A 54,301-nucleotide genomic window follows, 5' to 3' on the forward strand; every position below is an offset into this window, starting at 1 on the left:
CGGCATCAGTCTTCGATCCAGAGCGCGGAGACCGGGCAGGACCGGGCAGCACTGTCGACGCGTCCCCGTTCCGATTCGGGGACCTCCACACTCAACAGTTCGACGACACCATCGTCGTCGATGTCGAAGTAGTCGTCGGCAGCGACGACGCAATTGGCATATCCCTGACATGCACCAAGATTCGCTTTGACGACAGCCATCGCGGTTTCCTCTCTTTCCGAACTGGTCGAACTCGTATCAGCGGGTCGAAGGTTTGGGGGCTCCGATTCCGAAGCCGCCGTCGGGATGCGTCGCGCCTGCGGTGATTCCTCGGGATCTGTCGGAAGCGAAGAAGACGAAGCTCCACGCATGGTCCTCACCTGAGAGGGCCACGTTGAGCGGTGTCCGCGCCGCCAACTCGCGTGCACGATTCGGATTGTCGTCGAGTCGATCGGCGTCGCGTCCCAGGCTCGCCAACCCGCGCAGGTCGGTGTTCAACGTGCCGCCTGGGGCGACTCCGTTGACGCGAATATTTGGGGCGAGCTCGTAAGCCAGGGTGGTGACCAGCCCGCGTACGGCAAATTTGGAAGACACGTAGAGCACTCCGCCTCGTCCGGGATAGAACGACGAGGCAGACTCCGCCAGCACGATCGACGATCCGCGGTGCTTGCGCAGCTCCGGTACGGCGGCCTTGACTGAGTGCATGTGGCTGAGCACGTTGGTTCGGAAGATCTCGTCGAACGCCACGTCGAGTGTGTCCGCGGGGATGTCCTCTATGCCCTGGTAGAAGTCGAAGATCCCGACACAGTTGACCAGTGTGTCGAGCCCTCCGAACTCGGCGACCGCAGCCGCGACGGCAGCGTCGTTGTCCGCCGCGCGTGTGGCGTCACCTTCGATGACCGGTACCTGGGGTAGGTGTTCGCGCAGCACCCGACACTTGTTCGGGTCACGCTCGAGTACCGCGACGCACGCGCCTTCGGCGAGGAACGCATCGACGACTGCTCGCCCGATCCCCGAGCCCCCGCCAACGACAAGTGCCCGCTTGCCGTCGAGCCAGCCAGTCATTCGTTGTCTCCCTCTGCGATCAACGGAGCAAACATGTTTCCCACCATCGCGGCGAAGGTGGCCGGGTTCTGCCAGGTCAGCGCCTCGAGTTCCAGCGGGTCCACACAGACCCACTGCCCGGACTTCGGGGCGTGCACCAGCAGCCGTACGCCGTTGCGGGTCGCCACCTTGTGCACGCTGACCTCGGCGAATTCGTTGGCGATGGTCAGCGGATCACCGACGGCACCAGCCAAGAGCTGCGCGAACTCGTCTGTGGCACGGCGCGCGGCGCGTGCGTCCTGCTCCTCGCCTTCCCACTGCAAGCTCATAGGAACACCGCGAGATTCTGCATCCGCATCACGGACTCGTCGACAAAGATGGTGCGTCGTGCGAGCTTCCATTCGTCACCTACGCGCCTCAGCAGATCCTCCCGTCCACACGAGACGAGTGCCGACTCATTGACATCCCCTCTGCTGCGAAACAGCAATTCGGCGCTTTCGACGACGAGGTGGTCCTCGGCGTCGGTGAGGAAGGTCCGGATGTTGGTGATGTAGTGGCGCAGTCGTGACGGGGGATCCTCGGTCCACGCGTGCTCGGTGACGAACCGCGCGACCCGCCGGCTCAGCGAATACTTGTTCTCATCGAAATGTGCCATTCCTGGCGAGGTGTCGAATCCCGAGTTGAGCGCCGCGGTTACCCGAACCGGCATGATGTAGTGGATATCGTCGGTGATGTTGTCAAGCCAGGTTTCGTATTCCTGTGCGTCGAGCAGATATGCCTCGTCGATCAAGAATTGGTGCGCGTCCAGGTGCCGTCGATCGTCGAACCGCAGCGGAGTTCCAGTACGCGTGACGCGCGATGCATGGTCGCCCAGCACGGCTTGCTCCGAATAGGTCGAGCCTTCACCTACGCGGCTGTAACCGGTACTGGTAGCTCGCACAGACGTGGTCATGCCAGCACCGCCCCGTTGACAGTCGCGTCCTTGCTGTGGGTGCCGGCGGCGTGGTCGCAGCTGCCGTTCGTCGGAGTCATCGGCCTGATACCGTCTGGATTGTCGGTTCCCACCGATGTCGGCCCCACCTCCAGTGCCGGCTTTTCGAGGTAGTCCGCCCACATTTCGAGAAGTTTGCGCTGATTGGCCTCGTTGTATCCGACCTGCGCCGTCCCGGGGCCGTGGAACTCGTCGGCGGTGAGCTCCTCGGAGACGCGTGTCCCGTCCTCGAGCAGACCCATGCGACTGTTGAGTAGCAGGCGCCGCGCCATCGATCCTGCGGAGGTGTTCGTCAGCGATACCCAGTTCTCGACATCGTCCTGTTCGAACATGCCGGTGGATCCGAAGCACATCAGGTATGCCTTGTACGACTTCTTCTTGAATTCTTCCGGCGCGCTCCGGTCGACCGCGAAGAAGGACAACACCTCGGTCTCGTTCTCACTGATCGGTTGCCAGAGTCGAATGGAGATGAACGGCAGGACGTCGTCGCCGTCCTCGACCTTCGGCCAGTTGTGGACGAAGCTCAGGTTCGGAAACACCGATGCTGCCGAGATCATGAAGCCGTCCGCGCCGATTACTCGCTGCTGCTCGTCCGACCACACATCCTTGGCCCGGTCGGTCATCTCCGCGGTGTATCCCACGTACTGCATGCGCTCGTCGAAGGTGCCGTCGGGCAACTTGTACGTCGTTCCCCCACCTGGTCCTGCCCAGTAGGTTGCTCCATCCTTGCGCTTCTCCGCTTTGGGTTCGCGGAACAGGCCGATCTCGACGACCGAGGTGTGTGTCTGCGGCGTGTGGTACATGTCGCCCGCGAAATTCTCGGCTCCGATCTTCCAGTTCGCTTTGACCCTCCAACGCTGCGGGCCTCGTACCTCGAGCCCCGACTCGCTCTGCTTGGTGTAGTAGTCGAGGTAGAACTTGAAGTCGCCCAGATAGTCCGACAGCGATTCGGCGTTCGGATCCATATTGATGAAGATCATTCCGTTGTAGCTGTCGAGATTGGGTGCAGGGAGGAGTGTCTGGCCCTTCTTCTTGAAGCCCTCCTCGCCCCCGTACGCCTCCTCGTGGAACGGCAGTCCGATGATGCGGCCGTCGTTTCGGTACGACCAACCGTGATAGGGGCAGCGAAAGTTCGACGCGTTTCCCATTTCCGCGCGACACACCTGCATCCCGCGGTGCAGACACATGTTGAACATCGCCCGAATCCCACCCTTGGAGTCGCGGGAGATGATGAATGAATCCTCGAGCACCCGGCGGACAACGTAGTCCCCCGCCTGCGGTACCTCAGATTCGTGCGCGACGAACAACCACGATCGACTGAAGACGGTCGCCTTCTCACGCTCGAAAATCTCTTTGTCGTTGTAGATGTGCGCCGGGATCATGCCGCGGCGAATGTCTTCCATCGCTTGCACGTGGTGGGTCGTCCGGGGTTCCAAGGTTCATTCCTCTTCGATCGACGATGGCAGTCTCTCTGCTATGCAGAAGTGCCTTCTGTTAGATAGATGTTGCTCTCTTGAGCCCGACGAGTCAACCCCCTGCGCGTACGCGCATTCCACCTGCTGTCAGGTCGACCGCAAACCCGACCTGACACGTATGCTCTCTGCTATGCAGAACCACGGTCCACGGCAACAGGCGCCGGAGGCGATACCACCGCAGTACCCGATCGAATCCGTCGACAACGCACTTCGTCTGCTGTTGCTGCTCGGTGAACAGCCCGAAATTCGGCTGACCGAGGCGAGCCAGTACCTCGGAGTTGCGTCGTCGACGGCTCACCGACTTCTGGCGATGCTCCAGTACCGGGGCTTCATTCGGCAGGATCCGGCCAGCAAGGCCTATCGTCCGGGCCCAGCGCTCACGGGGGTCGCGTTTGCGATTTTTGCCAGGCTCGACATTCCTCAGACGGCGGCACCGATCCTGCGCACCCTCAGCGAGGAACTGCGTGAAACTGTCCATATCGGGGCACTCGACGGTCGAACCGTGCGCTTCATCGCCGCCCTGGAGAGCCCATCTGCAGTCCGGGTTGCGTCCCGGTTGGGCAAGGTCATGCCGGCGCACTGCACGTCCACCGGGAAGGCCATGCTGGCGGAACTTTCCCTCGACGAACTGCATCAGCTGTACCCGACCGAGGAACTGGAACAGGTGACTCCACAGTCCATCAACACGCGGACCGAGCTCGAAGCCCAACTGGAAGAGGTCAGAAGGAACGGGTACGCGGTCAACCGGGAGGAATCAGAGGAAGGTGTTGCTTCCGTGGCTGTCTCGGTTCCGACGAATGCCCCCGGCATGCGCCTGGCAATGAATGTTTCAGCGCCCAAGCACCGCCTGCGCCCGGCACAGGTACGCAGCATCGGCCGCGCCCTGACGGACGCGGCTGATCAGCTAGCGGCAGCGCTCGGGTGAGTGTCCGGTCCACCCGTCGAGGTTCGTTCTCGCGGGCACTGTGCGACCGTCAGTTCTACGACGGAACGCTCTCGAGGTAGGCGCTGGCCTCGTCGAGTCCGACGACGTCACCGTATTTGGCGTCGATATCGAAGAGGCTGGCAGTGTGCGGTAGTGCCGCCCGGTCTCCCACTGCGTCCTCGACCACTATAGTGTGGAACCCGTACGAGCAGGCGTCTACGGCGGTGGCACGAACACATCCGCTCGTGGTGCAGCCCACGATGATCACGGTGTCGATCCGGCGGCTGATCAACCGAGCGGCCAGGTCGGTGCCGAAGAAGCACGATGCGTACTTCTTCACCAATGTCGTCTCACCTGGCTGTTGTTCGAGCCGCTCGTCGATCTCGACCCATTGACTGCCCTCGACCAGATACTTGTTCGAGGGGATCTTGCCGATCCAGGCGCCGGCCTCTTGGAGTTCCGCGTCGTAGGCCACTGTGGAGAAGATGATCGGCACCTGCGCCTTTCGCGCGAGCGCGAGGAGAGTCTTCGTTGCGTCGATTTGGGTATCGAGGTCACCTGCGAGCGGCGAACGGCGATCGGTGAAGCCCGTGATCAAGTCGACCACCACCACTGCCGGCCGCACGCCGAAGCCGATGCGGCCGCCCAGACCTTTCTCCCGGAATTCGGTGCGCAACCGCTGGTATTCCTCTGCTGCGGCAGTCAAGGCGCTCATCAGTGTCCTCCGGAAAATGGGTGTGGGCATGGGCCGGAAAGGCCCACTGCCGATTCGGATAGTTGCGTGCGGCGATCAGTTGACCGCGTCGGTGATCTTCCGTTCGATGGCCCACAGGGCGATGTTGCCCACCAGCGCCATCGAGACCAGCAGCATGATCACTCCGTACATCGTCGGTAGATCCAACTTGCCGTACGCAAGCATCGCCATCTGCCCCAATCCTGCTCTGGTGGCGAAGAACTCGGCGATCAGTACATTGATGAAGGCAATGCTGAAGCCGATTCGGATACCGACCATGAGAGAGGGCGCCATCGCGGGCACCACGATTTTGCTCATTGTCTGAAGCGGACTTGCACCGGTGGCCCGGCCGAGTTTGAGCAGGATGGGGTTGATGGCGCGTACTCCCGCCGCCGTCGAGACGATGATGGGGAACACCGCGGCCAATGCGGCCATTGCCGACTGTGCTCCGAGTCCCAGGCCGAAGATCTGCAGCAGGATCGGAAAGAAGATTACGCGTGGTATGGCGAAGGCACCCGCGATGATCGGATCGAACACATCACCGAGAAACTTGCTTCGCCCGATGATGTATCCGGTCGGGAAGCCCACCGCTGTTGCGACGACGAATCCGAGTCCGACAGCACTCATCGTGGCGTTGAGATTCCTGTAGATGGAACCGTCTGCGAACAGTCCCCATACCGCCGACATCGACGCGCCCGGGGACGGCACAAGTTCGCTGGTCGCTGCAATAAGCGCCCAGACACCGATCAACCCAATGACGATGAGTATTCGCAGGAGGTTGTCGGCCCACCGCTGTGACAGGCGGAACCGCTGTTCCGTATTCTGTTTGCCTGCTTCGCCTTCGGTTCCGGCGCTGAGCGTGGTGGCGTTCACAACATGTCCCTTCGAATGACTCGTTCAGCTAGGCCGAGTGCACTGTTCACTGCGATGCTGAAGACCACGACAATGGCAATGTAGGCCCACATGTCCGCGACGTAGAGTTCGCGGTACATAAAGCCCGCACGAAACCCCAGGCCTTTCGACGCCAGAATGAACTCCATCGCGATGGTGCCGATGACTGCGTAGATGAATCCGAGCTTGATCCCGGGAAAGATGAGCGGCGTGGCGGCCGGGAACAGCACCTTGAAGTATTGCTGCCGGCGCGAGGCATCGACCGATCGCGCCAGTTTGTGCAGCACCGGTTTGACGTCTCCGAGCGCCACCATCGTGGTCAGCGCTATTGGAATGAGGGCCATCGTGCTCGCGATGACGATGATTGGTCCCGCGTTGAGTCCGAGCACCGCGACCAGAATCGGGTAGAACAGCAATGTCGGCATCGCGTACCCGGTGACGATGAATGGTTCGAGGACTCGACCGATGACCCGGACCCTCCAGAGCAATACCCCCAGGGGCACCCCGCCGAGCACGCCCAGTGCGAACGCCGCAAGTATGGTCACGCTCGTCCGCGTCAGATCGGTGACGAAGTGGGTGCTCGGGATGATTGCCGCGACGTGGGCGAGTATCTCGGACGGCGCGACCATCTGATTGCGGTCGATCCAGCCGGTTCGCGTTGCCGCCTCGAGCAACAACACAAGAGCAACCAGCATCGTCCAACGTACGACGCGTGCCCGATGTTTCGCTCGTCGGAATCCAGACCTTGGCGTTTCGTGGAGGGCCGCCTGCGGCGAGGTCACAGTCATGTGGCATCCGTCCCGTGCCCCAGTGTCTTAGCGGCCTCTTCCTTGATGATCGACCACAGGTGATCCTCGAGTTCCTTGAATCTGGCCATGGCGTGTGTGCCGCTCGGGCGTGGACGGGGTAGCCCGACGTCGATCACCTCTCGGACCACCGATGGACGTGCCGACATCACCCAGATCTGATCCGACAGATAGATCGCCTCTTGGATGTCGTGGGTAACGAAGAGTACCCGATTGTGGGTCTGCTCCCAGATCTTCAAGAGCTCGCGCCCGATGAACTGTCGCGTCTGCTGATCCAGAGCGCCGAACGGTTCGTCCATCAGCAGAATTCGAGGATCCGTGGCGAGTGCACGGGCGATCGCCACGCGTTGACGCATACCTCCGGAAAGCTGCCCGGGCCGGTGCTTCTCGAAACCCTTCAAGCCGACCAGTTCGATCATCGCACGCGCTTTTTCCAGGCGCTCGTCCTTGTCGACGTGCTTGATTTCCAACCCGAAAGCCACATTGTCGAGAACACTTCGCCAGTGCAGGGTCGAGTCTTCCTGAAACACCATGGCGGTGTCCTTACGGGGCCCTGTGACAATCTCCCCATCGATGGTCACCCGTCCATGCGAGGGAACAAGTAAGCCACAGGCCATGTCCAGCAAGGTGCTCTTTCCGCATCCACTCGGACCGATGACCGATACGAACTGGCCCTCCGCGATCGATGCCGTGACGTTACGCACGGCCTCGGTCCGCCCGGTGTCGGAATCGAAAGTCATACCGATACCGTCGAAAGAGACGTTCTTCGATTCGACTTGTGTAGTGGTCATGTTCTCTTCCCGCCTTATAGTTCGACTACAACTGCGTCAATATCGACCTTGCCGCCGAGTCGTCCGGCCTCGACGCCCGAGGCCACGACCGCTTCGAGTTGCGGGCGCGCGAAGTCGAGACTGAAGAAACCTCGCGAATTCTCCAACGCCGCCAGGGCGATCTCGGGCTTGTACTTGATTGCGCGGCCATAGATTTCGGCCGCCCGCTCGAGATCCGTATCGATCATCTCGATACCGCGACCCACGGCACGCATCCACCCCGCCAAGACGTCCCGATTCTTTTCGATGAACGGGGTGGTGGCACATAGGCAGGTGTCCGACCAGTCCTGGACGTAGTCCCGGGATCGCCAGATCACCTTCGCGCCGGTTTCGGCGATGATGCGCTCGGACAGCGGGGACGCAGTCCACGCGACATCGACAACGCCCTGGGAGGCGACGGTCCACGAATCGCTCGCGGATCCGACGCTGAGCAACTCGACGTCGACGCCGGGTGTCAAACCCGCCAATCGAAGCGTCTTCTCGGCGAAGTCGGTCGAGTTCGATCCCGGGCTGCTCACACCGATGGTGCGGCCCCGAACATCTTCGATCGTGTTGATCGGGGAGTCAGCGGGGGCGATGAAGTCCACAGATGCCGCGGTGTAGACGTTCCCGAACGCCTTGACGTCGAGTCCGCGCTCCACGGCGATGAACACCGGAATCGTCGCCGAAGTGCCGAATCCGATCCCGGAGCCGATTCCCCGCACGGTGTCCAGCCCACCCGGGAACTGAACGTTCTCCAGCGCCAGCATCTCTTCTTCGTAGTAGCCCTCGGACGCTGCGATCAGAAACGGGGCCGAATGGATCAGGCTCGCCAACCCCGTGATGGCGACGTCACCTCGGTAGACGCCGTCCCTACCTCGGGACTGGGTAGCACACCCTGCGCCGGCTCCCACAGCAAGGAAACCCCCCAGAGCCGCCGTCACTCTCATGAAATCCCGCCGACTCAGCGAACTACTGCCCATATCGACCCGATTCCTTCTGTAGTCCCGTCACACCTGGCCCCGAAAGTGAAGCACATCACGTGACTGTTGTACAGAAGCTAACTCTGGTCTGCAGAGAGACGGTGTGCGGGTGTCCCCAAATGCCACACTGCACCGTGGGTGCGCAGAACCTCGCGCTTTCACGATGATTGAGCGGAAGTCCACCCCTGCGACACAACCCCGTTCCCAGCCAGACCCAACGGGTCACGGCTCCATCCCCGAGGTCTGGTGGCGGAAAGGCTGACCTTGGTGTTCCTGATGACGTCGGCCGACTCGATGTACCTGATCGGCAAGTCCCGCGAACATCCGAAGCACGTGGGGTCCTGGCGCTGCTCGGTCTCCCGGTTCCGATCACCGTCGATCATCGCACTCGGCTCCGTCGTGTCGCCTCCGTACCCGCACAGGTCCTGAAAGGCTCGGCCCTCCTGTGCGCGCTCATGGCCGCGTCGCTATTGCCCGCGTCGGTTTCGCCGCCCTCATGACCTCATCGGCCACGACAGACAATGACTCCAGCACAACCGGAAGTCACCTCCCGCAGGGGAGCCCCGCATGCGTCGACACAGACACGCTGGGAGCGTCGCACGCTTCTCCGTAACGCGGGGGGTGTGAGTTGCAGTCTGGGTGGGATCTCACAGAAGCCGGCCGAGTCTTGCTGCGTATTTGTTCAGTACGGGCACGGCTGCCTCACGGATGTCGTGCAGGGTGGTTCTGGCTGTGGACGTACTGACACTCATTGCCGCCACGGTTTCGCCCCGGGCAGTCCGGACCGGTACGGCTATCGACAGCATGCCGAGTTCGATTTCTTCGTCGGTGCAGGCCACGCCGCTCTCCCTCGCCGTCAGGATTCGCTCGCTGATGGCATCGACATCGGTCAGCGTCTTGGGTGTGCGGGGCTGCGGGTGGCATTCTCGGAGGTAGTCGTCGAGTTGCGTATCGGGGAGTCCGGCCAGCAGTACTCGACCGGTCGCGGAGCTGTGGGCGGGCAGTTTGGCGCCGACCCGGACTCCGGTCGCGACGATCCGTGCGGCCTCGGCGCGGGCGACGAACAGGGACCACCCGTCTTCGAGAACCGCGAGCGACACCGACTCGCCCAGCGCATCGCGGGCCTCGGCCAACTGCGGCTGGGCAAGTTGCGGCAGTGGCGCGGTGTCCAGATAGGCGCCGCCGAGCCGAAGCATCCTGGGTGTCGGTCGGAAGTTTCCGTTGTCGTGGGTCAGGTAACCGAGCTCGACGAGAGTGAGCAGGCAGCGGCGCGCCGCGGCGCGGGAGGTGTTCGTCCGCTGAGCGGCGTCGGTGACGGTCAGTTGCGGGTGGCGGATGCCGAAGGCCTCGATGACCGCCAGGCCCTTCGCCAGTCCGGCCATTCCCTCGGGAGCGCGGGCAGCACCCTTGACACTTCCCTTATCGTCCGGCTTAATTGTTCGAGAATTGCTCATTTGTTCGTTATACGAACAGCCACGGGGCTTGTCAAGTCCCGGCGAGCGAGTTCTCTGATGTCCCGACTGGTTGTCCAGACTGAGGAGAAATTATGGAAAGCAGCGTTGTCCACACGGTCCGCGAGACCACGGCGGATTGGACTGACGACCTCACCCGGGTGCCGTATCGGGTGTTCCAGGGCGAGGACATCTACGCAGCCGAGCAGACCAAGTTGTTCCATGGCCCGTATTGGAGCTACCTGTGCCTGGAGGCGGAGGTAGCCGGCCCGGGAGACTACTGCTCCACCTTCGTCGGCGAGACGCCGGTGATCGTGGCGCGTGATCGCGACGGTGAGCTCTACGGCTTCGAGAACCGGTGCGCCCATCGCGGCGCCCTGCTGGCGCTGGACGACCGCGGAAACACGAAGGACTTTACGTGCGTCTACCACGCGTGGAGCTACAACCTGCAGGGCGATCTGACCGGCGTTGCGTTCAAAGATGGGGTCAAGGGCGAAGGGGGAATGCCTGATTCGTTCTGTATGGAGGACCACGGACCGCGCAAGATGCGCATCGCCGTCCTCTACGGTCTGGTCTTCGGGAGTTTTTCCGATGACGTGCCCGACATCGAAGACTATCTCGGCGAAGAGATCACGAGTCGGATCGCCCGTGTCCTCGGTGGACGCACCCCCGAGATCATCGGACGCTTCACACAGATCCTTCCCAATAACTGGAAGCTGTACGTAGAGAACGTCAAGGACTCCTACCACGCCAGCATCCTGCACCTGTTCTTCACGACCTTCGAGCTCAACCGACTGTCGCAGCGCGGTGGGATCATCGTCGACGAGAGCGGCGGCCACCACGTCAGTTACTCGGCGATCGACCGAGACGCCGAGAAGGACGTCGCGTACTCGGATCAGAACATCCGGTCCGAAAGCGCCTACAAACTGGCCGATCCAACGTTGCTCGAGGGGTTCAGCGAGGTCGGTGACGATACGACGCTGCAGATCCTCTCCGTCTTCCCGGGCTTCGTGCTGCAGCAGATCCAGAACTCCGTGGCTGTGCGCCAGATCCTGCCGACCGGGGTCGAACGAACACGGCTGAACTGGACGTACCTCGGCTTCGAAGAAGACACTCCCGAGCAGCGGGAAGTACGACTCAAGCAGGCCAACCTCGTGGGCCCCGCAGGCTACATCTCGATGGAGGACGGCTGCGTCGGAGGCTTCGTGCAACGCGGAATCACAGGTGCGGCAAGCCAGTCCGCCGTGCTCGAAATGGGAGGCTGTCTCGCCGAATCCAGCGAAAGCCGTGTCACCGAAGCATCGGTCCGCGGCTTCTGGAAGGCATACCGGGCCGCGATGAACCGACAGGAAGAGGCATGAGCGTGAACGACTTCCAGCGAATCGGCCGTGTGCAGGCCGACTACTCCCGCTGCATCGACGAGGGGCCGCTCGAGCAGTGGCCGGACTTCTTCGTCGAAAACTGCATGTACCGGATCACCACCGCACAGAACTACAGCGAAGGCCTGCCCGCCGGACTGGTGTGGGCCAACACTCGCCGGATGCTGGTCGACCGCGTATCGGCGCTGCGTGAAGCCAACATCTACGAGCAACACACCTACCGTCACATCCTGGGCCAGCCCTCAGTCCTGGAAGAGAACGGTGACGGTATCCATGCCGAGACCAGCTTCCTGGTGGTACGGGTGATGCGTGACGGCCAATCCGACATCTTCGCCAGCGGGCGGTATGTCGACCGCTACGTCGACGTGGACGATCAGTTGAAGATTGCCGAACGAGTCGTGGTGTGCGACAGCACCAACATCGATACCCTGTTGGCGCTCCCGCTATGAGTGGGTCCCCTCCGCGGGTCTTGCTCACGATCGGCGATCCGAATGGAATCGGCCCCGAGCTCGCGGTGAAGGCCGTCATGGCAGCGCAGGAGCATCCCGCATTCAATCCGGTCCTGGTGGGCGATCGATGTGTCGTCGAGCCGCTCGCCCGCTGGGCAGGCATGACGGTCCGCGAGACAGCCGACGGCTTGGCCACGCCCGTGACCGATGTCGTCGACCTGCTTCCGGTGCACTCGCTGCCCGCTGGGGCTTTCGCACCGGGCCGGGTGACAGCAGAGGCTGGGAAGGCGACGGTGGCGTATCTGGAACGGGCGGTGCGATGTCTGCAGGGCGGCGGAGCCTGCGGCATCGTCGCATGCCCGCACTCGGAAACCGCGGTCAACGCCGCCGGCATCTCCTTCGACGGATATCCGAGCTTGCTGGCCGAACTCGTCGGCGCGCGGCCCGATCAGGTGTTCTTGATGTTGATCGGTGCCGGTTTGCGCATCGTGCACGCAACGTTGCACGAATCGCTGCGGGATGCGCTTCGGCGCCTCACGCCCGAGCTGGTGCACGGGGCGGCACGTGCCGCGGTGGAGACGTTACAGGCGCAGGGCATCCCGTCCCCGCGCATCGGCGTCTTCGGCATCAATCCACACGCCGGCGAGGGCGGTTTGTTCGGTGACGAGGACCTGCGGGTGACAGCGCCAGCGGTGGAGCGGCTGCGCGCCGCAGGGATTGACGCCTCGGGACCGGTCGGGGCCGACCTCATGCTGGCAGACCCAGGCTTCGACGCGTTCGTCGCCATGTACCACGATCAGGGCCATATTCCCGTCAAACTCCTCGCTGGGCGCAGCGCAGCCGCGATGACAATCGGCGCCGGAGTGCGGTTCTCCAGTGTCGGCCACGGCGCGGGGTTCGACATTGCCGGCAAGGGCACAGCCGACCCGGATGCGGTAGTCGGGGCGCTGCGACTCGTCGGCGCCGCCGAAACCCACATGTCGGCACCCGGCACCTTTGGAGCTACCTCATGACCTACACAGTAACTGTCACCGGAACGGACATTAGCTTTCCGTGCGAGCCCGATGAGAGCGTGCTCGACGCGGCGGAACGTTCCGGATACGCGATCCCGTACTCGTGCCGCAAAGGCGTGTGCTCGAGTTGCGAAGGCGCACTCGATGCCGGCTGCCTCGATGTGCGCGGCTGGGGGATGTCGCAAGGCCCTCAGAGCGGAGTGCTGTTCTGCCAGGCCCGGCCGAGCACCGACACCTCGATCACGCCCAAGCGGATCACCAAGCAGGACAGGGTGATACGCAAGACCCTGACCGCAAAGGTCCATCGGATCACCCGTCCGTCGCCCGATGTCACGGTGGTGCAGCTGCGTCTCCCCACCGGGGTGCGTGCGAAGTTCGCTGCCGGGCAGTACCTGAAAGTCTTTCTCGACGACGGTGACAGCCGGAATTATTCGATGGCGAATCCGCCGCATGAGAACGACGGAGTGCAGCTTCACATTCGTCGGGTGCAGGGTGGACGCTTCTCCGATGAGGTGCTCGGCGGGCTCGAAAAGGGAACCAGACTGAGGATCGAGCTGCCCTACGGCGAGTTCTCACTGAACCCCGACTCGGACAGGCCGGTCATCTTCGTCGCCAGTGGCACCGGCTTCGCCCCGGTCAAATCGATCATCGAGGACCACCTCAAACGTGGTGGAGAACGGTCCGTGCACCTCTACTGGGGCGCACGAGGACAGGGCGACATCTACCTACCCGAGTTGCCCGAGAAGTGGGCCTCGGATCCGGGTCGTGTCTCATTCACTCCCGTCCTGTCACATCCCGCGGAGGACTGGACCGGACGCACCGGGCTCGTTCATCGAGCGGTGCTCGAGGACTACGCGAACCTCAGCGACCACGAGGTCTATGCATGCGGAAGCCCCGCAATGACCTCGGCGGCACGCGAGGATTTTGTCCACGAGGCCGGTTTGGCGCCAGACAATTTCTATTGCGACGCCTTCGTACCGTCGGGCGAGCCCGTTGTCACCGCGTGATCCGCTACCACGACCACATCATCCGGGAAACCGGGCATCAGATAATGTGAGGCAATCATGTCCTTAGCACCATCGCGCGTGAAAATGCCGGATTTCATCGATTCGCGGCCAGTGAGTCGATACCAGTACATCGTGATCGCTTTGTGTGGGGTGGTCATGTTCATCGACGGCTTCGACACTCAGAGCATCAGCTACATGGCGCCCCACATCGCCGAGGAGTGGGGCCTGTCGAAACAGGTGCTCGGGCCCATCTTCTCCGCCGCTCTCGCCGGTCTCATGGTCGGCTATCTGGCGCTCTCGCCGCTGTCCGAGCGGTTCGGCCACCGCCGGATGATCCTCACGAGCACGGTCATCTTCGCCCTCGGCACGTTGGCGGCGGCCTGGTCACAGAACGTCACCGAACTGATGGCGTTGCGCTTCATCACCGGAATGGGGCTCGGTGCCGCCGCGCCGAGTGCCATCGCACTGACGGGCGAATTCAGCCCCAAGCGTCTTCGGGCAACCTTCGTCCTGGTGATCTATTGCGGCTTCTCCCTCGGATTCGTCGCGGCAGGGCTGGTCTCCGGTTGGCTGATCCCGATCCTCGGCTGGCGGTCGGTACTCGTCGTCGGCGCAGTAGCACCGCTGCTCCTGCTCCCGGCGTTGCTGCGCTACCTGCCGGACTCACTCACCTCAATGATCAACAGAGGCGCGGAGCCCAACAGAATCCAGGCGATCTTCCGCAAAATGGATCCCGCCCTCGCCGTCGGCCCCGACATCACCTACGAGGCCGAGAAGCGGACCGACGGACAACGCACTGCACTGAGGAGCCTGTTCACCCGTGACCGGGTCTTGGGAACCCTGCTGCTGTGGCTGGTCTTCGTCATCAACCTCGGCGAGTTCTACGCGCTGCAGAGCTGGCTACCGTCGATCATGACGAGCCTGGACTACGACATGGGTACGGTGGTCACCGCCACCACCCTCACGACTGTCGGCGGCATCGCCGCTGCATTTGTCACCGGGCCCTGTATGGACCGACTCGGCGCGTACGTCACCCTCGGAACCGTTTATGTCGTCGGATTCGCATTCGTTGCGCTGACCGGTGTCGCCTTTACGGCGCCGTTGTGGGTCCTATTGACGGCCAATTTTTTTGCGGGGGTCTGCATCAGCGGTGGGCAGAAGAGCCTCATCGCGCTGTCCGCGGTGTTCTATCCGACATCGATGCGGTCCACCGGGGTTGGATGGGCGTTGGGTGTTGGCCGCCTCGGCGGCATCGTCGGGCCGATCGCTGTCGGAGCGGCACTCGGCATGGGCTGGTCTGCCAGTGCAGTCTTCTACGCAATGTCAGTCCCAATGCTCGTCGCCGGAGCTGCGGTCTTCCTCCTCGGCCGCTGGGTCCGAAGCGACAATCACCCCGATCGCAAGTCGGCAGAAAGTCATTCGCTCGCCCGCAAGTAGTGTGGATCGGCAACACCGGCCGGGTGATCTCAAGGCCTGCGATCTCCAGCTGGGTCGGCTACCACGACCGCGGTGCACAGGCAACGCGCTGCCACCCCGCCTGGGCGATGTCACCCCCTTCGTGATCTCGCGGCCGTCCAGTTCGAGACCGAGCTCGCCGAACCGTGGGACGGCGGTACCGTGGATACCGAGGTCATTCTGGGCCGAAAACCAAGGCCCGGCCTCGGCGTCGAACCTCGGATTTCGCGTTCCCCGCCACACCCCAAGGGCGAAGATCTGCAAACTGTTCGGCCGCCCGGCCTGGACGGCACCCGGCGCTGTTCCAGGCCCTCGACGGCCCGAGTTCTGGTGGGTCATCGGAAAAGTGCACGACGTCAACCTTTTAAGAACGTGGAGTCGGCGGACGAACTCCATGGAACCCGCAATTCGTCAAGTCAAATGAGCACCCAGTTCCGTTCCCGGGACGCCTCGCAGGCCTGAAAATGGGGTCGGGTCGCCTGCCGACGCCGACGTATTCTTGGGAGTGTAAGCCCGTAAATAAGCCTGGGGCCGGGGCCCGACCTTGGAAAGGTCATGCACTGTTGCTTCGAGCACGCCGGTCAGAATTTCGGATTCCCTCGACCGAGGCCCCAGGCGGCCCGCCCGTGGAGAGTGCCGACGCGACTGGAGGACAAACAAAGTGAAGCCGGAACCGGAAGAGATTCCCGACGACGATCACGAGTTGGTGATCGATCGGGTTGCTGCGATCGATGTGGCCAAGGCGGCGGGCACGGTGTGTGCCCGAGTGCCGCGGCCGGGCCGGGCAGGCCGGCGGGTCAGCCGGGTGTGGGACGTGACTGCCACCACCGCCGCGGTCACCGAACTGGCCGACAACCTGGTCGGCGACGAGATTCAGAGATAGAGCCCCGGGGAGTGGTGTAAATCCTTGAGCGCGTTGCTCTGCGAGTGCGGTGATCAAACTGTAAGGGCGGTCGCCCCGTCACTCGAACAATTCGGGTATGCGCGTCATTGTCTCGAAATACGGATCCGCACCGGTGAACGTGGCTATCTCGATAGCCGACAGGATCTCCTCCACGCTGGCACCTGCATCCAGCGCGGCCCGCGTATGGATCTGCACGCCTGGGACGTATAGGTGTGTGACCACGCAAGAATTGGCAATGTAGATCAATTCACGCAACTTCACTGGCAGCGAACCGAATTGGGCCCCGACGGTGGAGAAGTTCATGTAGGCCTCGAACATGTCCGGGTCGAGCGCCAAGACATCGTCCCATCTCTTGTGCCAGTACCCGCGCTTCTGTTCGAAATCCGCACGCAGGTTCCGCTGTCGGTCGCTCAGCCCGAATGGAGGACGAATCCCCCGTTCGGACAGAACTTCTGCAACGGCCGGCGCCCCGATCGACAGCGCATGGATACTCATGATGCTGACCAGCTGCAATACGTCACGGACTTCGGCTCGACTCGCGCCGAGGTCGAGAGCCGCCCGCACATATGCACGCAGTCGCGGCCAATTCGTGCTGGCAGCGTTGCCTACGACAGCGACCCCAATCAGCGCTTGTTCGATAGGGGTGAGCGCCCCACGTGATCGGGGGACGTCGACCATAGCGCCAAATCTGTCGAAGAACTCTGGGGAATCGTGGTACTCGGCGTCGAGCGTGTCGTTCCAATCATCGAGGTGACCGGATAGAGCCTGCACGGGGGCCAAATTCTCCTTGGAAATTGTCATCGGCAAGCCTGCTCAGAGCAGCTACGATCGTCCTCGGCCTTCTCGCGCAATCCCGTGCCGCGGTGTACCTCAGTGCCGTTTGGGGGCTGGCCTTCGGCGGGGCTGCCAGCCTGCTGCAGCCCGCTACGCCTTCCCGCCTTGCACACCCATGACGGATGCTGACCACAAGGCTCACTGGACGCCGGGTTGTACGCTTCGCGGGCCGCGATCATCGCGCCTCGTTCGACGGTTGTCACGTCTCCTCGATGCGTTGCCGCTGCCGGACCCCGTACGCCGCCTCCTTGACGGCGGCGTCGTCCTCGAGACCCGACCCGAGGGCCCCACCGATGGTTGCGATGGACGCCAGCAGCCAGGTGAGCGTGAGGTAGTCGGAGAAGTTCACCGCGCGCCCGAGAACGGGGGACAGCAGTTCCGGGGGAAGAGCGAGGCACGTGGTGAACAGGAGCAGCCAGAACAGGGCCACGTGGAGGATGACGACGCCGATGACCAGGGTGGCCACGGTCGCGGTGTTGTACAGCACCGATCGATCGCGTTCCGTCGGCGACTTCGGCCGCTCCCACAGTTCGTGATCGAGGATCAGCCAGAGAATCATCGCTACGATCGACAGGATCGTCGCCGCACTCATACGCCATGGACCCATCGTGTCGGCGAACAACCAGATCGTGTCGGTGGCCAGTGCGATCGCACCCGTGGCGAACGCGCCGACGAGGACCTTCGACAGTCCGGTGACCAGTCGCCACGGCCGGTTGGCCCGCACCATTCCCGACAGCAGCCGCAGCCGCCGCAGCCCCGAGGGCGCGAAGTACCGGATACCGTCCTTGATCTGCGCGGACCGGAACCGTCGCGCCGCGCCGGGGGGCATGAGTTCCGGTTCACCGAGGACGCAGGCGATCGCGAGTTCGGTGACGGTGCGGACGCGGCGCTCGATGTAGACGCCGCCCACCCCGGGGACGGAGATGAGCGCGAAGAGGTAGTCGGCGCTGACGTCGGCCACCACCGGCAGGGTGTCCTCGCGGCGTGGTAGATCGGTGAGGTACACGACGATGTCCTCCGCTTCGGAGGACGGATCGACTGTGTCGATGACATCTGCGAAGTCTGCTTGCTCGTCGGGGAGGTACGGTTTTCGGCGCACGCACGTCGTCCACCGACGCTCGGGGCGATCACGGCTCTGCAGGCGTTGCGGCAGGTACTCCGCGATACGTTCCGCGAGAGCCGCAGGCGTGCCCGGATCCGCGATGAACAGCACCGAGACCTGCTCACCGGCCGCACTGGATTGCACTCCCTGCAGGTGCTCGTTCACCGCCTTCGCGTACCCGCTCGGTCTGCCCCCAAACTCCAGCCAGTGCGTGCGAGTCCACTACAGCGCCGCCGCGGATCTCCGCCGCCTCTGTCCCGTAGACACCATGAGCGGCCGAGGATGCACCGTCGACACGACTACAATCGGCTAGCCAACGCAACGTGCCGGGCCGCAGCACCGATTCCGTCCACGCGCGTTTCGGTCGCTCTTGGAATCGTCGTTCAGCCGGCGGGGCGGTCTGTCACGGTAACCGAGATCTGCTGGGTCTCGCCGCCGCGGAGCACGGTCAGTTCGACTCGATCGCCTGGGTCGACGGCACGGATCGCCGCGATGAAGTCCTCCGCCGACTCGGTGTCGTGGCCGTTGACCGCGGTGATGACATCGCCCGGCCGGATACCCGCGGTCGCTGCCGGACCGAGCGGGACGACCTCGAGGACGACGACACCGCTGGTGCGGTCGACCGCCAGTTGTTCGGCGATCTGCGGGGTCAGTGTGCCGGGCTGAATGCCGACGTACGCATGCTGGGCGGTTCCCGAGGCCAGCAGCTGGTCCGCGATGTCGACGACATTCGCCGCGGGGATGGCGAAGCCCAGAGCCACCGCACCCGCCGACGGGGGAATGTAGGCCTGGCTCATCCCCACGACCCGCCCTTGTCCGTCGATCAGCGCACCCCCGGAGTTACCCGGCGAGATCGCGGCGTCGGTCTGAATCAGGTCGACCAGCGGCGCCCCGGTGGAGGCCGACCCAGGGATCTGACGGTGCAATCCTGAGATGATGCCCGAGGTGACCGTGGCCTCGAACCCCAGCGGACTACCCACGACTACGGCGAGCGCGCCAACCTCTGGCAGCGCTGTCTCGAACGTCGCCGCAGTCAGATCCGTGCGGTCCGCTTGAAGGACCGCGACGTCGGTCACGCGATCGACGGCCCGCACGTTCGCGGACACCTGTTGCCCGTCGGCGAAGGCCACACTCACCTGCCGGGCACCCTCGACCACGTGGGCGTTGGTGACGATGGTGCCGTCGGTCTTGTAGACGATGCCGCTGCCCACGCCGGACTCGGTGAGCACGGTGACGACCGAGGCCTCCACCTGCCGGACCAGTGCCGGCAGGTCTACGGCAGGCCCCGCTGAGGGCGTCGAGGTGGTGGGAGCCGAGGCGCCGCATCCTGCGAGGAGGAGGACCACGATCGCGACCAGCGGCACCCAGATCGAGGAACGTACGGTCGACGGCGCGCGCATCAGCGACCGGTCCCGTACGACATCGGTCTCCTGCATGCACCTACTGCGAGTGGGCCCACCCGATCAACATACTCCTGCTTGCTCCCGTGGTCGGCGACTCCCGACCCGCGTCACATACCCATGGAAAATCTACATCGACGATCACAGTGCGCGTGTCTCAACTGCTACGGCGACGAGTCGTATACTGTTGTACTACTTTCACTTTCAAACCAGCTCCCCGGTTTCCGCCCGATTCGGTTGCCGTACAGTGAAATCAGCGTTTAGTGGACTCCACCGGATGGGCTGATCCAACAGCTGGAAAGTAGATTTCGTCACTGGTTCGATTCTGCACCAGGGGATTAGGGTCCACCACCGAGGGCCGGCCTGATCCTCTACATGAGGATGAAGTAGCTGTTATTCCCAGCGCTCCCGCGACTGTACTGTCAGGGTGGAATCGACTTCCTGCTTTCGACCTGCGGGGCCCTAGGCACCCACCTCCTTCGGCTGCGAAGATTTCCTATCGGGAGTTCAACTCATGGAATTCCCGGAGTAGTGGCTGATGCCCGGAGTGCGCGTACCGGCCGCCTCGAGCGGGTTCCGGCGGACATCTATGCCCTGGGCGAGGTGTGGACGCCACTGTTTCCCGTTGTGTGGACGCCCGTAGGGCGAATCTTGATGACGCCCAGTGGCGGATGAGGAACTAACTCTCAGGCGGTTGAGCTTCCGTGAGCTCAAACGGTTGACCGATCGACCGAACGCCGAACTGGTACGCGCGGGCTCGGCGAATCCAAGTCATCGACGCCTAGGGGGCGTGATGTCAGAGTCCAGTGGCGGAACCTCCGCCGTAAGTCCACACCCACCTGCACGCCAGGTGATTGCGACATTCAACACCTATGCCGACGCCGAGAGCGCCGTCGACTACCTCTCCGACCAACATTTCGCGGTAGACAAACTCGCCATCGTCGGTCGCGATATCGAGCTGGTCGAACAGGTCCTCGGCCGATTGAATTACGCCTGGGCCGCTCTGCGCGGCGCCGCCGCGGGCGCGCTGACGGGTGCGCTGTTCGGCTGGATCTTCGGGTTACTCGATTGGGTCCAGCCGCTGCTCACGGGCCTCGCGCTCGCCTTCTACGGGTTGGTGTTCGGTGCCGTTGTCGGCGCTCTGCTCGGCCTGCTCATGTATGCGCTGCAGGGCGGCCGGCGCGACTTCACCTCAATCCAGTCATTACAACCACGTCACTACGAAGTCCTCGCCGATGTCGAGGTCGCGGACGAAGCCGTCCGCCTGCTCACCGGCCGGACCGATCGAAAGGAATGAGTCATGGCGACCGCTGTGGGGATAGACCTGGGCACCACCAACTCGGTCATCGCAAGCTGGCAAGGCGGCGAGCCGGTGGTGATCTCCAATGTCGAGGGAGCACGGACGACGCCGTCGGTGGTGGCGTTCACCGAGAGCGGCGAGCGCCTGGTGGGTCAGCTTGCCCGACGGCAGGCGATCTTGAATCCGAAGGGCACGATCTACTCGGCGAAACGCTTCATCGGACGTCATTACGACGAGATCTCCGAGGAGGCAAAAGCGGTCAGCTTCGACGTCGTGCCAGGTGACAACGGTGAGGCCCGATTCGACGTGCGGGGAAAGAAGTACGCGCCGGAGGAGATCAGCGCCCTCGTGCTGCGCAAGCTCGTCGACGACGCGAGCAAGTTCCTCGGTGAGAAGGTCAAGGAAGCGGTCATCACCGTTCCGGCCTACTTCAACGACGCGCAGCGCAACGCCACCAAGGACGCCGGCCGGATCGCAGGCCTCGAGGTTTTGCGGATCATCAACGAGCCGACCGCTGCGGCACTGGCGTACGGCATGGACAAGCAGACCCACGAAACCGTACTGGTCTTCGACCTCGGCGGCGGCACCTTCGATGTGAGCCTGCTCGACGTCGGCGAGGGAGTGGTCGAGGTTCGTTCCACGGCCGGCGACTCCCACCTCGGCGGCGACGACTTCGACCGACGCCTGGTGGACTACCTCGCCGACGAATTCCAGCGTGCGGAGAATATCGATCTGCGCAAGGATGCGCAGGCGTTGCAGCGCCTCTTCGAGGCCGCGGAGAAAGCCAAGGTCGAGTTGTCCTCGGTCACCCAGGCTCAGGTCAACTTGCCCTTCGTCACCGCAGACGCGAACGGTCCCAAGCACCTCACCACCACGATCATGCGATCGAAGTTCGAGGATCTGACGGCGGATCTGGTGGAACGCTGCCTCGACCCCGTGAAGCAGGCGATGAGTGACGCCAAGGTCACCGCCAACGACATCGACGAGGTGATCCTGGTCGGTGGTTCGACACGTATTCCGGCGGTGCAGGCGCTGGTTCGCCGGCTCACCGGCGGTAAGGACCCCCACATGGGCGTCAACCCGGACGAGGTCGTGGCGCTCGGTGCCGCAGTCCAGGCGGGCGTGCTCAAGGGCGAGGTCTCCGATGTGCTGTTACTCGATGTCACACCGCTGTCCCTCGGCGTCGAGACGCAGGGCGGGGTGATGACCAAGATCATCGAGCGCAACACGACGATCCCGGCCCGGCGCAGCGAAGTGTTCTCCACGGCGGAAGACAATCAGTCCGCCGTGGACGTCGTGGTGCTGCAGGGCGAACGCGAACGGGCCGCCGACAACCGGGTGCTCGGCCGGTTCAGGCTGGAAGACATCCGTCCCGCGCCACGCGGTGAGGCCCAAGTCGAAGTCACTTTCGATATCGACGCCAACGGCATCCTCAACGTCACCGCCCGCGACAAGGACACCGGCAAGGAGCAGAGCATCACGATCAGTGAGCAGGGCAACCTGGACCAGAGTGAGGTCGAACGCATGCTCGCCGAGGCCGAACAGAATCGGGGTGAGGACGAGGCGCTGCGCAAGGCGGTCGACGCACGCAACGCGCTCGATTCGGTTGCATATCAAGTGGAACGGCGACTCGCCGAACTCGGTGACAGTGCGCCACCGCACGACAAGGCGCGGGCCGAGATGCTGATCGCCGACGCCAGGAAGGCCGTGAAAGACGGTGCTTCACCCGCGGAGGTAGAGCCGCTCACCTCGGAGCTCCAGCAGTTGCTCTACGGGCTCGCGCCGGTCCAGGACGGCGGCGACGGACACCAGGCCGGCGACGCAGAGGCTGCGTCGTCGGATGACGACGACGTGATCGACGCCGAATTCGATCGAAGCTGAGGCACACGATGGAAAGGTCTGCAGATCATTCGACGACCGAGCCGGCTACCGACGGTACCGACGGGGATCAGACCGAGACGGCGCCCGATCGCACCGACACGGGGGCCGAGTTGGCTCAACTCGAGGACCGCTGGCGCAGGGCCCTCGCAGATCTGGACAACCTGCGCAAGCGGTATGCCAAGGATCTGGACCGTGAACGCGGCGCGGAGGTGGCGAAGGTTTCCGCGGCGTGGTTGCCGGTACTGGACAATTTGGAGCTTGCGCTGGCCCATGCGGGCAGCGATCCTCAGACCGTCGTCGAGGGTGTGAAGGCGATCCGGGATCAGGCGGTGCAGGTGCTGTCACGGTTCGGCTTCGAGCGCCACGACGAGGTCGGTGTGCCGTTCTCCCCGGAGCTCCACGAAGTGGTCAGTGTGGTGGCCCAACCCGACCTTCCCTCCGGGACCGTGATCGAGGTCTTGCGCCCGGGCTATGGAGAGAACGGGCGGCAGCTGCGACCCGCCGCGGTGGTCGTCAGCCGCCCCGAGGGGTGAGCACCGATGGCGCGTGACTACTACGAAGTGCTCGGGGTCCCGCGGGGCGCCGGCACCGACGAAATCCAGCAGGCCTACCGCAAGCTGGCCCGCAAGTACCACCCCGACGTGAACAAGGACCCCACTGCGGAGGACAAGTTCAAGGAGGCCAACGAGGCCTACCAGGTGTTGTCCGACCCGGACACCCGGAAACGCTACGACCGATTCGGTGACGACTTCCGGCGTGTGCCCGAGGACTACGACGAACGGGTCCGGGCAAGCGCCGGTGGGTACGGCGGCGGCGGGTTCGGCGGCGGGTACGGCGGTGGGGGCGGGGGCAGAAGGGTGCACTTCGGTCACGGTGTCGGTGGCGAGGGCGGCGTCGACTTCGAGGACCTCTTCGGGCAGATGTTCGGCGGCGGTGGCGGGTACGGGCCGATTCCCGGCGCCGATCAGGAAGCGGAACTGGAACTGCCCCTGGAAGAGGCGTATCGGGGCGGCAAACGCACTCTCAGACTGGACGGACGGCAGTACGACGTCGACATTCCGGCCGGTGTCCTGGACGGCCAGCGAATCCGGCTGGCCGGGCAAGGCGGCCGGGGCAACGGTGACGCGCCGCCCGGGGATCTGTACCTCGTGGTGCGGATCAAGCCGCATTCCCGGTTCCGCGTCCAGGGCCGGGACATCTACGTCGACCTGCCCGTATCGCCATGGGAGGCGGTCCTCGGGTCGACCGTCGTCATTCCCACCCCGGGTGGCGAGGCGAAAGTCAAAGTGGTGCCGGGCTCGTCGACGGGACGGAAGCTACGCCTGCGCGGAGAGGGAATGCCCAATCCGCGGGGCGCCAACGGCAACCTCTACGCCGAAATCAAGGTGATGGTGCCGCCGAAACCGACAGCACGCGAACGCGAGCTGTTCGAGCAGTTGGCCACCGAATCGAACTTCGATCCGAGGAAAGAGACATGAGCACCCCGACCCCGGTCACCCAGTACGTATTGGTTCGCCGTGCCGGATTGTCGCCAGATGCCTTCGCCGAACGTACCGGGCTGCACCCCGACCTGGCACGAAAGCTTGTGGCTCTCGGCCTGCTCGACGCCCACCGCGCCGCCGGCGGCGAGATGTCGTTCGAACCGTCCGAAGTGGCCCACGCCGCCCGCATCCAACGGCTGCGGACCGGTCTGGGCCTGAACTACTCGGCAATCGGGCTCGTGCTCGATCTGCTGGATCGAATCGAGAAACTCGAAGCAGCTTCCCGCAGAAGGAGGACACCCCCATGGACACCGGCAGCCTGACTGAAAAGTCACGAGAAGCCCTGCAGGAAGCCCAGAACGTCGCGACCAGAATGGGTCACACCGAGGTCGACGGAGAGCACCTGCTGCTCGCGTTGGTCGATCAGCAGGAAGGGTTGGTCCCCCGACTGCTCGAGCAGGCCGGCGCGAACGTCGATGCCCTGCGATCCGACCTGGAACGTGAACTGTCGCGCAGGCCGAAGGTCAGCGGCCCCGGCGCGACGCCCGGTCAGGTGATGATCACCCAGCGTTTGGCCAAGCTGCTCGACGCCGCGGAGCGGGAGGCGAAGCGACTCAAGGATTCCTACGTGTCGGTGGAGCATCTCGTGATGGCCCTCTCCGAGGAGGGGTCGGCCAGTGCGGCGGGGCGGGTCCTCGCCAGTCATGGGGTCACACGAGAGGCCTTCCTCACGGCGCTGACGAAAGTGCGCGGCAATCAACGCGTCACCTCGGCGACCCCGGAGGGGGCGTACGAGGCTCTGGAGAAGTACGGACGCGACCTCGTCTCCGAGGGGCGGGCAGGCAAACTCGATCCGGTCATCGGCCGAGATGCCGAGATCCGCAGGGTAACGCAGATCCTGAGCCGGAAGACGAAGAACAATCCGGTGCTGATCGGCGACCCCGGCGTCGGTAAGACCGCGATCGTCGAGGGCCTCGCCCAGCGGATCGTCCGCGGCGACGTGCCCGAGGGCCTGCGCGACAAGACGATCTTCTCGCTCGACATGGGTTCCCTGGTGGCCGGCGCGAAGTACCGCGGCGAGTTCGAGGAGCGACTGCAGGCGGTGCTGTCCGAGGTAAAGGCGGCCGAGGGGCACATCCTGTTGTTCGTCGACGAGTTACACACGGTGGTCGGTGCGGGATCAGTCGGCGGCGAGGGGTCTCTCGACGCCGGCAACATGCTCAAGCCGATGCTCGCCCGCGGCGAACTGCACATGATCGGTGCCACCACTCTCGACGAGTATCGCAAGCACATCGAATCCGATGCCGCACTGGAGCGTCGCTTCCAGACCGTTCTCGTCGACGAGCCCAGCGCCGAGGATGCGATCTCGATTCTGCGCGGACTTCGAGAACGCCTCGAGGTGTTTCACGGCGTGAAGATTCAGGACGGCGCACTGGTGGCCGCCGTGACCCTCTCGCACCGGTACATCACCGACCGCTTCCTTCCGGACAAAGCGATCGATCTGGTGGACGAGGCGTGTGCCCGGCTACGCACCGAAATCGATTCGATGCCCGCCGAACTCGACGAGCTCACCCGGAAGGTGACCCGGCTGGAGATCGAAGAGGCCGCGCTGTCCAAGGAAACGGACGCGGCCAGCAAGACGCGCCTCGAGGAGCTGCGTAAGGAGCTGGCCGATCTACGGGCCGAGGCCGACGCCCGGCACGCTCAGTGGGAGGCGGAGCGGCAGGCGATCCGGCGGGTGCAGGAACTGCGGGGAGAGCTGGAACGATTGCGCCACGAGGCCGAGGAGGCGGAGCGCAACTACGACCTCAATCGGGCCGCCGAGTTGCGATACGGCGAGATCACCGAGTTGGAACGCAGGCTCGAGGCGGCGGAGGAGCAACTGGCCAGCAGGCAGGGACAGAATCCGTTGCTGCGTGAAGTGGTCACCGAAGACGAGATCGCAGAGATCGTGGCCGCATGGACGGGTATCCCGGTCGCCCGGCTGCAGGAAGGCGAGCGGGAGAAGCTGTTGAAGCTCGACGAGATTCTGCACGAGAGGGTCGTCGGTCAGGACGAGGCCGTGCAACTGGTCGCAGACGCGGTGATCCGGGCGAGGTCCGGTATCCGTGATCCGCGCCGGCCGATCGGTTCGTTCATCTTCCTGGGCCCGACGGGCGTGGGAAAGACCGAGCTCGCAAAGACGCTGGCCAGTGCCCTCTTCGACAGCGAAGACAACATGGTGCGCCTGGACATGAGCGAGTACCAGGAGCGGCACACGGTGAGCAGGCTCATCGGTGCGCCCCCCGGGTACGTCGGGTACGACGAGGGCGGCCAGCTCACCGAGGCGGTACGCCGCAAGCCGTACTCCGTGGTGCTCTTCGACGAGATCGAGAAGGCCCACGCCGACGTCTTCAATACTCTGCTGCAGGTGCTCGATGACGGCCGGATCACCGATTCTCAAGGCAGGCAGGTCGATTTCCGGAACACGGTGATCATCATGACCTCCAACATCGGATCCCAGCATCTCCTCGACGGAGTCACAGCCGACGGCGAGATCAAGCCGGACGCCCGGGAGCGGGTGCTGGCGGAGCTGCGCGGGCACTTCCGTCCCGAGTTCCTCAACCGGGTCGACGACATCGTGTTGTTCACCCCGCTCACGCTGCCCCAGATCGAGCACATCGTCGAGCTGCAACTCACCGACCTTCGGAACAGGTTGTCGGAGCGCCAGATACACCTGGATATCACGCCGGAAGCACGCCGGCTCATCGCCGAACACGGTTTCGACCCGGTCTACGGTGCGCGGCCGCTGCGGCGATACATCGCCCACGAGGTGGAGACCAAGATCGGTCGTGCGCTGTTGCGAGGCGAAATCGAACCGGGTGGCACCATCGGTGTCACGGTGGACGGCGGCGAGCTCGCCGTCGCGTATGCGGAACCCGCCGTCGCGGCGGCCTGAGAAGAGGTGTCGTCATGGGATCCGACAAGGTGAAGTGTCCGAACTGCGGCAAGATCAACAAGGTGCCGGCGGCCGGGGAAGGAAAACCGCGCTGCGGGAACTGTCACGAGCCGCTGCCCTGGATCGCCTCGGCAGGGGACGGCGACTTCGCGGAGGTCGCCGAGAAGTCCTCGGTGCCTGTGCTCGTCGATCTCTGGGCGACGTGGTGCGGCCCGTGCCGCATGGTCAGCCCGGCGCTCGAGCAGCTCGCCACAGAACGCGCAGGTCAGATCAAGCTGGTCAAGGTCGACGTAGATGTTGCTCCCCAGACGGCCGAACGGTTCACCGTCCGCGCCGTGCCGACTCTGCTGGTGATGGACCGGGGTGAGGTCCTCGCTCGGCAGGCGGGCGCAGCTCCGGTACCCCAGCTGCGCACGTGGCTCGATCAGGCACTCTCGGAAAATGCAGGCAAGGAGGCGAAGTCATGACCTTTGTCCATGCGGACCCACACGTGACCGCGATCCGGGCCGTGGTGCCCCGGACCCCGCAGGGTTGCGAGGAATGTCTTCGCCTCGGCACCCCGTGGGTGCATCTGAGGCTGTGCCTGACGTGCGGACACGTCGGTTGCTGCGACTCTTCGCCGGGCAAGCACGCGAGCGCGCACGCTCACGCCATCGGCCATCCGATCGTCCAGTCGATGGAGCCCGGTGAAGATTGGCGCTGGTGTTATGTCGACCAGAACTTCGTCTGAAGACGCCACACCCGTCGGCGACATTCCGCCGGTCGACGACGAGACTCCGGATGCGGTCGGAGCATTCCCGCGGCTGACGGACGACCAGGTCGCAACGCTCGAGACCGGTGGCACACGTCGATCGGTTCACGCCGGCGAGGTTCTGATCCGTGAGGGCGCGCCCAGCCACGACTTCTTCGTCATCCTCTCCGGCAAGGTCGCGGTCATCGACGAGGGCGACGGGGACGGCGAACGCCGGATATTGCGCGTGCACGGTCCCGGCCGATTCCTGGGCGAGCTCGGACTGCTCGAAGGCCAGGTGGCGTTCTTCACCGCCGAGACCATCGAGGACGGCGAGGTCCTCGTCGTCCCCGCCGCGCGGGTGCGCGAACTGGTGGCCCACGATCTCGTGCTCAGCGATCTGATCCTGCGCGCCTACCTGGTCCGCCGGCACCTGCTGATCGGACTCGGATCCGGGTTCCGGATCATCGGCTCCTGCTATTCCCCGGACACGTTGCGGCTTCGGGAATTCGCCATGCGAAACCGACTACCCCACAGGTGGATCGATCTGGAGCAGGACCAGCGGGCGGAGCAGCTGCTGCGCAGCCTGGACATCGCCCCCGAGGACACTCCCGTCGTGATCTGGCACGGCCAGAAAGTGCTGCGCAATCCGACGAACGCCGAACTCGCCCGCGTCGTCGGGCTTCCGGTCCCGGACTCGGTCCCGGACGCAGCCCAGGACGTGTGCAACCTCGTCGTCGTGGGTGCCGGACCGGCCGGTCTGGCAGCGTCCGTGTACGGCGCCTCGGACGGGTTGAACACGGTGACGCTGGAGTCGATCGCCGCCGGCGGCCAAGCCAGTACCTCCTCCCGGATCGAGAACTACCTGGGCTTCCCGGCAGGGATCTCCGGCGCCGAATTGGCAGAGCGCGCGGTGATCCAGGCCGGCAAGTTCGGCGCCCGCATCCTGGTGTCGGCCGACGTGACCGGTTTGGGATCCGAGGCCGGGAACCATGTTCTCCGGCTGGCGGAGGGCGGCGCGGTCCGCGGCCGGGCCGTCGTGCTCGCCACCGGGGCGCGATACCGCAAGTTGGCAGTTCCGGGGATCGAGGCACTGGAGGGAACAAGCGTGTACTACGCCGCGACCCATCAGGAAGCGCGGATGTGCGGCACCGACCCGGTGGCCATCGTCGGCGGCGGAAACTCCGCCGGCCAGGCCACCGTCTTCCTCGCCGACCATGTCTCCCACGTCCACCTGTTCATCCGCGGCGACGACCTCGGAAAGAGCATGTCCCGATACCTGGTCGACCAGATCGAGCACCACCCGCGCGTCACCGTGCACCGGAACACCGAGATTCGTATGGTCCACGGTGAGAAATACCTCGAGGAAATCGTGGTCGAGGACAACCGCACCGGCGACCAGGACACGATCCGGGTGCACGCCCTGTTCGTCTTCATCGGGGCGACGCCGCACACCGGGTGGCTGGCCGACGCGATCGCACTCGACGACCACGGCTTCGTCCTCACGGGCGTGGACGCGGCTCGCGCTCGAGGAGACGGCGACCGGCGGATCGGCGCCGGGTTGTCGAGGACGCTCGAAACCAGCCGGCCCGGCCTGTTCGCGGCGGGCGACGTCCGCCGCGGCTCGGTGAAACGGGTCGCATCCGCTGTCGGTGAAGGAGCGATGGCGGTTCGCCAAATCCATGAATACTTCGAGAGGAGCTGACGACATGCCAGTGATGGGCACCGTGAAATTTCAGCGGTTCTTCCGGGCAGCGGCTGGACTGCAGGTCGACCGGAACGACCTCAAGCGCTATACGGATTTCATCGACGACAAGATCTACGACATGATCCTCATCGGCAAGGCCTCGGCCAAGGCCAACCTGCGGGACGTGATCGAACCGTGGGACCTGCCGATCACCAAGGGGCTGCAGGAGAGCATCCACCGGTTCGAAAAACTGGACGAGGAGATCGAACTTCAACCTCTGCTCGACCAACTGACGGCCCGCCCGCCGTTGGACGTGGCCCTCTCCGAGGAGACCGAGCAGCGACTGCCGCTGATCGCCGGAGGCTTGAGCGTGGCGCTGGCGCATACCTTTGTCACGGTCGAGCCGGACCGCAAGAACCCCGGCACCGCCGAATGGAACGTTGCCTTCGACATCTTCCATCTACTGCTCTGACCCCGGACCGGCGGTCCGGGGTCAGAGCAGTAGATCGCCGGGACGCGATAAGGAACTCGTCCGAAGTCACGTATTACCGGTCGTCGACCACCACACCGTGTGATCGTACGGTGCAGATTTTCATAGATGATTGAGCATCAGCGGCCACCGCGCTGTCTGTCCTTCCTCGTTCTGGACGCTTCCGGTCATGGTTGAGAGGTCCGTTCGGGGGCGTGGTGGTCACAACACCGTGAACCGTGCCGGATTCTTGCCGTGCCGGAACGGCCCGAAGGGATATCGGACCTCGTCCCACGTGGAGGCGGCGGTGGCGGGCGCCGCAGGGCGGCGACCAGACCGGCGTGCTGATCGCTGATGATCAGTCGGACACCGGACAAGTCGCGTTTCTTCAGCGAAGCGAGGAAGCCTCGGACCCGTTGCGTTCGGTCGTGCGGGCCTCGGTGCGTTCACAGCGGCCGGCGCTGATCTGTTCGGTGGCTTCGGTTTCGATCAGTTCCTGCATCACCATCCGGACCGATTCACGGATCAGATTCACTCCGTCTCCGGTGCGGAATGCGTCGAGTAGCTCGGACAGGTCAGACTCTACGTCGGAGCCGCGCCGCTCAGCCCCAAACCCCACCACTCCACGGGACGCCTACCCGGCTCTGCAGGATGTTCTCCCCCGGCGAGATCGACTCCCGTGGCACCGTCTGATACTCACCCTGCGACAGTCGCAACCCGAGGCGGCCACGTTTGGACGCCTTCATCGCATCCCCGGTCGGCGCCTTCGCGATGCCCCGGCACTCACCGTTGACACACACCGCGGATGCCTTCTGCCCGAAGTTCATCGTGTCGCGGTTGCAGTGCTGCAACAGGCCGCCGCCCATACCGGGGATCGCGTTCTCCGCTGAGAAACCGCGCGCTCGAGCTCGGCATACACAAGTTCTAACGGCCGTTGCGCCGCTTTGGGGCCATTGTCGACGAGCGGACGCCGGACGGTCGTCATGCCCGCGGCTCGCGCGCGTCGAGGGCGAGCAGGTCGGATGCCGCGACAACCGCCATCATCGGAACTCATTGGCAGGATGTGAGGGCCGCCGGACCCTGCGCCTGACGATTTCCGCGCGATCCGATGTTGGTCGACCTGTCCGCCGTTCGCGCACGTCATCAGGACAGTGTGAATGCCTTGTACCCGGCCGCGACGTTTTCCTCCCAGTGGTCGAAGTAGGAAGGAAGGCCGCCAGAGTAGTTGAGCATCTGGCTCGGTTTACCGGGAATGTTTGCCCCGTGATACCAAGACTTGGCCCGCGGAAAGAGCGACATGTGGAAGACTTCCTCCACGTGCGCCGTCCATGATTGCTCTGCGTCCTCGCTGGTCTCGAACCGCTGGTATCCGCCGTCGCGAACGTGGGTCAGGAAGTCGACAACGATCTCTCCCTGTACCTCCGCGCATGTGGGCCCGTTGCAGAATCCGGCTGGGCTCTGCGGGCCGTACACGAACATCAGGTTGGGGAATCCCGCAGTGGTGAGTCCCATGAAGGTATCGAGCCGCTCGGACCACTTGTGGCTCAACAGTTGATCATTGGTGCCTCGGATATCGATCGACGTGATGCCACCTCGGTTCGCGTCGAAACCTGTGGCAAAGACCAGGATGTCGAACTCGCGCAGACCGGACTTGGTCTGGACACCCGCCGGGGTGATCCGCTCGATCGGATCCTCGTTGACGTCGACGATGTCGACGTTCTCCTGGTTCACCACATCATAGAAGTTCTGCTCCAGCGAGGGTCGCTTCGTCCCGAACGGATGGGGCGGATCCATCGGGGCAAGCTTCTCAGCCTTGACCGGATCGGTGACGCGCTGATGGACCTTGTTGCGCCAGAAGTCGTACATGGTGCGGTTCGCGCGTTCATCGAGCAAGATGTCTTGATAGTTGGCGAGCCACAGCTCGAAACCGCCTGTGGCCCACATTCGTTCGTAAGTGTCAGCCCGCTCCTCGTCCGAGACTTCGAACACGCTCTTCGGGATGAAGTCCATGTCGAATCCGGCAAACGACCTCCGGCGCTGGGCGAATCGCTCGGGAAGGTTTTCCTTCAGCTTCTCCTTGAGCTGGCCTGTCAACTGTTGCTGCCGCATCGGCAGCGCAAGGTTCGGCGTCCGCTGGAAGATTGTGATCTGTTCGGCGTCCGCGGCGGCCTCCTGGGTGACCTGAACGCCACTCGACCCGGTGCCGATGATCCCCACACGTTTGCCGGCCATGTCCAGACCTTCTTGGGGCCACAACGCGGTATGGTGAGAATCACCTGCAAAGCTGTTGAGCCCGTTGATGCTGGGAATGTACGGCTTGGCACCGAATCCAGTGCAGATCACCACAGACCTGGCACGCAGCATCCGGCCCGTGGAGGTACGCACTGTCCATTGGTTCCGCTCGCCGTCGAAGTCCGCAGACGTCACCCGCGTACTGAAGATGATGTCTCGAGACAGATCGAGCTTGCGGTCGACGTATGCAAAATAGTCGCGCACACCGGACCACGACGGGTAGAGCTCATCGTAACTCCAGTCCTTCCACAGGTCCTCGCGTGAGTACTGATAGATCTGTCCGGTGCTGTCGGTTCGAGCACCCGGGTAGCAATTCCAGTACCAGATGCCCCCCAGCGAGTCACCGGCTTCGACAACCTTCACCGAAAATCCGCGTGAACGAAGTTGATCGAGTTGATACAGACCCGCGAAGCCGCCTCCGACGACGAGGACGTCCAAGACGCCGCTCGTCTCGTCGAGTTCCCTTGGATCGATCGATATCGTGGCCATGTTGCCTCCTTGAGTGAAATGCCCGGGACCCGCGCCGAGGAGCAGATCGATATGTGCCAGTCCGGCCCGTTCGTATGACCGACATCACATACGCTAGGGCCGTTCGAGAACCTGGGACTGTCCGATATCGATCCACCAGACACCCGAAGGGCGCCAGGCACACGTGCACGCACGCCTCGCGTGGCGAACGGCCAATTCATCGGACGGCATCCACCATGCAACTACAGCAACATCTTTTGACCGGAACAGTGCCTGGAGCGAATCCGGACACTTCTGCCCAACTCTGCACGTAGAGCATGGAACTCAGCTCCTGTGCCGGCATCCACGCCGACCTCGTGGCACCGTACTTGCCCACCTCACCAGTGAGGGGCAGAACAGCCCTGGCCGAGGTTATGCAGTGGCGAGATGCTCGCTGCGATCGACATGACCGAGACATCGGGTGGATCAAATCTGGTCACTGAAGACGACCGGGCGGATTCGAGTGGCCGTCGCAACGCTTGCGCAATCATTGTGGCAGTCGAGCGGCGAAAGCCGTTGCCGGTGTGGCCCAGTGCAAGCTCTTGCGCGGCCGATTGTTGAGAAGGTCCTAGACCCGTCGCAGATCGTCGATGGCGTAGGTGCGCAAGTCGGTGCTCTTGGGAAAGTACTGGCGAACCAAGCCGTTCGTGTTCTCGTTGGTACCGCGTTGCGACAGACTTCCGGGTCGGCGACATAGATGCCTTCGTCAATGAGGTGGGCAAGAAGATCAGTGGCGAGCCGTCTCGCTGCCCTGATCCCAGGTCAAGGTGCGCCGCGCGATCGGCGGCAGGTCGCCGACCGCGGTGGCCAAGGCCGCGGCGAAGTCCTCACCCCTGCGGCGATCGGGCACATGCACCAGGCGGACGAAAGGAGAGAGACACACCGGGTTCGCGCGGCCATCGGCACTGCGGAACTACCCCGGTCACAGCTGATCGGCCACCCGTGGGCTCGTCGACACTGCTGGGATTTCGTTGGCCGGTAGGCAGTGACGATGAATGGTTCTACCCGTATTCCGCGAGCGACATCACAGCCTTTGTCTCAGCGGCGCTACCGCTCTATCCAGTCGGTGTAGAAGTCAGGAAGGTCGGTGGATACGCGTCCCTTGAACTGGGGCTTCCTCTTCTCTCGGAATGCTTGGACACCTTCTCTTCCATCTCCGATACTGGTGTAGAACATGGCGAGTGAGTCGATGCGGTGAGCCTCGGCGGGGTGATCGAGAAGCGCGTTGCGGTACATCATCTGCCGGGTCAGGGCGGTCGCGACACGCGACCGACCGCGAGTGAAGCGATGTGCCAGTGCAAGCGCGGCATCGAGAAGTTCGTCCGGCGAGTGGACCGAGCGAACCAGGCCGATGTCGGCCGCGTCGGCCGCGTCGAGGATGTCGGCGGAGTACACGAGGTCGAGCGCGGTGTCGAGTCCGACGATCCTCGTCAGGAACCAGGTCGAGGCTGCTTCGGGTGTGATCCCGAGGCGGCCGAAGACAAACCCGAATCGTGCTGCTGTGGAGGCGAGTCGGGCGTCCGTGGACAACGTCAGGGTGGCTCCGATGCCCACGGCTGGGCCGTTGACGGCGGCGATCACGGGTTTGAGGCAGTCGAACACCGCAAGGGTGACCCGACCGCCGGTGTCGCGGACGCCGCGGGCAATGACCGGGTCCTGCAAGTCCCCCATATCGTGGAGGGTCGGCTCCAATGTCTCGTCGAGACCGAACACGTTGCCGTCGGTCGTGAGATCCATACCGGCGCAAAAGGCACGGCCCGAGCCGGTCACCACCACGGCGTTGACGTCGTCGTCCTCATTGACGGCCCGGAAGAGGTGCTCGAGCTCATCAGCCATGATGATGGTGAAGGCGTTGAGCGACTCCGGTCGATTCAGCGTCACGATGAGCACGCCGTCGCGCAGCTCGAGGGCGATCGTCTCGTACTCGGCATCCACGGTGCGGATCATCGGATGGCACCCGTAAGTTGGGGAAGTCTGTTCACGATCAGATCATGGGCTTGGTTGACCGTGCTGGTCACGATCTCCTCGCAGGTGAGGATCTCGTCGATCAGTCCCTGTGATTGCCCGGCCCACCACAAGCCGGCATCCACGTCACCGCCGGCCAGAACCTTCTGGCGACCGCGCACCCCGGAGGCCAGATCGGCGACGTCGTCGAATGTTGCGTTCGGAAGCGCGGAGATCTCGGAAATTCTCTCCGAGATGGAGTTGCGGGCGACGCGGGCGGTGTTGTTGAACTCTCGGAACACCAGTTGCGTGGATCGTTCGTCGTTGACGGTGATCTGGCGTTTGACGTTCTCATGGACTGTCGCCTCTGTGCTGGCGACGAATCTGGTTCCCATGTTGATTGCGCTGGCCCCCAATGCCAGAGCCGCCGCCAGGCCGGCACCGTCGGCGAATCCGCCGCTGGCGATGACGGGGATCGACAGTTTGCGGGTGGCGGCAGGGATCAGGACGAGACCGGGAACGTCGTCGTTTCCGGGATGGCCTGCACATTCGAACCCGTCGACGCTGACCGCGTCGACTCCAAGCTTCTCCGCCTTCAGCGCGTGGCGCACGGAGACGGCCTTGTGGATTACCTTGATGCCGGCGGCGGCGAAGGCGTGCAGATGGGGAGCGGGGTTGCTACCCGCCGTTTCGACGATGCCCACGCCGGAGTCGATGATGGCAGCGCGGTAGTCCTCGTAGGGAACAGGTTTGAGGGTTGGCAGGATCGTCAGGTTGACACCGAAGGGTCGGTCGGTCATGGACCGACATCTTGCGATCTCCTCGGCCAGGGCTTCGGGTGTCGGCTGGGAGAGAGCGGAGAGGAATCCGAGAGCACCCGCGTTTGCGACGGCGGCGATGAGGTCGGCAGTGCCGACCGCAGTCATGCCGCCACAGACGACGGGATGCTCCACGTCGAAGATCCGTGTGAAGGAGGTAGTGAACACCCCGGGGCTCCTTGGTCAGTTGAAATGTGAGATCAACGCCGGACCCGCTGTGGGAGACGGTTCCGCCGCGGGATCCGGAGGGTCAGGGGCGGCCGGCGTGTGGTACGTCCACTTCGGTGGCGAGCATGCGGCCCAGGCGGGTTGCGGTGCGTTCGGTCTCGTCGAAATTCGGTGCGACGCACAAGAACAGGGTGCGCCCGTCGTCGCCGCCGAGCGCGACGGCGAACACCCCGTCGGGTGCGGTGCTGACCTCGTCGAGGATTTCGCCGCCCTTGGCGATCCGCACCGCTCGGTTGTTCCCGGCATCGGCAATCCACACGGCGCCTTCGGCGTCCAGGGTCAGACCGTCGGGCACGATCGTGGCGGCCTCGAGTCGTGTGCCGACGTCGGGCTCGGCACCGAGATCTCCGTAGCCGGCCCATTCGATTCGCTCGCCGAGCGTGCCGTCCGGGTGGATGTCGAATGCCGAGATCCGATTGCCGAACAATTCGTTGACCAGCAGGGTTGAACCATCGGGAGTGATGACCATGCCGTTGGGGAATGACAGTCCGTCGGCGACGATCGAGGCGCTTCCGTCGGTGTCGACGAGGACGACAGTTGTGTGCTCGTGTGGCGCCCCACCCATGAGGTCGAATCCGAAGTTGCCCACGTAGGCCCTTCCCTGGGCGTCCACGACCATGTCGTTGGCGTGGCCACCGCATAGGTCGCGGATGTCGGCATGCTCGACGAGTGTGCCGTCCGACTCTTGACGCAGCACCTTGCGGTCCTTCATCGACACGATCAGCAGCCGCCCGTCCGGCAGCCAACCGAGCCCAGAGGGTTGGTGCGGGACCGTCGCGACAAGTTCGATGCTGCCGTCGGCGTTCACGGCATTCACGGTGTGGGTGTAGAAGTCCGCAAACCAGAGACGTCCGTCATGCCAGCGGGGGCCCTCGAGGTACGAGTAGCCGTCGACAATGGTTCGCAGCGTGTATTCGGTCATGGTTGTGCCCCTTTTGATTTGGAGTCGTTTCGGGCTCGGCATTTCAAACCCGCGGTTTCCACCACTGTTGTCGGCTGAGTGATCAAACGAATGTCCGAAAATGCAACACCACGTTGGGGCAAGGGATGACTCGTTATAGGACACCTTGTGCCTGACGGGGGGTACAGGATCGGCCTATTACGTGGTCGCAGAGTTGGCATCCATCGAGGACCCGACTTGGAGCGATCTGATGAAAGGCGGTAGGACCGGTGGATGGGCTCATGATGAGTAGTCAATTGTCGGTGGCGAGGCTGCTGTGGCGCGCCGAGAACGTGAATGGCGCTCGGATCAACACGGCCTGGACTTCGGACGGGGTTCGCAGTTTCACGTACCGGGACCTGGTCTCCGACGTGAGGGATCTGGCCGGTGCGCTCGCATCGATCGGCGTGAAACGCGGGTCCCGAATCGCAACCATGGCGTGGAATACCCGTCAGCACCTGGCGGCATACTTCGCGGTCCCAGCGCTCGGGGCCGTCCTGCACACCGTAAATCACCGCATGCCGGTCGAACACATGGCCTATACGATCAACCATGTTTCAGATGAGGTTCTGATCGTCGACGAGGATCTCCTCCCGTCGGTAGAGGCGATGCGTGGTCGGATTCCCACGGTTCGTCACCTCGTCGTTGTGGGCGAACCCGGTGCGATCGATGGCTTCGACCAGGTCATTCCCTATGATCAGTTCGTTTCACGTGCATCCACCCACGGGTCCTTCCAGGAGGTCGACGAAAACACTGCGGCGTCGATCTGCTTCACCTCGGGCACGACCGGGTTGCCCAAGGGCGTCGTCTACAGCCACCGGAGCATCGTGCTCCACGCCATGGCGATCAGCACCAAGGGTGGAGTCGAGATCGACGCGGAGCGGGCCTACCTGCTCGCCACCCAGATGTCGCACGTCAACGGCTGGGGTGTCCCCTACGCGGCGGCGCTCCAGGGCGCACGTCTGGTGCTGCCCGGACCGCACCCCACACCCGAGCGGTTCCTGGACTTGATCCATGGCGAACGGCCCGACACCTTCGTCGGCTCGCCGACGGTCGCCGCCCTCATACGCGACGAGCACCTACGCCGTAACTGTGGCTACGACCTCTCGGAGCTGAAGACGATGTGGCTCGGAGGGCAGGTGCCGCCGGTCGCGCTGGCGCGGTGGTGGGCTGAGCAAGGCGCCCGCGTCGTAAATGGATGGGGAATGACCGAGACATCTCCGATGGGCACGTTCTCCCCCGGCGTCTCGATGCAGGGCAGGCCACTGCCGTTGTTCGAGCTCCGCGTCGTGGACGAATCCGGCTCACCGCAAGACTGGGATGGTCAGACCGTCGGCGAACTGGAAGTACGTTCGCCGTGGGTCGCCCGGGAATACCTGGACGATCCACGAACGCCGGACAGCTTTCGAGACGGCTGGCTCCGCACCGGCGATGTGGCGACCGTTCACCCAGATGCCGGCCTGCAGATCAAAGACCGCGAGAAGGACCTCGTCAAGAGCGGTGGGGAGTGGATCTCCTCGGTAGACCTCGAGAATGCGCTCATGCTTCATCCTGCTGTCTCGGAGGCCGCCGTCATCGCCATACCGGACGACACATGGCAGGAACGCCCCCTCGCGTGGCTCCGGCTGGACGCCGACGTGACCGACGAGGAGCTCCGGACGTTCCTGGCGACAACCCTCCCCCGATTCTGGCTGCCCGATCGTTTCGTGAGAGTCGATGAGATCCCCAAGACTGCAATGGGCAAGATCGACAAAGCCGACATCAGACGACAGCATCGGGAAAACACAGGTCAGCCCACATTCACAGACCAGGCGAGCACAGTCTCCGATGGTCGCGACCACAACGTTGCAGTCATCCCCACCAGGTCCGGTACAACGAGCGGACTGTAGCAAAACGGGACACACCCAAAGATGTGAGCCAGGTTACATTGAAAGGAGGGTCAGCTCGGAAAATCCCCTGACCAGTTATGTAAGGTGGCTATGAGTATCGACAAGGCGGGCCGCGAGCCATTGAACGAACGTGAACGATTCTGGATATCAGCGCCATCACGAGAGAGCCAGGAGTTGAGCACCCTCCGACCCGAGATCGAGGCGTCATGGCGGCGGTGTGAAGTTATCGGCGTCTCGTCCGGCGATGGCGACCTTCCCTACACGCCGGACGTGGATCGTGACAGCCGGTTGAGGAGAGCCGCCGATCCCGTGATCGACAACCTCGTCCTACACCTGCAGGACGCGCCCGCGACCATCCTGCTGGCCGATTCCGCCGCTCAGATCGTCGACCGCAGGGCGGGCGACGCAGGGTTGCGAGCGCGTTTGGACCGCGCCTACGTGGCACCCGGTTTCCGCTATGCCGAGGAGGACACCGGCACCAACGGGATCGGCACCGCGTTGGAGGAGCGACGACCGTTCCAAGTCAGCGGTGGTGAGCACTTCCGTGAGGCGCTGCAGAGCCTGGCGTGCGTCGGTGTTCCTATCATCCATCCGATCACCCGCACCGTGGAGGGGATCCTCGACATCACCTCCAACCTGTCGGACTCCAACGCGCTGATGGGTGCCCTGGCGCAATCAGCCGTTCGCGAAATTCAGTCGCGCCTCTACGCCGAGTCCTCCGATCGCGAGCAACTGCTTCTCCAGTCCTTCCTGCAGGCCTCTCGACGCGGCTCCTCTGCAGTGGTGTCCTTGAATCAAGATGTCATCATGACCACTCCGATGGCCGCGCAGATCATCGACACGTCCGACCAGGCGCTCTTGTGGGATTGGGCATGCCGAATGCTGGCCGGCCGCGACGAGTTCATCGGGGAAGTCAGACTCGCCGACAACGTCACGGTTTCCGCAACTGCACGTAGAGTCGGAGACTCCCGAACGCCGGCGGGCATCGTCATCGAGATGCGGCCACATCCCCGCGATACGAAGAAGTCGCCCGCCCGTCAATTGGCGTCGGCCTCCTCCGTCGAAAGACGCACGGAGACTGTCAAGATTCCCGGCCGCAGTTTGTCGACGAAGCGACTGCAGACCGAACTCGAGCGACTCGCCGCGATCGACGCACCTGTGCTCGTCACCGGAGAACCCGGCGCCGGCAAGTTCTTTGCCGCGAGCGCCCTCCACCGGATGCAGGATGCCGACGGCCATTTCACCGTGTTCGACGCTGGTACCGCCTCCGTCGACCCCGTCGCGTGGATTGCCGGACTGGTCAATTGGAACAAGGTCGACGGAGCCCTCATCATCCGGCATCTCGATCTCCTGCCGGAACAACTGGTCTCCAACGTCTGCGCGATCCTCAGCGAGGCCGTCGACAATCGCGCTCACATCATTGCCACCGCCGGCGAAGGGATCCGTCAAGGCCCCGCCGGTCGACTGTGCGATCACTTCATGCGCCGCATAGAGATCGATCCACTGCGACATCGGTCCGAAGATATCGCCGACATCAGTGTCGCCTTACTACGTAAGCACTCCCCGGACCGCACCGGCCTGCGACTGCAACCCACTGCTCTGCAACTGCTGGTCGCGCGGGACTGGCCGGGAAATGTCAGAGAGCTCGAATCGGTTCTGGCGTCCTCGCTCCTGCGGTCGATGGGCTCCGACATCGGAGTGCAGCATCTGCCCGACGGATACCGCGACGGTGATCTGCGCCGCCGAAACGCCTCGACCTCACTCGAATTGGCGGAGCGTGACGCGTTGCTCAGGGCACTCGTCGAGACCGACGGCAACAAACTACTGGCTGCGCAACGCCTGGGGGTAGCTCGCTCCACCCTCTACCGCAAAATGCGCGCCCTGGGAATCGACGGAAGCCGGTTCCTTCCGCAGTAGTGCCAGTCGATGACGGGACCGTGCCGATCGAGACAGAGCGTCAATCACCGGCTCGCGCCCAGGCCTCGAGCATGCGCCTCGCAATCGAGACTGCGCCGGGCAACAACACGTGCGCATCCGCCGAGCTCGTCCAATCCCCTGCAGCCAGAGCCTCCCGTACCTCCGCGCGGGTGCACCAGAGAGCTTCGCCGATCTCGCCATCCATGAAGACGAGCTCGTCTCGGGGATCGGCCGTGGCATGGAATCCGAGCATGAGGGAGCGCGGGAAGGGCCAGGGCTGACTTCCGACGTAGACCACGTCGGAGACGACGAGACCGACCTCCTCCGCAACTTCCCGTGCCACACAGCTTTCCAGAGACTCGCCCGCCTCGACGAAGCCCGCCAGCGTCGAGAAGTTCCGTGCCGGCCAGTTCGCCTGACGCGCCAGCAGTACTCGGTCTGCCCCGTCGTGCACCAGACAAATGATCGCGGGATCGGTACGCGGATATTCCTCCCGGCCGCACGCCGTGCACACGCGCATCCAACCACCCGAGGTGATCGTTGTCGGCGCCCCATCCCTCGCGCAGAAATGGGCGTCGTCCTGCCACGTCAGCAATGCCAACGCTGTGACATACCGGTCGGCGTCAGCAGCATCGAGGAGTGCTCCGTGTGAGCGCAGGTCACCGAGTTCGACCTTGGTTCCCGCAGAGGAATTGTCAGCGAGGAACTCGTCCCGCACCGCCCACTCGTGAACCGTGCCACAGACGCCGAGCAGCACGGCGCGCGCGGGAGGCTCGGAGTAGAGGTCGGCGGCCGGTTCCAGCATCAGTTGTCTGTCGACAAGCCGGACCTGACCGCGACCGTTCACGCGAAGTATTCGGGCATCCGGCCACGCCTCCACCCACGCAGCCGCGTCGTCACGTACCGAGACGGGACGGCTCAGGGGACCACGTGACGGGGCCTGCCCGGTGTGTTCGACACTCACCACTGGATCACAACTTTCGGAAAGGAGCGACACTGTCGACCGGACCGTCGTTCGACGAACGACGGTCCGGTCGCGCCTATCGCGAGGCGAATTCGATCTGAACGGACGAATACGATTCGGCCATCACCGAGATGAATTCCTGGACGAGGCGCACATGATCGGGATGTGCCAGGTATGTGCGAAAGTCGGGAACGTCTTCGAAGGTCGCGGAGATTGCGTAGTCGCCGCTGCCGGGCTTGAGGGCCAGATCCCTTCCGTAACGGTATTCCACGACCTCCGGAATCTTCTCCGAGACTGCGCTCAGAGCTTCGTGAAAGGACTCAATGTGCTCGTCACTGATGTCCTGCTTCCATTTGAATGTCACAACGTGATTCAACATGGTGAGAATCCTCCCTGGATTCGCGATTCGAACGTGGCATGGTCGGAACCCGGATTGCGTTCCCGGTCAGATCAGTACAGAGATTGCTCCGACAACGCCACCGTCTCCGGAGCGTTCTCCACCATGGGGTAGTGCCCGGCTTTGCCCCGAACGGTCTTCAGGTTCCCGTTCTTCAAGGCCGCCAACGTGTCCCCGAGGTACTCGGCGGTGACGAACGGGTCGCTCTCACCCACGATCAGGGTGGTAGGCCCTTCGTAGGTGCCCATCCGGTCGAGGAAGTCGGGACTGGTCCAGTTCTTCAGGTAGGACTCCCAGGTTGCCTGGTCCATCGTCGAGCGGTTGCGGTCGACGAGGTTCTTCAGATCTGTCTCGTCGATGTGTGGTGCCAGTGCGCCACGGATGGCTGCACCCGGGTCTGCCCAGGCCCCGGCGAAGGAACCGTAGGTCGCTTCGTCGAGAGGGGTACCTGCCGGGGAGACGGGCGTCAGTGCGACGACCGAGGTCACGCGTTCAGGTGCGAGGGTCGCCACCCGAAGCGCTGTGGTGCCCCCCATCGAATGTCCGAGAACGGAAAAGGTCGACCATCCGAGCTGATCGGCGGCGTCGAGGGCGACCGCGGCCATCCCGTCGATTCCGTCGGCCGGTGCTTCGGGCCGGTTGACCCCGTACCCCGGAAAGTCGAGGTACGCGTAGGTGAAGCGGGACTGATCCGTCCGGGCTCGGGCGGTGAGCCATACGCTGCTGTCCAGCGCCCAGCCGTGCAACACCAGGACCCGATGGTCACCGCTTCCTTCGATCGCTGCAATCGCGTTCACTGCCGTTCCTCTCTGTCGGCGACGCTGAAATTCCAGCCGTCTGTTGATCACTCCGAATCAAACTAGAACCGCAGGGCGTCGGCGTGTCCGATTGTGAAACACACGCCTGTAACACCGGGGGGCGGATGCGTGTGTGATTTTCGGACACTCCCCGCGCCGAACGCACCCATAGTGTGGCTCCACCTGCCGGCTGAACAGACTTGCTCATGACATGAAGGAGAACACCATGGCACTCGATCCTGCGGTCAAGAATTTGATAGACACTTTGAACGAGCAGGGACTGAAGTCGTTCGAGCAGATGAGCATTGCTGAAGTCCGTGAGGTCGTCGAGTCCTTCAGCGGCCTCCAGGCACCGAAGGCGGACGTCGCTCGTGTCGTCGACACGGTCTACCCCGGCCCCGGTGGCGACCAGGCAGTGCGTCTCTACATCCCGGAGTCCGAAACACCTCTGCCGATCGTGGTGTACATCCACGGCGGTGGCTGGGTCGCCGGCAGCCTCGACGTCACCGAGCAGCCATGTCGCGCGCTCGCCGCCGATGCGAAAGTCGTCGTGGCTGCACTGAGTTACCGGCTGGCTCCCGAGCACAAGTTTCCTGCCGCACCCGAAGATGCGTTCGCCGGACTGAACTGGGTCGTCGAGCACGCAGCCGACTTCGGTGGCGACGGCACGCGCGTAGCCGTCATGGGTGACAGCGCCGGAGGCAACCTGGCCGCGGTCACAGCCCTCCGGGCACGCGACACCGGCGCCCCGGCACTGCGCGCTCAGGTATTGATCTATCCGGTCATCGACGGCACGGCACGATTCCCGTCGCGCGAGGAGAACGCCGAGGGGTACTTGGTCAGCACGGCAGCCATCGACTGGTTCTGGGAGCAGTACCTGGCCACCCCGGAAGACGCCGAGAATCCGTACGCCTCCCCGGCCAAGGCCGCGGATCTGTCGGGGCTTCCCTCCACTCTGCTGTTGCTCAACGAATACGAGGTCACTCGGGACGAGGGCGTGGACTACGGCCGGAGGTTGGCCGACCAGGGCGTCCCCGTGCAGGTCGAACTGTATGAAGGCCTTGTCCATGCCGTGTACTGGATGACCGGTGCCATTCCGCGCAGCGCTGAACTGCACGGTGCCGTCGTCGAATTCCTCGGCAAGCAGTTCGCCGGCTGACCACGGTGCCCCGGGTCGGCTGCATTACGGCCGTACGCTGCGATCGGACCAACTCCGGGCACCTTGCTCCAAGAGCGCGACCAGCCTGTCGCGCTCCTTCGTGATCACGGTGTGTGGTGCGATGACACCGACGGCGGCGACGGTCTTGCCGTTCTCACGAACCGCGACCGAGACACCGTCGCCGTCGGTCGACTCGTTGGGGGAGGCGCAGATTCCGGTCTGTTCGATCTCCGGTAGGGCAGCGAAGAACCGCTCGACAGTGTCGCGATCCTCGTCGGGCAGAGTCTGGATGTACGCCCAGAGGTCACGCTTCTCCATCCCGGCAAGCAGTATCCAGCCGCCGGAGGTACGGATGAGCGATCGCCTCACGTAGTTCTCGGCGAGGTACGCGAACCGTGGGTCGGAAGAGCAGTAGTCGACGTAGAAGATGTTCGGACCGACGGCGATCGACAGCACGGTCGTCAAGCCGGAACTCGCGTGGACGTCTTCGAGGTCGGCGTGCGTGACCGTCGAGACGGGCTGCCGCCCAGCGAGGCGGTTGAGTAGATACGGGGCACTGCCGAGCGAGTACCGTCGCTCGTGCTCCTCGAGATAACCCGTCGCAACGAGGCCGTTGACGAGACCTTGCGTCGAACTGATCGGCGCGTCGAGCTCTTTGGCCATCCCACTCAAGGTGAGTCCGGTGCGGGATCGGGCTACGAGCTCGAGAATCGCAGCAATGCGGTCCACGGTTCGATGGCGACTGCGGCCTCGAACATTGAGGGCGTCCTCTGGTTGCGTCACGGCACATTCTCCCTACGGGCACTGCTCCATCCGAGCGGTCACCACCACTCTATCTTACTTATATCTGTAATGAACTCTTTTATTGCGGAAAACTGCTCCGGCTGACATAGTCCTTGAAGTGCTTCCTGTCGCAGCGAAAGAGTCGTTATGCCCCATACGTCATCGCCGACAAGGTCGTCGGGCTCTACATCGTCATCGCCGGCCGCGCCGATCTGGTGAACAACCCCCGCTACTCCTCGGTGAACGACCGCCACACCCACATGGGCGAACTTCTCTCGGCGATCCGTGAGGCCGTCCCGAGCCGGACTACGCGGGAATGGTTGGACTTGTGTCAGACACAGGGAATTCCCGCGTCCGACCTACTCGATCTCGCCCACGCACACGAGAACGCCTACGTCCTGGACCAGGGATTGATCACCAAGCGTGAACACCCCACCGAAGGCGAGTATTACGCCACCCGCACTCCGTTCGCGATGTCGCGCACACCGATTTCGTTCAGCCGACACGCTCCCTTGCTCGGTGAGGACACCTTCACGATCCTCGAAGATCTCGGTTACTCCGCCGACCGCGTCCATGCGCTGGCCGATGCATCCGTCGTGACGGCGACCTCGCCTCAGGCCACCTCCTCCTGAATGGAAGAACCATCATGACCAACCTCAGACTGGTGCCCCCGGTCTCCAGTGACCCACACGCCATGGACGACTTGCGGACCGAAGTCCGTGAGTTTCTTGCCGAGCAACTCAGTGAAGGCAAGATCGGCCGACAGGTCGACTCCTGGTTGACCGGCTGGGACGAAGACTTCACACGTGCATTGGCCGCCCGCGGATGGCTCGGCATGACCGTGCCGGCCGAGTACGGCGGCCACGGTCGCCGCCACCTCGAACGGTTCGTCGTCACCGAAGAGTTGCTCGCCGCTGGCGCCCCCGTCGCCGCCCATTGGATCGCCGACCGGCAGATCGTCCCGTCGCTGCTGAAGTACGGCACCGAGGTCCAGAAGCACAAGTTCTTGCCGGCGATCACGCGCGGAGAATGCTATTTCGGTATCGGTATGAGCGAGCCGGATTCCGGGTCCGACTTGGCAAGTGTGCGCACAAAGGCCACCCGAGTGGACGGAGGGTGGTCCATTACCGGAGTGAAGGTCTGGACCTCCGGTGCTCATCGCGCTGACGCGTTCATCTGCCTTGCCCGCACCGCCCAACTCGATCCGGCACATCGACACGATGGCCTCAGCCAGTTCATCGTCGATCTGCACGCCCCCGGAGTCGACATCCGGCCGATCGTGTCGATGAACGGGCAGCACCACTTCAACGAGGTCCTCCTCGACGAGGTCCTCGTCGAGGACGAGATGGTCTTCGGCACCATCGACAACGGGTGGCAGCAGGTCACCTCGGAACTCAGCTTCGAACGCAGCGGCCCGGAGCGATTCCTGTCGACGTTCGTCCTGCTCGCGAAGACCGCCGAACAGATGAAGCAGGGAACCTTGCCGCGGCATTCGAATCTGGGCCGGTATTTCGGACGGATCGCCGGTCTGCACCAGATGTCGACCGCAGTGGCGGGCGCACTCGAGCGCCACGAGCCCGCCGACACCGCCGCAGCCGTGGTCAAGGTCCTCGGGACGTCCACCGAAGGCGACATAGCCGACTTCGCCGACCTCCTCACCGATGAATCTTCGCCTCCTCGGTACACCTCGATGCTCGAGGACGCCATCGTCCAACGCCCGGGATTTACACTCCGTGGCGGCACCAACGAAGTTCTGCGCGGCGTGATCGCGCGGGGATTGGGGATGCGCTGATGCACGCACCAACCACGGTCGACGCGGACCTCACCGACATGATGTCCGCGGTCTTTTCCGATCACCGGGAACGGAACGGGCCCGAGGACGGTATCGCCACGTGCGATCCCTCCCTGTGGGCACAACTCGACGAACTGGGTCTTGTCCGGCTGACCGGCCGCGAAGAGACCGGCGGCAGCGGCGCAGGCTGGTACGAGGCCGCGGAACTCTTGCGCGCCGCGGCATCGCACGGGGTCCGGATTCCTCTCGCCGAACACGACCTGCTCGCCGGTTGGCTCCTCGAAGAAGCCGGCCTACCGATGGACAAAGCGCGCCTCACCGCATGCGTACTAGACGAGAAAGGCGTCGCCCGCAGCGTGCCGTGGGCATCCCAGGCAGACAAGATCGTCACGGTCTGGCGGAAGAACGACACGTACGTCGTCGCCGACCTCGAGTCAACCTTCTTCGACATCACCTCCGGGTCCAACCTCGCCGACGAACCCCGCGACGTCGTTTCCGCCGACACGATCGCATTGTCGGGCACCCCAGTGTCGGACGCGGCGATCCGACAACTCTTTCTGCGGGGCGCCCTCATCCGAGCGCTGCAGGTGTGTGCCGCCCTCGACCGCATCCTCGATCTCTCCGTCGCCCACACCACCGAGCGAGTGCAATTCGGACGCCCACTGGCCAGATTTCAAGCCGTTCAGAACCTGGTGGCTGACATGGCAGCCGAAGCTTCCCTCGCCCGAACAGCGACCGAAGCAGCACTGACGGAAGCGGTCCGCACGCAGTGGTCGAGTGAGAACCTCGAACTCCTCATTGCCGTCGCCCGGTCATGTGCTGGACACGCGGCATCGGTCGTCGTCCGTAACGCCCACCAGGTGCACGGTGCGATCGGCACCACCCGCGAGCACAGGCTGCACGAATTCACCCAACCCGCCCTGGCGTGGCGCTCGGAATTCGGATCCGTCCACTACTGGGACGACACCTTGACTACCGCCGCTCTCGAAGCAGGTTGCGAGAATATCTGGGGCCTCATCACCCGCTGAAGTGCCCAGGCGCCACCAGAAGGGGCACCAGTTTCGCGAGCAGACCTGAAAGAAGAACTCCGTGGAAGCATCCAATTCGCATCCACGGAGTTCTTCGGTTTCTCGGGCACGTCACTCGCCGGTGAAGGCGGCAGTTCTCTTCTCCATGAAGGCGTTGACTGCCTCCGTGTGATCGGTCGTCTGCTGAACCAGCGCCTGCATGGCAGCGGATAATTCGAGGAGACTGTCGAGGCTTTGGTGCTGTCCCTCGCGGAGGAGCCTCTTGGCCATCCGTACCGAGTGTGGCGGATTGGCGGCCACCCGGCCGGCGAGCGCGCGAGCTTCGTCGAGCAGCTTGTCCGGCGCAACGACACTGGAGACCAATCCCCACTCGAGTGCCTTGACCGCGTCGACGCGGTCGCCCGTCAAGATCATCTCTGCCGCCCGCGCCATCCCGACGGCCTTGGGCAGCAGCCACGCGCCACCGTCACCCGGAATGATTCCCAGCTTGACGAAGCTCTCTGCAAAGAATGCCTTACTGCTGGCAATGCGAAGGTCGCACATGAGGGCGAGGTCGCATCCGGCACCGATTGCAGGACCGTTCACTGCTGCGATGAGAGGTACGTCGCAGTTGTACATGATCCGCGGAATCCGTTGTATCCCAGCTCTGTAGCCATCCCGCTGTTCGTGAGGCTTCCCCCCGAACAATCCGCGACGATTCGCCATGTCCTTGACGTTGCCGCCGGCGGAAAACGTTGAACCGGCACCGGTGACGATGACAGCTCGCACACCGTAGTCGGCATTGACGGCCTCGACGCAGGCGACCAATGCGTCGACCACTTCCATCCCGGAAATAGGATTGCTCTGCGCGGGCCGATTAATCGTCCATGTCTCGATGAACCCGTCGCGTTGGACGAGGACTGGACTATCCATGGGTGTATTTCCCCTAACTTCACTGCGGATCGATCGTTCGACTGGTACCCGACCGGCACGCGAACGAACTCGTCGGCGGCGGTACAGACCCGTGTAGACCGCCGCCGACGAACACCTTCACCTCTTGCCGCCGAGAACCTTCGCGTTCATACGCACACAGCGCAGGCGGAGTTCAGGCAAGGCCCAACTTGGGTCGCAGCCACTGGGCAATCCGGCTCAACGCTTGATCCGCCTCGGGCGCCCGCCCCGCGTTGAAGTGAAATACATGCTGTTGCTCATCGACCACGTCGAGCACGACCTCGCCACTCATCTTCTCGATCAATTCGGCCAACCGACGTGAGTCGTCCAGCAGCGTCTCATAGCCTCCGACCGATACGTACACCGGAGGGAAATCGGTGTAGTCGTTGAGCAGTGGGTTCGCCCGCGGGTCCGTTGCATCTGCGGGTTCTGAGAGAAACATCTCCCGCATCATTTCCAGAACCGCCCGCTTGGCCAATACGTCGACCGCGTCGTTCGATTCGACCGTCAACCCCTTGATCTCCATATCCAGCCACGGCGAAAGCGTGACGACGGCAGCAGGAGTGGGAAGTTCCGAGCTCGCGAGTTCGAACGCTGTCGAGATCGCGAGGTTGGCACCCGCCGAGTCGCCGACAGTCGCCGTGTACTCCGCCTTGTAACCTTGCGTGCGGAGCCACTTGTGGACGGCCATGCAGTCTTCGAGTTGGGCCGGGTGCTTGTGCTCCGGCGCGAGCCGATAGTCCACGATCAGGGCGTGAACACCCGCCAGTTTGGCGAGGTGTGCCGCGAGCTTGCGGTGTGAGAACCGTGAACCTGTCACGAACCCGCCACCGTGGGTGAAGACGATCACGCGGTCCTCGGCGGCCCCCAAAGGCTTCGCCCACGTTGCCGGCACACCGTTGGCTGTCACTTCCTCATAGGTGACGTCGATGGGTTCGATGGTCGGAAGATGCCACTCTTCGAACATATCTCGCTGACTGGCGAGGTCCATTCCTTCGGACCGGGTAAGCCACGAAGCGTACAGGTCGTTGAGGAACAGGGATTCTTTACTCACGGACACGTGTTGCTCACTTTCATCACTACTCGAGGGAGGCAAATTGACTGCTCAGGAAAGCGTGAAGCCCTTGTATCCCGCACACACGATCTCGTCCCACTTGGCCAGGTAGAGGGGAAGACCACCGGGGTAGTTCAGCAACTGCCGCGGCTTACCCGGGACGTTGGCACCCATGTACCAGGAGTCGGCTTTGTCGTAGAGCGCCTCGGTCGTCAGCTCGGCGACGTGATCGGACCAGGCAGCATCCGCGTCCGCCTCGGACTCGATACGGTTCAATCCGTTGTCCCGCATGTAGTCGATGGTGTCGACGATGAGGTCACCTTGGATCTCGGCGCAGCTTGGCCCGTTGCAGAAGCCCGACGGGCTCAGTGGTCCGTAGAGGAACAGCAGGTTGGGGAATCCTGCCGTTGCGACCCCGAGGTTTGCCCGCACACCGTTCGACCACTTGTCCCTGAGCAACGTACCGTCGGTGCCGCGAATGTCGATGGCGGTCAGGCCACCGGTGACGGCATCGAAGCCCGTTGCATAGACGATGATGTCGAACTCGTGCTCTTCCGATGTGGTCTTCAGTCCGGTGGGCGTGATCGTCTCGATCGGGTCCTCGTGCAGATCGACGAGACGCACGTTGTCCTGGTTGAAGATGTCGTAGTACGTCTGCTCCAGCGAGGGGCGCTTCACGCCGAAGGGGTACGCCTTCGTCGTCGGCGCCAGCTTCTCGGCGATGACCGGGTCCTTGATCCGGGCACGCGTCCGGTCCCGCCAGAACTCGTAGGCCGTGTCGTTTGCGTCATCGTCGACGAAGACGTCTTGGTACGTTCCGAGCCAGAACTCGAAACCGTACTCCCACAGTCGCTCATAAGTGGTGGTTCGCTCCTCGTCGCTCACCTCGAGGGCTGACTTGGGAATGAAGTCGAAGTCGAAGCCGGAGAATGACGCCGCACGACGACTGAATCTGTCCGCCAGATCGGACTTGATCTTCGCGTTGTCCTCATCGGTGAGCTGGCGCTGTCGCATCGGGAGCGCCTGAACGGGGGTGCGCTGGAAGATGGTCAGCTGTGCGGCTTCCTTCGACGCCTCCTGAGCGACCTGCACACCGCTGGCGCCGGTACCGATGATGGCGATTCGCTTTCCTGCGAAATCGATTCCGCCTTCAGGCCACAAACCGGTGTGGTGGTTGATCCCTGCGAAGCTGTCCATTCCCGCGAGCTTCGGGAAGATCGGCTTTGCCGCGAATCCGGTGCACAGAACGAAGTACTTGCAGACGAAAGTGCTTCCGTTCTCCGCGGTCACGGTCCAGGTGTTCGCCGTATCGTCGAACTCGGCGGAAGCGACCCGGGTGTTGTAGTAGATGTCCTTGCTCAGATCGAGCTTCGCGTCGACGTACTTGAAGTAGCGGCGCAGTTCGTCACCTCCGGGGTAGAGCTCGGAGAACGCGAATTCATCCCATAGGTCGGGGCGCGTGAACTGGTAGATGGGACCTTCGCTGTCCACTCGGGCACCCGGGTAGCGGTTCCAGTGCCAGATTCCGCCCAGACCCTCACCCGCCTCGACTACTTTCACCGAATAGCCTCGACTCCGCAGATTTTCGAGCTGGTACAGCCCGGCGAATCCGGCTCCCACAACGAGAACGTCGAGTACTTCGGTCACGGCTGGTGCGGCAGTGCTCATGTTGGTCTCCTCTTGATGCCGAGGGCTACTTGGGGGTTTGTCGATTGCGCTCTGTGTCGCAGACTGTGAGCCGCTGAATGCGGAAGCTCGTCCGGTGCAGCTTCTAGGTCCAGCGGACATACGCAGTCTTGGTGGTTGTGAAGAAAGTACGTGCGGCCTTGCCCTGTTCTCTGCTCATGCTGCTCGAGCCTTTGAGGCCACCGAACGGCACATGTGGCTCGACACTGCTCGTCTCGCGATTGACGTGCACCAACCCCGATTGTGTGCGCCGGATGAAGGTCATCGCCGTCGCGATGTCTCTGGTGAACACTCCAGAGGACAGGCCGTAGTCCGTGTCGTTTGCGGCCTTCAGCGCACCGTCGAATCCATCGACCTCCTGCACGGTCACGACTGGCCCGAAGATCTCGTCCCTGACGAGCCTGCTCGCCTCCGACACTCCGGCCAGGACTGTTGGTGCGATATAGCAAGTGTCGGAATCGAACTCCCTCCCCGTAAGGAACTCGGCGCTCTCGTCGCGGGCGAGTCGCAGGTATCCGGCCACCGTGTCACGTTGCTCCACCGAGGCAAGGGGCCCGATGTCGGTGGCTTCGTCGTACGGATCACCGACGACGAGCGCGTCAGCGTGCTTCACCAGCAGTTCTCGTAGTCTGGGAGCGACGGTGCGGTCGACGTAGACCCGGCTCGTCGCTGTGCAGCGCTGTCCGGTGTGGAGCATCGCGCTCTTCACGATCTGTAGCGCTGCATCCTCGACATCGGCGTCGGCGAGAACAATGGACGGGTTCTTGCCGCCCAGCTCGAGCTGGACCTTGACGTTGCGATCGGCGACGGCCTGACGTAGTCGCGACCCGACTGCACCCGAACCGGTGAATGTCAAGGCTGCGAGTCGCGCGTTCCCGGTGAGTGCCGCCGAAAGCGTTCTACCGCTGCCTGTCACCAGATTGAGGACACCCGCGGGCAACCCGGCTTCTGCGAGGATCCGCGTCAGGAACACTGCGGATCCGCAGGCCGGTTCGGCGGGCTTCCACACAACTGCGTTCCCGAAACCTATTGCCGCCGCGATTTTCCATGCCGGAAGCGCGAAGGGGAAGTTCCACGGTGTGATTGCACAAACGACGCCGAGCGGCTCCTCCACCGTCATCAGCATCGTGTGTGAATCAGCACTGGGGTACGTCTCCCCACTGGGCTGCAGGATCTCACCGGCGTAGTAGCGGAGAATGGCGACACTTCGCAGGACCTCGGCGCGTGCGTCGCGGATCGCCTTCCCCATGTCCGCAGTGATCGTCAGGGCAGCGTCGTCAACGCGGCTTTCCAGAAGGTCAGCGGCAGAACGAAGAAAGTCCGACCGCTGAATCGCCGTTGTCTCGGACCACGCTGGTTGAGCACCGGCGGCGGCCGCATACGCACTCTCGACATTGCCGGGAGTTGCCGAAGCGTAGATTCCCGTCACGCGGCGGAGATCGGAGGGATCTACCCGCTCGAAAGTGTCGGTGGCAGCACTCCATCGACCTGCGATAAACAACGTTCTCCCGTCGGCGATCGACGACGACAATGCTGGGTGGTCCACGTTTATGGACATCTTTGTTCCCCGATCTGTGTAGGCGCAGAATTGGTTTGGAAGTTCACCACCCGGCGCGGAGTTGACTTGCCTGATCAGTCGTCCGCGCTGTGCGGCAGGCGTGCCAGTACGAAAACCTTTCTCGGCAGTTCTGTAGTCGAGAGGAATTGGGAAATTCGCTCTCTGGTCCTCAAAAGTCCTGCACTCAGCGCGTTTTGAAGACTTACAGGCATCAGACTCGCTGCTGCCTGACGCTTTTGGCCGGCACCCCGGACTGACATTGCCCACCCAGCGACTCGACCTTCACGACATCCGCTCCCTGTTCGCAAATCTACTGCGGCGTAGGGAATCGAATCGCTGCGATGGCGATGGCCAGCGGGCCGTCCGACGGTCCGGCCACCTTGCAACCCACTTCAGAAACGACTACCCAAAGTGACCTGGAACACCTCGCAGGGCAAGCATGACACCCAAACCCTAAAACCACAATAGGGGAATAGTTTACTTATATAAGAAGGTTCGGGCTTGTGTCGAGCGGGAAAATGCACGACAAAACCTAGCGGGATCGAGGTGATGGGCGGCGTAGATGGTCGATCCTGACGGCATACCCGCGCTCCCCTTACAACCTTGCGTAACATATTCTTGGGGACGCACGCGCGCCAATCTGCCTTGACCGCAGAGACTTCGAAGTCTGGACTTCACATGCAGGCATGCCCGTCACCGCAGTTCCGACGTCGTTTGTCAAGCGGGAAGGGTGCGGGTTGGCAGCGGTCACCTTCGCTGGAGCTACAGCACAAGTCGGGAGCGTAGGTTGAGAGATCAACCGTCATAGAAGTATGAGGTAACTTTACTGCCGCGGCTTGAAACTCACTGTTCGCAGTTGAACGCAATCGTGCTTGTGTGGACCACATATCGCAGATTCAGGCCCTGGATCGGACCACACCGACGCTGTCGATGCGGATCGGCTCGGGCGGGAAGCACACTCACGACTACGCCCGACACCGCACCTTCACCCTGTTCTCCGCCCCGGACATCACCACCGGCACGGTCACCGAGCTGCGCAGCCCGCGACATCACCGTCAGGTTTCCTCGTCCTCAAACACATCGCCGGCGCCCGGCCGGAGCGAAAGCTGCATCTGGTGACGGACAACTACGCCACCCACGAGAAGTCCGAAGTCCGGGCGTGGCCGGCCGAAAGTCTTCGTATTCATGGCATCTCACCCCCGCCCCGGCATCATGGATGAGGCTTGTGGAGGTGTTGGTTCGGAATAAGAACGGCAGGCCATCCACCGCGGACTTTGCGGCTCCGTCACGGAGCTGAACACCGAGATCCGCGCCTTCATCAACGGATGGAGCACCCGCTGTGCGCCGTTCGTCTAGACCAACACCGCCAACCAAGTACTTACCGAAGGAAAACCGTGAAGATACCTCGACAACGAGCCACCAGGGACTGAGCGGGCCGCATTGTCATTAAAGATGTTTCGGTAATAGGGTGTGTCGTTGCGCGTGATTCGCACCGTGCTGCT

At 63.5% G+C, this 54,301-nt stretch carries 54 protein-coding genes and 1 pseudogene (1 of these 55 only partly in view); 24 read left to right on the forward strand and 31 right to left on the reverse strand.

What is annotated here, in order from left to right:
* The 6 genes from QM806_RS32745 to QM806_RS32770 all read right to left on the reverse strand — a co-directional run.
* Positions 1-6, reverse strand: partial view of an NAD(P)/FAD-dependent oxidoreductase gene (locus tag QM806_RS32745; protein WP_005255999.1) — the start only. The gene continues 1,236 nt to the left of window position 1, outside the view; the window shows 6 of its 1,242 coding nt (coding positions 1-6); its start codon is at positions 4-6; its stop codon lies beyond the left edge, outside the window.
* On the reverse strand, positions 6-200 hold the full coding sequence (locus QM806_RS32750) for a ferredoxin (RefSeq protein WP_005256000.1): 195 nt from the start codon (positions 198-200) through the stop codon (positions 6-8). Before QM806_RS32750 ends, QM806_RS32745 begins: the two co-directional genes overlap by 1 nt.
* A 37-nt stretch (positions 201-237) precedes the next feature.
* Positions 238-1,044, reverse strand: a complete 807-nt coding sequence (gene hcaB, locus QM806_RS32755; protein ID WP_005256001.1) for a 3-(cis-5,6-dihydroxycyclohexa-1,3-dien-1-yl)propanoate dehydrogenase — start codon at positions 1,042-1,044, stop codon at positions 238-240.
* Entirely contained in the window at positions 1,041-1,352 is a 312-nt protein-coding gene (locus QM806_RS32760) for a hypothetical protein (RefSeq protein WP_005574176.1), read from the reverse strand. Before QM806_RS32760 ends, hcaB begins: the two co-directional genes overlap by 4 nt.
* On the reverse strand, positions 1,349-1,900 hold the full coding sequence (locus QM806_RS32765) for a 3-phenylpropionate/cinnamic acid dioxygenase subunit beta (protein ID WP_005256003.1): 552 nt from the start codon (positions 1,898-1,900) through the stop codon (positions 1,349-1,351). The genes QM806_RS32760 and QM806_RS32765 overlap by 4 nt, the downstream gene beginning before the upstream one ends.
* Before the next feature lie 71 nt (positions 1,901-1,971).
* Positions 1,972-3,417: an aromatic ring-hydroxylating dioxygenase subunit alpha gene (locus QM806_RS32770; protein WP_005256004.1), complete on the reverse strand. Its 1,446-nt coding sequence runs from the start codon at positions 3,415-3,417 to the stop codon at positions 1,972-1,974.
* A gap of 202 nt (positions 3,418-3,619) precedes the next feature.
* Between QM806_RS32770 and QM806_RS32775 the strand changes: the two genes are divergently transcribed.
* Positions 3,620-4,414, forward strand: a complete 795-nt coding sequence (locus QM806_RS32775; RefSeq protein WP_005256005.1) for an IclR family transcriptional regulator — start codon at positions 3,620-3,622, stop codon at positions 4,412-4,414.
* A 55-nt stretch (positions 4,415-4,469) separates the two neighbouring features.
* On the opposite strand, the gene QM806_RS32780 is transcribed toward QM806_RS32775, so the two are convergent.
* The 5 genes from QM806_RS32780 to QM806_RS32800 all read right to left on the reverse strand — a co-directional run bounded on the left by QM806_RS32780 (position 4,470) and on the right by QM806_RS32800 (position 8,489).
* Positions 4,470-5,129, reverse strand: coding sequence for an N-carbamoylsarcosine amidohydrolase (locus QM806_RS32780; RefSeq protein WP_005256006.1), 660 nt, complete (start codon positions 5,127-5,129; stop codon positions 4,470-4,472).
* A 75-nt stretch (positions 5,130-5,204) separates the two neighbouring features.
* Positions 5,205-6,020 (reverse strand): ABC transporter permease, encoded by an 816-nt coding sequence (locus QM806_RS32785; RefSeq protein ID WP_005256007.1) that lies wholly within the window; start codon positions 6,018-6,020, stop codon positions 5,205-5,207.
* A complete protein-coding gene (locus QM806_RS32790) occupies positions 6,017-6,826 on the reverse strand; it encodes an ABC transporter permease (protein WP_240482956.1) in 810 nt (269 codons plus the stop codon). The genes QM806_RS32785 and QM806_RS32790 overlap by 4 nt, the downstream gene beginning before the upstream one ends.
* Entirely contained in the window at positions 6,823-7,635 is an 813-nt protein-coding gene (locus tag QM806_RS32795; RefSeq protein WP_005256009.1) for an ABC transporter ATP-binding protein, read from the reverse strand. The genes QM806_RS32790 and QM806_RS32795 overlap by 4 nt, the downstream gene beginning before the upstream one ends.
* 14 nt (positions 7,636-7,649) lie before the next feature.
* Positions 7,650-8,489 (reverse strand): ABC transporter substrate-binding protein, encoded by an 840-nt coding sequence (locus QM806_RS32800; protein ID WP_005256010.1) that lies wholly within the window; start codon positions 8,487-8,489, stop codon positions 7,650-7,652.
* 423 nt (positions 8,490-8,912) lie between these two features.
* On the opposite strand from QM806_RS32800, the gene QM806_RS32805 reads away from it, so the two are divergent.
* Positions 8,913-9,065: a hypothetical protein gene (locus QM806_RS32805; RefSeq protein WP_283294090.1), complete on the forward strand. Its 153-nt coding sequence runs from the start codon at positions 8,913-8,915 to the stop codon at positions 9,063-9,065.
* 218 nt (positions 9,066-9,283) lie between these two features.
* Here the strand turns inward: QM806_RS32805 and QM806_RS32810 are convergent, their stop codons facing one another.
* Complete coding sequence (locus tag QM806_RS32810) at positions 9,284-10,090, reverse strand: IclR family transcriptional regulator (protein ID WP_241769537.1); 807 nt, start codon at positions 10,088-10,090, stop codon at positions 9,284-9,286.
* 92 nt (positions 10,091-10,182) lie between these two features.
* Here QM806_RS32810 and QM806_RS32815 point away from each other — a divergent pair, with 92 nt between their 5' ends.
* The 6 genes from QM806_RS32815 to QM806_RS32840 all read left to right on the forward strand — a co-directional run bounded on the left by QM806_RS32815 (position 10,183) and on the right by QM806_RS32840 (position 16,273).
* A complete protein-coding gene (locus QM806_RS32815; RefSeq protein ID WP_005256012.1) occupies positions 10,183-11,448 on the forward strand; it encodes an aromatic ring-hydroxylating dioxygenase subunit alpha in 1,266 nt (421 codons plus the stop codon).
* Entirely contained in the window at positions 11,445-11,915 is a 471-nt protein-coding gene (locus QM806_RS32820) for an aromatic-ring-hydroxylating dioxygenase subunit beta (protein ID WP_005256013.1), read from the forward strand. The genes QM806_RS32815 and QM806_RS32820 overlap by 4 nt, the downstream gene beginning before the upstream one ends.
* A complete protein-coding gene (locus QM806_RS32825; protein ID WP_005256014.1) occupies positions 11,912-12,928 on the forward strand; it encodes a PdxA family dehydrogenase in 1,017 nt (338 codons plus the stop codon). The genes QM806_RS32820 and QM806_RS32825 overlap by 4 nt, the downstream gene beginning before the upstream one ends.
* A complete protein-coding gene (locus QM806_RS32830) occupies positions 12,925-13,935 on the forward strand; it encodes a 2Fe-2S iron-sulfur cluster-binding protein (protein WP_043789745.1) in 1,011 nt (336 codons plus the stop codon). The genes QM806_RS32825 and QM806_RS32830 overlap by 4 nt, the downstream gene beginning before the upstream one ends.
* Before the next feature lie 132 nt (positions 13,936-14,067).
* On the forward strand, positions 14,068-15,372 hold the full coding sequence (locus QM806_RS32835; RefSeq protein WP_231137766.1) for an MFS transporter: 1,305 nt from the start codon (positions 14,068-14,070) through the stop codon (positions 15,370-15,372).
* Positions 15,373-16,051: 679 nt separating this feature from the next.
* A complete protein-coding gene (locus QM806_RS32840) occupies positions 16,052-16,273 on the forward strand; it encodes a hypothetical protein (protein ID WP_005566448.1) in 222 nt (73 codons plus the stop codon).
* A 78-nt stretch (positions 16,274-16,351) separates the two neighbouring features.
* On the opposite strand, the gene QM806_RS32845 is transcribed toward QM806_RS32840, so the two are convergent.
* From QM806_RS32845 to QM806_RS32855, 3 genes are all read right to left on the reverse strand, one after another.
* Positions 16,352-17,095, reverse strand: a complete 744-nt coding sequence (locus QM806_RS32845; protein ID WP_054247903.1) for a carboxymuconolactone decarboxylase family protein — start codon at positions 17,093-17,095, stop codon at positions 16,352-16,354.
* Between the two features lie 232 nt (positions 17,096-17,327).
* Positions 17,328-18,395 (reverse strand): hypothetical protein, encoded by a 1,068-nt coding sequence (locus QM806_RS32850; protein WP_283294095.1) that lies wholly within the window; start codon positions 18,393-18,395, stop codon positions 17,328-17,330.
* Between the two features lie 218 nt (positions 18,396-18,613).
* Positions 18,614-19,630, reverse strand: coding sequence for a S1C family serine protease (locus QM806_RS32855; protein WP_005259179.1), 1,017 nt, complete (start codon positions 19,628-19,630; stop codon positions 18,614-18,616).
* Between the two features lie 793 nt (positions 19,631-20,423).
* On the opposite strand from QM806_RS32855, the gene QM806_RS32860 reads away from it, so the two are divergent.
* The 10 genes from QM806_RS32860 to QM806_RS32905 are packed head-to-tail and all read left to right on the forward strand — an operon-like array spanning position 20,424 to position 30,119.
* Positions 20,424-20,927: a YflT domain-containing protein gene (locus QM806_RS32860; RefSeq protein WP_283294116.1), complete on the forward strand. Its 504-nt coding sequence runs from the start codon at positions 20,424-20,426 to the stop codon at positions 20,925-20,927.
* Between the two features lie 3 nt (positions 20,928-20,930).
* The gene (gene dnaK, locus QM806_RS32865) at positions 20,931-22,811 is read left to right on the forward strand and encodes a molecular chaperone DnaK (RefSeq protein WP_167116028.1); all 1,881 of its coding nucleotides are present in this window, start codon (positions 20,931-20,933) and stop codon (positions 22,809-22,811) included.
* An 8-nt stretch (positions 22,812-22,819) separates the two neighbouring features.
* Positions 22,820-23,344: a nucleotide exchange factor GrpE gene (locus QM806_RS32870; protein WP_283294099.1), complete on the forward strand. Its 525-nt coding sequence runs from the start codon at positions 22,820-22,822 to the stop codon at positions 23,342-23,344.
* A 6-nt stretch (positions 23,345-23,350) separates the two neighbouring features.
* On the forward strand, positions 23,351-24,289 hold the full coding sequence (locus QM806_RS32875) for a DnaJ C-terminal domain-containing protein (protein WP_054246217.1): 939 nt from the start codon (positions 23,351-23,353) through the stop codon (positions 24,287-24,289).
* Positions 24,286-24,615 (forward strand): chaperone modulator CbpM, encoded by a 330-nt coding sequence (locus QM806_RS32880; protein WP_005567551.1) that lies wholly within the window; start codon positions 24,286-24,288, stop codon positions 24,613-24,615. Before QM806_RS32875 ends, QM806_RS32880 begins: the two co-directional genes overlap by 4 nt.
* Positions 24,597-27,230: an ATP-dependent chaperone ClpB gene (gene clpB / locus QM806_RS32885; RefSeq protein ID WP_167117458.1), complete on the forward strand. Its 2,634-nt coding sequence runs from the start codon at positions 24,597-24,599 to the stop codon at positions 27,228-27,230. Before QM806_RS32880 ends, clpB begins: the two co-directional genes overlap by 19 nt.
* Before the next feature lie 14 nt (positions 27,231-27,244).
* The gene (trxA, locus tag QM806_RS32890) at positions 27,245-27,697 is read left to right on the forward strand and encodes a thioredoxin (protein WP_007297052.1); all 453 of its coding nucleotides are present in this window, start codon (positions 27,245-27,247) and stop codon (positions 27,695-27,697) included.
* The gene (locus QM806_RS32895; protein WP_007297053.1) at positions 27,694-27,960 is read left to right on the forward strand and encodes a ubiquitin carboxyl-terminal hydrolase 14; all 267 of its coding nucleotides are present in this window, start codon (positions 27,694-27,696) and stop codon (positions 27,958-27,960) included. The genes trxA and QM806_RS32895 overlap by 4 nt, the downstream gene beginning before the upstream one ends.
* Positions 27,938-29,665, forward strand: coding sequence for an FAD-dependent oxidoreductase (locus tag QM806_RS32900; protein ID WP_283294104.1), 1,728 nt, complete (start codon positions 27,938-27,940; stop codon positions 29,663-29,665). Before QM806_RS32895 ends, QM806_RS32900 begins: the two co-directional genes overlap by 23 nt.
* Before the next feature lie 13 nt (positions 29,666-29,678).
* Complete coding sequence (locus QM806_RS32905; RefSeq protein ID WP_005259205.1) at positions 29,679-30,119, forward strand: DUF1931 family protein; 441 nt, start codon at positions 29,679-29,681, stop codon at positions 30,117-30,119.
* Positions 30,120-30,304: 185 nt separating this feature from the next.
* Here QM806_RS32905 and QM806_RS41890 read toward each other — a convergent pair whose 3' ends face one another.
* The 8 genes and pseudogenes from QM806_RS41890 to QM806_RS32940 all read right to left on the reverse strand — a co-directional run bounded on the left by QM806_RS41890 (position 30,305) and on the right by QM806_RS32940 (position 36,827).
* Positions 30,305-30,493: a hypothetical protein gene (locus QM806_RS41890; RefSeq protein WP_502943928.1), complete on the reverse strand. Its 189-nt coding sequence runs from the start codon at positions 30,491-30,493 to the stop codon at positions 30,305-30,307.
* Between the two features lie 17 nt (positions 30,494-30,510).
* Positions 30,511-30,735, reverse strand: a pseudogene (locus QM806_RS32910) (transposase); the annotation flags it as partial.
* Positions 30,719-30,982, reverse strand: coding sequence for a hypothetical protein (locus tag QM806_RS32915; RefSeq protein ID WP_249343553.1), 264 nt, complete (start codon positions 30,980-30,982; stop codon positions 30,719-30,721). The gene QM806_RS32915 and the pseudogene QM806_RS32910, both read right to left, overlap by 17 nt.
* A 277-nt stretch (positions 30,983-31,259) precedes the next feature.
* On the reverse strand, positions 31,260-32,897 hold the full coding sequence (locus tag QM806_RS32920) for a flavin-containing monooxygenase (protein ID WP_005568202.1): 1,638 nt from the start codon (positions 32,895-32,897) through the stop codon (positions 31,260-31,262).
* A gap of 745 nt (positions 32,898-33,642) precedes the next feature.
* Complete coding sequence (locus tag QM806_RS32925) at positions 33,643-33,771, reverse strand: integrase (RefSeq protein WP_246859954.1); 129 nt, start codon at positions 33,769-33,771, stop codon at positions 33,643-33,645.
* Between the two features lie 191 nt (positions 33,772-33,962).
* On the reverse strand, positions 33,963-34,862 hold the full coding sequence (locus QM806_RS32930) for a crotonase/enoyl-CoA hydratase family protein (RefSeq protein WP_133985571.1): 900 nt from the start codon (positions 34,860-34,862) through the stop codon (positions 33,963-33,965).
* Entirely contained in the window at positions 34,859-35,845 is a 987-nt protein-coding gene (locus QM806_RS32935) for an NAD(P)H-dependent flavin oxidoreductase (RefSeq protein ID WP_005256225.1), read from the reverse strand. Before QM806_RS32935 ends, QM806_RS32930 begins: the two co-directional genes overlap by 4 nt.
* An 82-nt stretch (positions 35,846-35,927) precedes the next feature.
* Positions 35,928-36,827 carry an SMP-30/gluconolactonase/LRE family protein gene (locus QM806_RS32940; protein ID WP_005256223.1) on the reverse strand — a complete coding sequence of 300 codons (900 nt, stop codon included), beginning with the start codon at positions 36,825-36,827 and terminating at the stop codon, positions 35,928-35,930.
* Positions 36,828-37,087: 260 nt separating this feature from the next.
* Here QM806_RS32940 and QM806_RS32945 point away from each other — a divergent pair, with 260 nt between their 5' ends.
* Together QM806_RS32945 and QM806_RS32950 are read left to right on the forward strand one after the other, a co-directional pair.
* Positions 37,088-38,734 carry a long-chain fatty acid--CoA ligase gene (locus QM806_RS32945; RefSeq protein ID WP_283294107.1) on the forward strand — a complete coding sequence of 549 codons (1,647 nt, stop codon included), beginning with the start codon at positions 37,088-37,090 and terminating at the stop codon, positions 38,732-38,734.
* A gap of 174 nt (positions 38,735-38,908) precedes the next feature.
* Complete coding sequence (locus tag QM806_RS32950) at positions 38,909-40,651, forward strand: sigma-54-dependent Fis family transcriptional regulator (RefSeq protein WP_242322525.1); 1,743 nt, start codon at positions 38,909-38,911, stop codon at positions 40,649-40,651.
* 40 nt (positions 40,652-40,691) lie between these two features.
* Here the strand turns inward: QM806_RS32950 and nudC are convergent, their stop codons facing one another.
* The 3 genes from nudC to QM806_RS32965 form a co-directional block, all read right to left on the reverse strand.
* Positions 40,692-41,618: an NAD(+) diphosphatase gene (nudC, locus tag QM806_RS32955; RefSeq protein WP_242322524.1), complete on the reverse strand. Its 927-nt coding sequence runs from the start codon at positions 41,616-41,618 to the stop codon at positions 40,692-40,694.
* A gap of 73 nt (positions 41,619-41,691) precedes the next feature.
* Positions 41,692-41,994: a Dabb family protein gene (locus QM806_RS32960; protein ID WP_005568216.1), complete on the reverse strand. Its 303-nt coding sequence runs from the start codon at positions 41,992-41,994 to the stop codon at positions 41,692-41,694.
* 71 nt (positions 41,995-42,065) lie between these two features.
* Positions 42,066-42,809 (reverse strand): alpha/beta fold hydrolase, encoded by a 744-nt coding sequence (locus tag QM806_RS32965; protein ID WP_007297062.1) that lies wholly within the window; start codon positions 42,807-42,809, stop codon positions 42,066-42,068.
* Between the two features lie 226 nt (positions 42,810-43,035).
* On the opposite strand from QM806_RS32965, the gene lipP1 reads away from it, so the two are divergent.
* Positions 43,036-43,968, forward strand: a complete 933-nt coding sequence (lipP1, locus tag QM806_RS32970; RefSeq protein ID WP_054246235.1) for a LipP1 family hormone-sensitive lipase — start codon at positions 43,036-43,038, stop codon at positions 43,966-43,968.
* Positions 43,969-43,992: 24 nt separating this feature from the next.
* Here the strand turns inward: lipP1 and QM806_RS32975 are convergent, their stop codons facing one another.
* A complete protein-coding gene (locus QM806_RS32975; protein WP_081276417.1) occupies positions 43,993-44,751 on the reverse strand; it encodes an IclR family transcriptional regulator in 759 nt (252 codons plus the stop codon).
* A gap of 113 nt (positions 44,752-44,864) precedes the next feature.
* Here QM806_RS32975 and QM806_RS32980 point away from each other — a divergent pair, with 113 nt between their 5' ends.
* Genes QM806_RS32980 through QM806_RS32990 form a run of 3 tightly spaced genes read left to right on the forward strand, consistent with a single transcriptional unit; the run spans position 44,865 to position 47,571 of the window.
* The gene (locus QM806_RS32980) at positions 44,865-45,383 is read left to right on the forward strand and encodes a CoA transferase (protein ID WP_122975576.1); all 519 of its coding nucleotides are present in this window, start codon (positions 44,865-44,867) and stop codon (positions 45,381-45,383) included.
* A 14-nt stretch (positions 45,384-45,397) separates the two neighbouring features.
* Positions 45,398-46,543 (forward strand): acyl-CoA dehydrogenase family protein, encoded by a 1,146-nt coding sequence (locus QM806_RS32985; RefSeq protein WP_007297065.1) that lies wholly within the window; start codon positions 45,398-45,400, stop codon positions 46,541-46,543.
* Positions 46,543-47,571 carry an acyl-CoA dehydrogenase family protein gene (locus tag QM806_RS32990; RefSeq protein ID WP_283294115.1) on the forward strand — a complete coding sequence of 343 codons (1,029 nt, stop codon included), beginning with the start codon at positions 46,543-46,545 and terminating at the stop codon, positions 47,569-47,571. Before QM806_RS32985 ends, QM806_RS32990 begins: the two co-directional genes overlap by 1 nt.
* Before the next feature lie 111 nt (positions 47,572-47,682).
* On the opposite strand, the gene QM806_RS32995 is transcribed toward QM806_RS32990, so the two are convergent.
* From QM806_RS32995 to QM806_RS33010, 4 genes are all read right to left on the reverse strand, one after another.
* Positions 47,683-48,483, reverse strand: coding sequence for a crotonase/enoyl-CoA hydratase family protein (locus tag QM806_RS32995; RefSeq protein ID WP_011598505.1), 801 nt, complete (start codon positions 48,481-48,483; stop codon positions 47,683-47,685).
* A 172-nt stretch (positions 48,484-48,655) separates the two neighbouring features.
* Entirely contained in the window at positions 48,656-49,555 is a 900-nt protein-coding gene (locus QM806_RS33000; protein ID WP_237720394.1) for an alpha/beta hydrolase, read from the reverse strand.
* Positions 49,556-49,606: 51 nt separating this feature from the next.
* Positions 49,607-51,223: a flavin-containing monooxygenase gene (locus QM806_RS33005; protein ID WP_133985583.1), complete on the reverse strand. Its 1,617-nt coding sequence runs from the start codon at positions 51,221-51,223 to the stop codon at positions 49,607-49,609.
* 103 nt (positions 51,224-51,326) lie between these two features.
* A complete protein-coding gene (locus QM806_RS33010; RefSeq protein ID WP_167117482.1) occupies positions 51,327-52,799 on the reverse strand; it encodes an aldehyde dehydrogenase family protein in 1,473 nt (490 codons plus the stop codon).
* Between the last annotated feature and the right edge of the window lie 1,502 nt (positions 52,800-54,301).

It is taken from the genome of Rhodococcus sp. IEGM 1351 (assembly GCF_030056875.1).
GTDB classification, from domain to species: Bacteria; Actinomycetota; Actinomycetes; order Mycobacteriales; family Mycobacteriaceae; genus Rhodococcus_F; species Rhodococcus_F opacus.

What these genes read in the sequence shown, in the direction of transcription:
- QM806_RS32750 (WP_005256000.1), bottom strand. Translation starts at nt 200, where the DNA reads ATGGCTGTCGTCAAAGCGAATCTTGGTGCATGTCAGGGATATGCCAAT.
- hcaB (WP_005256001.1), bottom strand. Translation starts at nt 1,044, where the DNA reads ATGACTGGCTGGCTCGACGGCAAGCGGGCACTTGTCGTTGGCGGGGGC.
- QM806_RS32760 (WP_005574176.1), bottom strand. Translation starts at nt 1,352, where the DNA reads ATGAGCTTGCAGTGGGAAGGCGAGGAGCAGGACGCACGCGCCGCGCGC.
- QM806_RS32770 (WP_005256004.1), bottom strand. Translation starts at nt 3,417, where the DNA reads ATGGAAGACATTCGCCGCGGCATGATCCCGGCGCACATCTACAACGAC.
- QM806_RS32775 (WP_005256005.1), top strand. Translation starts at nt 3,620, where the DNA reads ATGCAGAACCACGGTCCACGGCAACAGGCGCCGGAGGCGATACCACCG.
- QM806_RS32780 (WP_005256006.1), bottom strand. Translation starts at nt 5,129, where the DNA reads ATGAGCGCCTTGACTGCCGCAGCAGAGGAATACCAGCGGTTGCGCACC.
- QM806_RS32790 (WP_240482956.1), bottom strand. Translation starts at nt 6,826, where the DNA reads ATGACTGTGACCTCGCCGCAGGCGGCCCTCCACGAAACGCCAAGGTCT.
- QM806_RS32795 (WP_005256009.1), bottom strand. Translation starts at nt 7,635, where the DNA reads ATGACCACTACACAAGTCGAATCGAAGAACGTCTCTTTCGACGGTATC.
- QM806_RS32805 (WP_283294090.1), top strand. Translation starts at nt 8,913, where the DNA reads ATGACGTCGGCCGACTCGATGTACCTGATCGGCAAGTCCCGCGAACAT.
- QM806_RS32810 (WP_241769537.1), bottom strand. Translation starts at nt 10,090, where the DNA reads ATGAGCAATTCTCGAACAATTAAGCCGGACGATAAGGGAAGTGTCAAG.
- QM806_RS32815 (WP_005256012.1), top strand. Translation starts at nt 10,183, where the DNA reads ATGGAAAGCAGCGTTGTCCACACGGTCCGCGAGACCACGGCGGATTGG.
- QM806_RS32820 (WP_005256013.1), top strand. Translation starts at nt 11,445, where the DNA reads ATGAGCGTGAACGACTTCCAGCGAATCGGCCGTGTGCAGGCCGACTAC.
- QM806_RS32825 (WP_005256014.1), top strand. Translation starts at nt 11,912, where the DNA reads ATGAGTGGGTCCCCTCCGCGGGTCTTGCTCACGATCGGCGATCCGAAT.
- QM806_RS32830 (WP_043789745.1), top strand. Translation starts at nt 12,925, where the DNA reads ATGACCTACACAGTAACTGTCACCGGAACGGACATTAGCTTTCCGTGC.
- QM806_RS32845 (WP_054247903.1), bottom strand. Translation starts at nt 17,095, where the DNA reads ATGACAATTTCCAAGGAGAATTTGGCCCCCGTGCAGGCTCTATCCGGT.
- QM806_RS32855 (WP_005259179.1), bottom strand. Translation starts at nt 19,630, where the DNA reads ATGCGCGCGCCGTCGACCGTACGTTCCTCGATCTGGGTGCCGCTGGTC.
- QM806_RS32860 (WP_283294116.1), top strand. Translation starts at nt 20,424, where the DNA reads ATGTCAGAGTCCAGTGGCGGAACCTCCGCCGTAAGTCCACACCCACCT.
- dnaK (WP_167116028.1), top strand. Translation starts at nt 20,931, where the DNA reads ATGGCGACCGCTGTGGGGATAGACCTGGGCACCACCAACTCGGTCATC.
- QM806_RS32870 (WP_283294099.1), top strand. Translation starts at nt 22,820, where the DNA reads ATGGAAAGGTCTGCAGATCATTCGACGACCGAGCCGGCTACCGACGGT.
- QM806_RS32875 (WP_054246217.1), top strand. Translation starts at nt 23,351, where the DNA reads ATGGCGCGTGACTACTACGAAGTGCTCGGGGTCCCGCGGGGCGCCGGC.
- QM806_RS32880 (WP_005567551.1), top strand. Translation starts at nt 24,286, where the DNA reads ATGAGCACCCCGACCCCGGTCACCCAGTACGTATTGGTTCGCCGTGCC.
- clpB (WP_167117458.1), top strand. Translation starts at nt 24,597, where the DNA reads ATGGACACCGGCAGCCTGACTGAAAAGTCACGAGAAGCCCTGCAGGAA.
- trxA (WP_007297052.1), top strand. Translation starts at nt 27,245, where the DNA reads ATGGGATCCGACAAGGTGAAGTGTCCGAACTGCGGCAAGATCAACAAG.
- QM806_RS32895 (WP_007297053.1), top strand. Translation starts at nt 27,694, where the DNA reads ATGACCTTTGTCCATGCGGACCCACACGTGACCGCGATCCGGGCCGTG.
- QM806_RS32900 (WP_283294104.1), top strand. Translation starts at nt 27,938, where the DNA reads ATGTCGACCAGAACTTCGTCTGAAGACGCCACACCCGTCGGCGACATT.
- QM806_RS32905 (WP_005259205.1), top strand. Translation starts at nt 29,679, where the DNA reads ATGGGCACCGTGAAATTTCAGCGGTTCTTCCGGGCAGCGGCTGGACTG.
- QM806_RS32915 (WP_249343553.1), bottom strand. Translation starts at nt 30,982, where the DNA reads ATGGGCGGCGGCCTGTTGCAGCACTGCAACCGCGACACGATGAACTTC.
- QM806_RS32920 (WP_005568202.1), bottom strand. Translation starts at nt 32,897, where the DNA reads ATGGCCACGATATCGATCGATCCAAGGGAACTCGACGAGACGAGCGGC.
- QM806_RS32930 (WP_133985571.1), bottom strand. Translation starts at nt 34,862, where the DNA reads ATGATCCGCACCGTGGATGCCGAGTACGAGACGATCGCCCTCGAGCTG.
- QM806_RS32940 (WP_005256223.1), bottom strand. Translation starts at nt 36,827, where the DNA reads ATGACCGAATACACGCTGCGAACCATTGTCGACGGCTACTCGTACCTC.
- QM806_RS32945 (WP_283294107.1), top strand. Translation starts at nt 37,088, where the DNA reads ATGATGAGTAGTCAATTGTCGGTGGCGAGGCTGCTGTGGCGCGCCGAG.
- QM806_RS32960 (WP_005568216.1), bottom strand. Translation starts at nt 41,994, where the DNA reads ATGTTGAATCACGTTGTGACATTCAAATGGAAGCAGGACATCAGTGAC.
- lipP1 (WP_054246235.1), top strand. Translation starts at nt 43,036, where the DNA reads ATGGCACTCGATCCTGCGGTCAAGAATTTGATAGACACTTTGAACGAG.
- QM806_RS32985 (WP_007297065.1), top strand. Translation starts at nt 45,398, where the DNA reads ATGACCAACCTCAGACTGGTGCCCCCGGTCTCCAGTGACCCACACGCC.
- QM806_RS32990 (WP_283294115.1), top strand. Translation starts at nt 46,543, where the DNA reads ATGCACGCACCAACCACGGTCGACGCGGACCTCACCGACATGATGTCC.
- QM806_RS32995 (WP_011598505.1), bottom strand. Translation starts at nt 48,483, where the DNA reads ATGGATAGTCCAGTCCTCGTCCAACGCGACGGGTTCATCGAGACATGG.
- QM806_RS33005 (WP_133985583.1), bottom strand. Translation starts at nt 51,223, where the DNA reads ATGAGCACTGCCGCACCAGCCGTGACCGAAGTACTCGACGTTCTCGTT.
- QM806_RS33010 (WP_167117482.1), bottom strand. Translation starts at nt 52,799, where the DNA reads ATGTCCATAAACGTGGACCACCCAGCATTGTCGTCGTCGATCGCCGAC.